General features: G+C 40.5%; 55 protein-coding genes (1 of these 55 cut by a window edge). 39 read left to right on the forward strand and 16 right to left on the reverse strand.

The genetic code is table 11. The annotated features are described in order from the left end of the window. On the reverse strand, window positions 1–521 hold the 5' end (the start) of the coding sequence (gene yejM, locus PSE60_RS04410) for an LPS biosynthesis-modulating metalloenzyme YejM (RefSeq protein ID WP_210840134.1). 1,195 nt of this gene lie to the left of the window's left edge; only the first 521 of its 1,716 coding nucleotides appear in the window; it begins with the start codon at window positions 519–521; its stop codon lies off the left edge, out of view. Window positions 522–542: 21 nt separating this feature from the next. Then, on the reverse strand, window positions 543–770 hold the full coding sequence (locus PSE60_RS04415; RefSeq protein WP_004911940.1) for a YejL family protein: 228 nt from the start codon (window positions 768–770) through the stop codon (window positions 543–545). A 242-nt stretch (window positions 771–1,012) separates the two neighbouring features. Here PSE60_RS04415 and yejK point away from each other — a divergent pair, with 242 nt between their 5' ends. After that, window positions 1,013–2,014, forward strand: a complete 1,002-nt coding sequence (yejK, locus tag PSE60_RS04420; protein ID WP_004911936.1) for a nucleoid-associated protein YejK — start codon at window positions 1,013–1,015, stop codon at window positions 2,012–2,014. A gap of 96 nt (window positions 2,015–2,110) precedes the next feature. Here yejK and rplY read toward each other — a convergent pair whose 3' ends face one another. Beyond that, window positions 2,111–2,392: a 50S ribosomal protein L25 gene (rplY, locus tag PSE60_RS04425; protein ID WP_004260060.1), complete on the reverse strand. Its 282-nt coding sequence runs from the start codon at window positions 2,390–2,392 to the stop codon at window positions 2,111–2,113. 166 nt (window positions 2,393–2,558) lie between these two features. Next, the gene (locus tag PSE60_RS04430; protein ID WP_272664667.1) at window positions 2,559–4,316 is read right to left on the reverse strand and encodes a DEAD/DEAH box helicase; all 1,758 of its coding nucleotides are present in this window, start codon (window positions 4,314–4,316) and stop codon (window positions 2,559–2,561) included. A gap of 223 nt (window positions 4,317–4,539) precedes the next feature. Here PSE60_RS04430 and rsuA point away from each other — a divergent pair, with 223 nt between their 5' ends. The 3 genes from rsuA to PSE60_RS04445 all read left to right on the forward strand — a co-directional run bounded on the left by rsuA (window position 4,540) and on the right by PSE60_RS04445 (window position 7,406). After that, window positions 4,540–5,262: a 16S rRNA pseudouridine(516) synthase RsuA gene (rsuA, locus tag PSE60_RS04435; protein WP_210840136.1), complete on the forward strand. Its 723-nt coding sequence runs from the start codon at window positions 4,540–4,542 to the stop codon at window positions 5,260–5,262. 3 nt (window positions 5,263–5,265) lie between these two features. Then, window positions 5,266–6,450, forward strand: coding sequence for a Bcr/CflA family multidrug efflux MFS transporter (locus PSE60_RS04440; RefSeq protein ID WP_109911581.1), 1,185 nt, complete (start codon window positions 5,266–5,268; stop codon window positions 6,448–6,450). A gap of 614 nt (window positions 6,451–7,064) precedes the next feature. Continuing rightward, window positions 7,065–7,406: a hypothetical protein gene (locus tag PSE60_RS04445; RefSeq protein WP_004260080.1), complete on the forward strand. Its 342-nt coding sequence runs from the start codon at window positions 7,065–7,067 to the stop codon at window positions 7,404–7,406. Window positions 7,407–7,670: 264 nt separating this feature from the next. On the opposite strand, the gene mepS is transcribed toward PSE60_RS04445, so the two are convergent. Both mepS and PSE60_RS04455 read right to left on the reverse strand, forming a co-directional pair. Further along, window positions 7,671–8,255: a bifunctional murein DD-endopeptidase/murein LD-carboxypeptidase gene (gene mepS, locus PSE60_RS04450; RefSeq protein WP_210840432.1), complete on the reverse strand. Its 585-nt coding sequence runs from the start codon at window positions 8,253–8,255 to the stop codon at window positions 7,671–7,673. A gap of 751 nt (window positions 8,256–9,006) precedes the next feature. Further along, the gene (locus tag PSE60_RS04455) at window positions 9,007–9,606 is read right to left on the reverse strand and encodes a YrbL family protein (RefSeq protein ID WP_210840433.1); all 600 of its coding nucleotides are present in this window, start codon (window positions 9,604–9,606) and stop codon (window positions 9,007–9,009) included. 337 nt (window positions 9,607–9,943) lie between these two features. Between PSE60_RS04455 and PSE60_RS04460 the strand changes: the two genes are divergently transcribed. Next, entirely contained in the window at window positions 9,944–10,288 is a 345-nt protein-coding gene (locus tag PSE60_RS04460) for a hypothetical protein (protein ID WP_272664668.1), read from the forward strand. Window positions 10,289–10,425: 137 nt separating this feature from the next. On the opposite strand, the gene yeiP is transcribed toward PSE60_RS04460, so the two are convergent. The 3 genes from yeiP to PSE60_RS04475 form a co-directional block, all read right to left on the reverse strand. Then, window positions 10,426–10,998, reverse strand: a complete 573-nt coding sequence (gene yeiP, locus PSE60_RS04465) for an elongation factor P-like protein YeiP (RefSeq protein ID WP_210836285.1) — start codon at window positions 10,996–10,998, stop codon at window positions 10,426–10,428. A gap of 152 nt (window positions 10,999–11,150) precedes the next feature. Beyond that, entirely contained in the window at window positions 11,151–12,395 is a 1,245-nt protein-coding gene (gene mtr, locus PSE60_RS04470; RefSeq protein ID WP_004911904.1) for a tryptophan permease, read from the reverse strand. A gap of 161 nt (window positions 12,396–12,556) precedes the next feature. Continuing rightward, a complete protein-coding gene (locus PSE60_RS04475) occupies window positions 12,557–12,994 on the reverse strand; it encodes a nucleotide triphosphate diphosphatase NUDT15 (RefSeq protein ID WP_272664669.1) in 438 nt (145 codons plus the stop codon). Between the two features lie 164 nt (window positions 12,995–13,158). Between PSE60_RS04475 and fruK the strand changes: the two genes are divergently transcribed. Continuing rightward, the gene (gene fruK / locus PSE60_RS04480; RefSeq protein ID WP_004253135.1) at window positions 13,159–14,094 is read left to right on the forward strand and encodes a 1-phosphofructokinase; all 936 of its coding nucleotides are present in this window, start codon (window positions 13,159–13,161) and stop codon (window positions 14,092–14,094) included. Window positions 14,095–14,165: 71 nt separating this feature from the next. Here fruK and nfo read toward each other — a convergent pair whose 3' ends face one another. Together nfo and PSE60_RS04490 are read right to left on the reverse strand one after the other, a co-directional pair. Further along, entirely contained in the window at window positions 14,166–15,011 is an 846-nt protein-coding gene (gene nfo / locus PSE60_RS04485) for a deoxyribonuclease IV (RefSeq protein WP_272664670.1), read from the reverse strand. A 100-nt stretch (window positions 15,012–15,111) separates the two neighbouring features. Further along, window positions 15,112–16,191, reverse strand: a complete 1,080-nt coding sequence (locus tag PSE60_RS04490; RefSeq protein ID WP_164528734.1) for a YeiH family protein — start codon at window positions 16,189–16,191, stop codon at window positions 15,112–15,114. 193 nt (window positions 16,192–16,384) lie between these two features. Here PSE60_RS04490 and yieE point away from each other — a divergent pair, with 193 nt between their 5' ends. The 9 genes from yieE (at window position 16,385) to dld (ending at window position 28,559) form a co-directional block, all read left to right on the forward strand. Next, entirely contained in the window at window positions 16,385–17,248 is an 864-nt protein-coding gene (yieE, locus tag PSE60_RS04495; RefSeq protein WP_004911888.1) for a DNA-binding transcriptional regulator YeiE, read from the forward strand. A gap of 291 nt (window positions 17,249–17,539) precedes the next feature. Next, window positions 17,540–19,030 carry an amino acid permease gene (locus PSE60_RS04500; protein ID WP_210836279.1) on the forward strand — a complete coding sequence of 497 codons (1,491 nt, stop codon included), beginning with the start codon at window positions 17,540–17,542 and terminating at the stop codon, window positions 19,028–19,030. 246 nt (window positions 19,031–19,276) lie between these two features. After that, window positions 19,277–20,413 (forward strand): ABC transporter substrate-binding protein, encoded by a 1,137-nt coding sequence (locus tag PSE60_RS04505; RefSeq protein ID WP_272664671.1) that lies wholly within the window; start codon window positions 19,277–19,279, stop codon window positions 20,411–20,413. Between the two features lie 19 nt (window positions 20,414–20,432). Continuing rightward, on the forward strand, window positions 20,433–21,527 hold the full coding sequence (locus PSE60_RS04510; protein ID WP_210836275.1) for a FecCD family ABC transporter permease: 1,095 nt from the start codon (window positions 20,433–20,435) through the stop codon (window positions 21,525–21,527). Next, complete coding sequence (locus PSE60_RS04515; RefSeq protein WP_272664797.1) at window positions 21,521–22,309, forward strand: ABC transporter ATP-binding protein; 789 nt, start codon at window positions 21,521–21,523, stop codon at window positions 22,307–22,309. Before PSE60_RS04510 ends, PSE60_RS04515 begins: the two co-directional genes overlap by 7 nt. A 266-nt stretch (window positions 22,310–22,575) precedes the next feature. Next, complete coding sequence (locus PSE60_RS04520) at window positions 22,576–24,558, forward strand: ligand-gated channel protein (RefSeq protein ID WP_272664672.1); 1,983 nt, start codon at window positions 22,576–22,578, stop codon at window positions 24,556–24,558. Window positions 24,559–24,918: 360 nt separating this feature from the next. Then, on the forward strand, window positions 24,919–25,131 hold the full coding sequence (locus PSE60_RS04525) for a hypothetical protein (protein WP_272664673.1): 213 nt from the start codon (window positions 24,919–24,921) through the stop codon (window positions 25,129–25,131). Further along, window positions 25,121–26,506: an APC family permease gene (locus PSE60_RS04530; RefSeq protein WP_210836272.1), complete on the forward strand. Its 1,386-nt coding sequence runs from the start codon at window positions 25,121–25,123 to the stop codon at window positions 26,504–26,506. The genes PSE60_RS04525 and PSE60_RS04530 overlap by 11 nt, the downstream gene beginning before the upstream one ends. A 313-nt stretch (window positions 26,507–26,819) precedes the next feature. Next, a complete protein-coding gene (dld, locus tag PSE60_RS04535) occupies window positions 26,820–28,559 on the forward strand; it encodes a D-lactate dehydrogenase (protein ID WP_272664674.1) in 1,740 nt (579 codons plus the stop codon). A 72-nt stretch (window positions 28,560–28,631) separates the two neighbouring features. Here dld and sbcB read toward each other — a convergent pair whose 3' ends face one another. After that, window positions 28,632–30,059, reverse strand: coding sequence for an exodeoxyribonuclease I (gene sbcB, locus PSE60_RS04540; RefSeq protein ID WP_109911592.1), 1,428 nt, complete (start codon window positions 30,057–30,059; stop codon window positions 28,632–28,634). Window positions 30,060–30,408: 349 nt separating this feature from the next. On the opposite strand from sbcB, the gene PSE60_RS04545 reads away from it, so the two are divergent. Further along, window positions 30,409–31,692 carry an MFS transporter gene (locus PSE60_RS04545; protein ID WP_272664675.1) on the forward strand — a complete coding sequence of 428 codons (1,284 nt, stop codon included), beginning with the start codon at window positions 30,409–30,411 and terminating at the stop codon, window positions 31,690–31,692. 124 nt (window positions 31,693–31,816) lie between these two features. Further along, complete coding sequence (gene tmaR / locus PSE60_RS04550; protein ID WP_004253179.1) at window positions 31,817–32,149, forward strand: PTS system regulator TmaR; 333 nt, start codon at window positions 31,817–31,819, stop codon at window positions 32,147–32,149. Between the two features lie 79 nt (window positions 32,150–32,228). On the opposite strand, the gene PSE60_RS04555 is transcribed toward tmaR, so the two are convergent. Beyond that, entirely contained in the window at window positions 32,229–32,918 is a 690-nt protein-coding gene (locus PSE60_RS04555) for a helix-turn-helix domain-containing protein (RefSeq protein WP_272664676.1), read from the reverse strand. Between the two features lie 207 nt (window positions 32,919–33,125). Between PSE60_RS04555 and PSE60_RS04560 the strand changes: the two genes are divergently transcribed. The 3 genes from PSE60_RS04560 to PSE60_RS04570 are packed head-to-tail and all read left to right on the forward strand — an operon-like array spanning window position 33,126 to window position 36,825. Next, window positions 33,126–35,456 (forward strand): molybdopterin-containing oxidoreductase family protein, encoded by a 2,331-nt coding sequence (locus PSE60_RS04560; protein ID WP_272664677.1) that lies wholly within the window; start codon window positions 33,126–33,128, stop codon window positions 35,454–35,456. A 2-nt stretch (window positions 35,457–35,458) separates the two neighbouring features. Then, window positions 35,459–36,007, forward strand: a complete 549-nt coding sequence (locus PSE60_RS04565; protein ID WP_272664678.1) for a 4Fe-4S dicluster domain-containing protein — start codon at window positions 35,459–35,461, stop codon at window positions 36,005–36,007. Between the two features lie 2 nt (window positions 36,008–36,009). Next, complete coding sequence (locus tag PSE60_RS04570; RefSeq protein ID WP_272664679.1) at window positions 36,010–36,825, forward strand: dimethyl sulfoxide reductase anchor subunit family protein; 816 nt, start codon at window positions 36,010–36,012, stop codon at window positions 36,823–36,825. A gap of 216 nt (window positions 36,826–37,041) precedes the next feature. Here the strand turns inward: PSE60_RS04570 and PSE60_RS04575 are convergent, their stop codons facing one another. Both PSE60_RS04575 and rne read right to left on the reverse strand, forming a co-directional pair. Then, the gene (locus tag PSE60_RS04575) at window positions 37,042–37,332 is read right to left on the reverse strand and encodes a putative quinol monooxygenase (RefSeq protein ID WP_272664680.1); all 291 of its coding nucleotides are present in this window, start codon (window positions 37,330–37,332) and stop codon (window positions 37,042–37,044) included. A gap of 197 nt (window positions 37,333–37,529) precedes the next feature. After that, the gene (gene rne, locus PSE60_RS04580) at window positions 37,530–40,820 is read right to left on the reverse strand and encodes a ribonuclease E (RefSeq protein ID WP_272664681.1); all 3,291 of its coding nucleotides are present in this window, start codon (window positions 40,818–40,820) and stop codon (window positions 37,530–37,532) included. A gap of 543 nt (window positions 40,821–41,363) precedes the next feature. Here rne and rluC point away from each other — a divergent pair. Beyond that, window positions 41,364–42,323, forward strand: coding sequence for a 23S rRNA pseudouridine(955/2504/2580) synthase RluC (gene rluC / locus PSE60_RS04585; protein WP_272664682.1), 960 nt, complete (start codon window positions 41,364–41,366; stop codon window positions 42,321–42,323). Window positions 42,324–42,366: 43 nt separating this feature from the next. Here the strand turns inward: rluC and PSE60_RS04590 are convergent, their stop codons facing one another. Next, a complete protein-coding gene (locus tag PSE60_RS04590; RefSeq protein WP_210836236.1) occupies window positions 42,367–42,954 on the reverse strand; it encodes a Maf family protein in 588 nt (195 codons plus the stop codon). Window positions 42,955–43,097: 143 nt separating this feature from the next. Between PSE60_RS04590 and yceD the strand changes: the two genes are divergently transcribed. The 18 genes from yceD (at window position 43,098) to nagZ (ending at window position 57,080) form a co-directional block, all read left to right on the forward strand. Continuing rightward, window positions 43,098–43,622, forward strand: coding sequence for a 23S rRNA accumulation protein YceD (yceD, locus tag PSE60_RS04595; protein WP_210836234.1), 525 nt, complete (start codon window positions 43,098–43,100; stop codon window positions 43,620–43,622). 12 nt (window positions 43,623–43,634) lie between these two features. Beyond that, window positions 43,635–43,805 (forward strand): 50S ribosomal protein L32, encoded by a 171-nt coding sequence (gene rpmF, locus PSE60_RS04600; RefSeq protein WP_004253223.1) that lies wholly within the window; start codon window positions 43,635–43,637, stop codon window positions 43,803–43,805. A 12-nt stretch (window positions 43,806–43,817) separates the two neighbouring features. After that, the gene (gene plsX / locus PSE60_RS04605) at window positions 43,818–44,858 is read left to right on the forward strand and encodes a phosphate acyltransferase PlsX (RefSeq protein WP_210836231.1); all 1,041 of its coding nucleotides are present in this window, start codon (window positions 43,818–43,820) and stop codon (window positions 44,856–44,858) included. A gap of 9 nt (window positions 44,859–44,867) precedes the next feature. Next, entirely contained in the window at window positions 44,868–45,818 is a 951-nt protein-coding gene (locus PSE60_RS04610) for a beta-ketoacyl-ACP synthase III (protein WP_210836289.1), read from the forward strand. Between the two features lie 18 nt (window positions 45,819–45,836). Next, entirely contained in the window at window positions 45,837–46,769 is a 933-nt protein-coding gene (gene fabD / locus PSE60_RS04615) for an ACP S-malonyltransferase (RefSeq protein ID WP_210836229.1), read from the forward strand. 7 nt (window positions 46,770–46,776) lie between these two features. After that, a complete protein-coding gene (fabG, locus tag PSE60_RS04620; protein ID WP_004253233.1) occupies window positions 46,777–47,511 on the forward strand; it encodes a 3-oxoacyl-ACP reductase FabG in 735 nt (244 codons plus the stop codon). 155 nt (window positions 47,512–47,666) lie between these two features. Further along, window positions 47,667–47,903 carry an acyl carrier protein gene (gene acpP / locus PSE60_RS04625; protein WP_004253236.1) on the forward strand — a complete coding sequence of 79 codons (237 nt, stop codon included), beginning with the start codon at window positions 47,667–47,669 and terminating at the stop codon, window positions 47,901–47,903. Between the two features lie 78 nt (window positions 47,904–47,981). Further along, window positions 47,982–49,232, forward strand: coding sequence for a beta-ketoacyl-ACP synthase II (fabF, locus tag PSE60_RS04630; protein ID WP_272664683.1), 1,251 nt, complete (start codon window positions 47,982–47,984; stop codon window positions 49,230–49,232). A 150-nt stretch (window positions 49,233–49,382) separates the two neighbouring features. Further along, window positions 49,383–50,213, forward strand: a complete 831-nt coding sequence (pabC, locus tag PSE60_RS04635; RefSeq protein ID WP_272664684.1) for an aminodeoxychorismate lyase — start codon at window positions 49,383–49,385, stop codon at window positions 50,211–50,213. A 52-nt stretch (window positions 50,214–50,265) separates the two neighbouring features. Beyond that, on the forward strand, window positions 50,266–51,288 hold the full coding sequence (mltG, locus tag PSE60_RS04640) for an endolytic transglycosylase MltG (protein ID WP_272664685.1): 1,023 nt from the start codon (window positions 50,266–50,268) through the stop codon (window positions 51,286–51,288). Between the two features lie 5 nt (window positions 51,289–51,293). Next, window positions 51,294–51,923, forward strand: coding sequence for a dTMP kinase (gene tmk, locus PSE60_RS04645; RefSeq protein ID WP_210836222.1), 630 nt, complete (start codon window positions 51,294–51,296; stop codon window positions 51,921–51,923). Between the two features lie 24 nt (window positions 51,924–51,947). Next, window positions 51,948–52,940, forward strand: coding sequence for a DNA polymerase III subunit delta' (gene holB / locus PSE60_RS04650; RefSeq protein WP_272664686.1), 993 nt, complete (start codon window positions 51,948–51,950; stop codon window positions 52,938–52,940). A gap of 12 nt (window positions 52,941–52,952) precedes the next feature. After that, the gene (locus PSE60_RS04655) at window positions 52,953–53,744 is read left to right on the forward strand and encodes a metal-dependent hydrolase (RefSeq protein ID WP_210836220.1); all 792 of its coding nucleotides are present in this window, start codon (window positions 52,953–52,955) and stop codon (window positions 53,742–53,744) included. A 40-nt stretch (window positions 53,745–53,784) separates the two neighbouring features. Beyond that, window positions 53,785–54,135: a purine nucleoside phosphoramidase gene (gene hinT / locus PSE60_RS04660; protein WP_036957623.1), complete on the forward strand. Its 351-nt coding sequence runs from the start codon at window positions 53,785–53,787 to the stop codon at window positions 54,133–54,135. 19 nt (window positions 54,136–54,154) lie between these two features. Further along, complete coding sequence (locus tag PSE60_RS04665) at window positions 54,155–54,547, forward strand: YcfL family protein (RefSeq protein WP_210836217.1); 393 nt, start codon at window positions 54,155–54,157, stop codon at window positions 54,545–54,547. A gap of 2 nt (window positions 54,548–54,549) precedes the next feature. Then, window positions 54,550–55,128 carry a penicillin-binding protein activator LpoB gene (lpoB, locus tag PSE60_RS04670; RefSeq protein ID WP_272664687.1) on the forward strand — a complete coding sequence of 193 codons (579 nt, stop codon included), beginning with the start codon at window positions 54,550–54,552 and terminating at the stop codon, window positions 55,126–55,128. Beyond that, complete coding sequence (locus tag PSE60_RS04675; protein ID WP_272664688.1) at window positions 55,091–55,993, forward strand: phosphotransferase; 903 nt, start codon at window positions 55,091–55,093, stop codon at window positions 55,991–55,993. Before lpoB ends, PSE60_RS04675 begins: the two co-directional genes overlap by 38 nt. Before the next feature lie 64 nt (window positions 55,994–56,057). After that, complete coding sequence (gene nagZ / locus PSE60_RS04680; RefSeq protein ID WP_272664689.1) at window positions 56,058–57,080, forward strand: beta-N-acetylhexosaminidase; 1,023 nt, start codon at window positions 56,058–56,060, stop codon at window positions 57,078–57,080. Window positions 57,081–57,671 lie beyond the last annotated feature (591 nt).

A 57,671-nucleotide genomic window follows, 5' to 3' on the forward strand; every position in this document is an offset into this window, starting at 1 on the left:
ATACCCGCAAGCGGTTTTCCAAATGTTTGGCGGTTTAAACTACGTAGTTTTTGCCAACTCCAAGTCGCAAATAACATTTCAACAAGAAAGATAATCGGAATGCTGATAAACATCAGTTGCCATTCACGAGCCATCTCGCCCTTAGTTGGGTTGATGACCAAGTCCCAAACTTGCGGTGTTAAATGCAAACCAAATTGGCTAAAAACACGGATATCAAAAATTAATAGCGTTGTACCAGCCGTTGCGAGGGCAACACAAAGTACCCTTAGAAGCCGCTGAGACATAACAATAAAGGTCAGTGGAAAAACAATTAGTAAGTAAGTAGCAAAAACCACAAAACTAAAGTGACCAATCCAACTGACGAAAGCATAAATTCGGCCAGTTAGGGTATCTGGCCAATCAAAAATAAACAGATAGCTACTACTTAACACGAGGCTAAGCAGTATATTGAATAGTGCAAACCAGTGCCCCCAACCAATCATGTTAGAGACTTTGTCACGGTAGCGCAGGTGGGTGACCATACTGTTTATTTCATTAATCAATTAGTGTGATTGATCTTCTTTAACAGAAGAAAGTAATGCATTTGCGAATGATTCTGCAATCATTTTACGTTGCGCAGGCGCAACCGACGTGTTCAGCAGATTCGTTACCATATTACCTAACACCATGAGGGAAAGGTCAACAGGGGTGTGGTTTTTTTCTAACACGCTCACGAGGTCAGAAAGTAAACCTTCAACTTTTTCATCACTATAGCGAGATGATTGTGGCATAAATTGAGACATCCTAAATTAATGAAAGCTACATATCATAGCGTATCACAGCTGGTTTTTCTTCTTTCTTCGCAACAAATTTTTGTTTAAGTGATAATAATGCTAATTCAGATTCGTAAAGTGCGTATTAGTTCAGCGTAATTAGGCTGAAAATAGAACAAATGATGGTTTCTGTTGCAGAGGAATAATATCAATGTTTGAATACGCGCAACATTATTTTCGCTATAACGAAGGAGCCAACAATGAGTCTGGAAATTAACCAGATAGCTTTACACCAGTTAATTAAAAGAGATGAGCAAACGCTAGAGGTGATGTTGCGGGATTCTTTATTGACAGCAGATGGTGTCGTACAAGACATGATGGCCGAATTACATCGCGTCTATAGTGCAAAAAGTAAAGCTTTTGGTGAATTTAACGAAGAAAGTGAACTTGCTGACGCGTTAAAGTTATTGCGTAAAGGCGAGGAGGAGTTTTTAGGGTTCAGCCGTGCGATGACCGTTCGCTTGAAAGATGAATTAGCCAAATATCCTTTTGCTGAAGGGGGCGTGGTTCTTTTTTGTCAATACCGTTACCTCGCGGTCGAATATTTATTAATTGCGGTGCTCAATAGTTGTGACAGCATGTTTGTCACGGAATCATTGGATTTAGGCACCACACATTATTTAGACATCCCTCATGCAGATATTGTTGCTCGTATTGATTTAACCGAATGGGAGACCAATCCGGAATCAAAACGCTATTTAACTTTCTTAAAAGGCAGAGTAGGCCGAAAAGTGTCTGATTTCTTTATGGACTTTTTGGCTGCATCAGAGGGATTAAACGCAAAAGTTCAGAATAAAGGCTTGGTACAGGCACTCGACGATTTTTGTGATAATGCACAAATGGACAAAAATACGCGTCAAGCTTATCGCCAGCAGGTGCATAGTTATTGTACAGAACAATTACAATCTGGAGAGGAAATTGAGCTACAGGCGCTGGCAAAAGAGTTGCCAATGGTTGAAGAACAAAGCTTTGACGATTTCGCTCGCCAAAATGATTATCAACTTGAAGAAAGTTTCCCAGCCGATAGAGGAACGTTGAAGCAATTAACGAAGTTCTCTGGAAGTGGCGGAGGGATCACGATTAGCTTTGATGCGATGCTTATGGGAGAGCGTATCTTTTGGGACCCTGTAACTGATACGTTGACCATTCGCGGTACACCACCTAATTTGCGTGACCAATTACAACGCCGGGGTGCTAAATAGGCCGTGATGTTGAATAGATAGAAATAAATAACGCCGCAATTGCGGCGTTATTTACTCGGCGTCCCGAAAATTCTAAAGCTCGGCTGTGGGCTTTAATTAAGCGCGCAGGAAGTCAATGTGCGTCACTTTTGGCTTAAATGGGTGACGTTGAACAGCCTGAACTTTTACTTTTGTTTCTTTACCATCGATAACCAGATTCAGAACTTCGTAAAATTCTGCTTTGCTTTCTTGGTTGATGATTTCATCGTGGTTAAGAGTTACAGAGATAGCTTCTTGGTTGCCACCGTAAACGATAGCTGGAAGCTGGTTATCTCTGCGCAGGCGGCGGCTCGCACCCTTACCCTGCTCTTTACGTTCAATTGCATTGATAGTTAACATTACTATTTCTCTATAAAAAGAAAATATAAATTCCTGCTACAGGCGACCCAGCAGCAGGTTCGAGATTTGGCCAATGGATACTTCATTCAGTGAATAAGATATCGGAAGGCGGGCGGCATTTTAACGAAAAATCCGTCATCCGGCAATCATTATGATCGTTTTCACTTTATGATAGGGAATCTGCAACGCGAAAACGCCCTTGATAATCGAAGATTTTCTCTCTAATTTCCCAAAAACGCTCTTTTTTGCGTGCAACTATAAATTGGGGATAACGTAATAATGATTGCTGCAATAATATATCATTTGCATTATTCCATTTAAATGGAACACCAGGAGCACGCTGATGCTCTCGTAAAAAACGATATTCGAATACGCGTTTTTGTGCGGGCGTTGCTAGGCGAAAACGTTCTGCAACGCGAGTTCCGTCTTCATCAAAATAATTTATTTTAATCCATTCACCTTTGGTATCACTCCCAGTAATGAATTGCATGCCACCGCAACGAATGATTAATGCATCTTTAAGTTTTAATGCGGCTTTTAGCATATCGTCAGGGTCAGTAAGCACCTCTAGGCATTTTTGGCAGCGACGAGCAGCAATATCATTTTCTGCACCACAATGTGGACATTGCTTGAAGCGAAAACGAAATTCACATTGTTTTTTCTGCTTATTTTCATCTTCTTCCCAGCCTTGGCAGCGCCGGCCGTAATGTTCAATAATTTGCCCATCAGAGGTACATTTGCCCCAAAAAATATTCGCAAATTGGCACAATGGACAGAAAACTTGCACGGGAACACTGGTTGAATTGGGTCTACTAGAACCCACTTCAGGCCGAAACAAATCGTGTGGGTTTCCTGCATAATCTAAGATTAAGCAGCGGGTTTTTCCTTCAGAGAGGCGTAATCCTCTGCCAACAATTTGTTGGTATAAGCTCACTGACTCTGTTGGTCGTAAAATTGCAATCACATCAACATGAGGTGCATCAAACCCAGTTGTTAATACTGAAACGTTAACTAGATAATGTAATTCTTTGTTTTTAAATTGTTTAATTATTGCTTGCCTATCAGCAGCAGGGGTTTCAGCTGTCACTAGTGCCGCACTGTTTTGGGGTAAATAGCCCAAAATTTCTTTTGCATGCTCGACCGTTGCCGCAAAAATCATACAGCCTTGTAATGGTGCTGCATATTCAATAACTTGCTCAATAATTTTAGGTGTAATGCGTTGTTGCTTTTTTAATGACAAATTAAGTTCTTGTTCATTAAAAATACCTGATGATGTCAGTGAAACTTGGCTAAAATCATATTGAAGGACAGGCATGTCTAAGCGTTCAGGTGGTACTAAGAATTTATTTTTAATCATATAGTGTAGAGGTAGTTCATAAATACACTCATGGAAAAAACAGTTTTCATCGCCACGTACCATACCATGGTAATGGTATTGGTAAATCCAACCACTGTTGAGACGGTAGGGCGTGGCGGTTAACCCTAAAATACGTAATGAAGGGTTATTGGCCTGTAAAGCTTGGATGATTTGTTGATATTGGCTTTTATCATTCAGGCTTATGCGATGGCACTCATCAATAATTACTAGCGAAAAATGTGCGTCAAACTCCTTAAGATTACGAGCAACAGATTGCACACTGCCGAAAACGACTTTGCTTTGAGATTCTTTGCGATTTAGGCCTGCGGCAAATATATCGGCTTGTAGGCCATATGCGAGGTACTTAGCATGATTCTGCTCAACTAATTCTTTTACATGCGCTAATACCAGAACTCGCCCACGAGCAAGCCATGCCAATTCAGCGATCACTAAGCTTTTTCCTGCGCCAGTTGGTAGGACAATTACGGCAGGGTGAGTCTGCTTACGGAAATAATCGACCGTCGCATCGACAGCTTCTTGTTGGTATGGGCGTAAAACAAAAGGCATATTATTCAGCATTATGTAATTAAATCAGGTGAATGACGTTAAATTTAATTTAAAACGATGACTCTGTCTAAAGATGTGAGTTGTTTCGGTGAAACTATCACTTCACAGGGGTTATTGTTATAATGAATTATGTGATAGCAATCACAACAACCTTTCACTCTATATTCTGACAGCTGAGCGTTATTGTACGCTTCACTGGCATTCCATCAAGTTAAGAGAATCTATGCGACTGGATAAATTTTTGTCCCAGCAATTAGGGATAAGCCGAAGTTTGGTAGCGCGAGAACTGCGCGCAGGGCTTGTAACGGTTGATGAGGAAATCGTTAAATCAGGGGCTTTTCAAGTTACGATTGACCATGAAGTCGCTTATGATGGCAATGTCCTCGTGCAAGTTACTGGGCCACGTTATTTTATGTTACATAAACCACAAGGTTATATTTGCTCAACAGATGACCCAACACATCCAACAATTCTTTTTTTTATTGATGAGCCTCTTGCACAAAAACTGCATTCAGCAGGGCGTTTAGATATCGATACAACCGGCCTTGTATTATTGACGGACGATGGTCAATGGTCACATCGCATTACTTCACCCAAGCATCATTGTGAAAAAACGTACCGAGTTCAATTGAGTGATGATATTGCTCAAGATGTTGCTGAGCAGTTTGCTCAGGGCGTTATGCTCAATGGGGAAAAACATCCAACTAAACCAGCGAAACTGGAAATTATTAGCCCTAGAGATGTCAGGCTGACGATTAGCGAAGGGCGTTATCATCAAGTAAAACGTATGTTTGCAGCGGTAGGAAACCACGTTTGTGGGTTACACCGTGAACGTGTTGGGGAAATTTGGCTCGATGATGCTCTTGAGCCAGGAGAGTACCGCCCACTGACGGAAGAAGAGATCAACAGCATTAATGTACCACGTAAAAAAACAGCAGGAGTTTAAAGAGTGCAACAGCAGCGTTCATCCTATTTGGGGCTGATATTAATTCTAGGTTTATTATCGATGCTAATGCCATTGGCTATCGACATGTACCTACCAAGCTTTCCGACGATGATGCATTATTTTAATGTAGATGAAGGGCGCATTCAAATGACGCTCAATAGCTACATTTTTGGTTTTGCTATAGGACAATTATTTTATGGCCCGATGGCAGATAGCATTGGGCGTAAACCTGTTATTTTGGGTGGGGTTGTCGTTTTTGCCATCGCTTCAGCGGCTTGTGCCATCACTGAATCGATTGATTCATTGATTTGGTTACGTTTTTTACATGGTTTTGCCGCCGCAGCTGCAAGTGTTGTGATTAACGCACTTATGCGAGATATGTTTACTCGTGATGAATTCTCAAGAAGTATGTCTTTTGTTGTATTAGTGATGACGGTGGCACCGTTATTAGCCCCTATTTTAGGGGGAGAGCTAATGCGTTGGTTTTCATGGCATGCCATTTTCTGGAGTATCGCCATTGCAGCGGTTGTTGCCGTTATTTTAGTGAGCTGTTTTGTGCGGGAAACATTGCCCGTTGCTAAAAGGCAAAAGTTTCATATTGGTACAACATTAAGGCAATTTGCGACTTTATTTAGAGCAAGACAGGTTCTGTTCTACATATTAGCGAGTTCATTCTCTTTTGCAGGGATGTTTTCGTTCTTAAATGCAGGCGCTTTTGTCTATATCGATTTAAACGGGGTGTCTCCACAGAATTTTGGCTACTATTTTGGTATCAACATTATCTTCCTGTTTATTATGACAACAATAAATAGCCGCTATGTAAGGCATTTTGGCGCAGAAAAAATGCTTTACTTTGGCATCATTATCCAATTTGTGATGGGCGTGTGGTTGCTTGTTACAACGGCATTTGCATTAGATTTTTGGACATTGGTTATCGGTGTTGCAATCTATGTTAGTGGCATAGCGATGATTACTTCTAATGCAATGGCAGTGATCTTGGATAATTATCCACATATTGCAGGAACCGTCTCTTCATTGGCAGGAACAATAAGGTTTTCAATTGGCGCACTCGTTGGGACTTTATTATCACTCATACCCGCTCAGAGCGCATGGCCAATGGTCGGTTCTATGGTTGCTTGTGTAGCATTATCAATGTTATTTGTTTTATTAGCGAAAAAAGCAAAGTAAGCCATATGTTTTCATGTTTCATGGATGAAACTGAGAACACACAATTCTCCTTTCTTTAAATAGAATTTTTTCTAGTTACTTCTCCATATCATTCATTTTATCTATTAGAGATAAAGGAATATTGCTCGATAAAAGCGAGTAGTAATGCAGGGGTATTAAAATTTTTAATGAAAAATGATCTAAATCAATTATCATTCGAGCTAAATTTGTTAAATTTATGTTTTATGAATTAATGCTTATTGCAACATTATTCATTAATAAAAATTTGGTTTAACTTCAAAAATAAACTATTTTTTACTATTTTCATTTCATAAATGTAAAAAAAAGTTAAGTATTTTTAGCTAAATGTTGATCTTAAAGATCAAAATTAGTTTAATTTTTAATATATTTGCTATTAAAATGATTGTGCAATGATTTGTGTCACAAAAATTTAACGACATTTTGTTTTTTTAATGTTATATTTAAAGTTCGATATTTAACATTAATGTTACTTTTGGGATAACTAAAAGTTCGGTTTGAACGATGAATGATTAGCTTAAGCCCGTGTTAGGTTGAGTAAGAATGCAAGTATTAATACTTGGCAAAACACTAAAATGTTTCAATAGGATATCTTTGTGGAAAAATTAGGTCTTTCGGTGGTGCACAGGCTACCGCAAAGCTACCGCTGGTTATCAGGCAAAATAGGTACGGATGTTGAAGTCGTGCCTATGAATGATGCCGATAGCGATAAGCTTGTGGGGCTGAAGCTACTTAGCCATGACTGTGCAACAGATTGTATTGCAATGCAGCAATTGTCCGAATCATTGTCAGACATGCAGATCGCTAACGCAATCTTAGAGTGGCAAAAAGAAATTTGCCTATTCATTCATGCTAATGATGAGTTAGCTGCTATGTGTCGTTTAAAAGCCTCTGGCGTCGCGATTGCAGAACTGTCTTCTGGTTTTTATAGTGCTTAGTTTTGAGTATATTTGTTTAGCTACATTGGCTTGATGATTCATTATTATTTTAGTTGCAAGTTTAGTTACAGGTTTAGTTCAGCTATGTATTTATAACTTGTTTTTGGATGAGCGTTATCGTGAGGTGGGTTTGGTATTTAAGCTATTTTTATCAAAAAGAATCAAATAGCTATACTAAATTTAGTTAATAAAAATTCCCAATAAAAAAGCTTCCATTGTATGGAAGCTTTTTTATTGGGAGGGGATATAGAATGTTAAAAAAACTTATGAGCCATTAATAATACGTCTACCGGCATAATATCTTTTGCTCCAGTACGAGTTAGTCATTTCAGAAACGATAACACCACTACTGGTTGATGCATGAACAAATTTTTGGTCGCCAATATAGATACCAACATGCTTCATAGTTCGGCCAGTTTTAAATAAAACAATATCACCGACTTTTAGGTTATTACGTTTTACGCTTTTGCCTGAGGATTCTTGTTCAGAAGTGGTGCGGGGGAGTTCAACACCAAATTGTTCAAAGAATGTGCGTTGTACGAAGCTTGAACAATCAACACCTTTCTTTGTTGTACCGCCAAGACGATAAGCCACGCCTTTCCAGCTTGCGTATTGATCCATTATTTTAGATTTAGTATCAACACTTTGTACTAATTCTTCGAATTCATCTTGAGATGCCATCGTCAAGGAGTCGCCAGCAGAACCATTTAGCATACGTGCATCTGATTTGGCAGTATATTGCGTATTTTTAGCTGACTTTGGGTTGGTACATGCTGTGAGCGTTACGGCGATTGCAATTGCCGGAACAATGCGCCAAGCATAGCGCTTAAGTTTTTCAGAAGTTAGCATTCTTATATATATCCCTTACCATTTTTCTAGTACTTTATTGTGTAAAAAGACACAAAAAAACTAAACTTATCCCTGTGAAAAACGCATTATAGATGCCAAAACTGTGTTTTTCGCAGAAAGTGTTTATCGCAGCACGACTAAAGTTCGAATGTGCTAGTCATATTTAATGACTTATTGAGTATAGGATATATATCAATATTTACTAAATTTACTAAAACATTCTTTACATTTTTTAGTTAGAAGATTTGGTATCGCAATAGTCCCAAATCAAACCTTTAAGAGCATACATAAACAAAAGCAAAATGGCGAGTTAATAGAGGTGAAATTTACAAAACATTAGATAAAAGTGCCTATTTGCCATTGGTTTATGTGATAGTTGCCTAATATGAAGGATATTTACTTATAACACAGGTAATTACAGTCAATGAAATATGATCTAAGTCACATTTTATTGGTTATTATTTTAGTGTAATTACATAAATATGTGCTTTTTAAGTTTGAAATGTAAAGAAGTTTAAATTTATATTTAATGACGGTTTATTTGTGAGCAAAACGAATAGTTTAATAGACTTTAAAAAAGATGAGTAGAGTAAAAAACACACAGAGAATAATGAAGAAAGTAAATTCACTGTATGTTTATCAGGGTATTTTGTTGTTCGGGTTTTCTACATGAAATAGATACTGGCGAGTGTGTGGTAATTTATGTTGATCACCAAACGGTAATAATGCAAATGAACCACGAGTGTAAGTGCTATATCTTGATATTGTAGTCACGATAAAGCCGTTGCTCGAAATCGCTAAACCGGCGATTGAGGGTGGCACGAGCGATTCTAGCTGAAAAATAATCCATGGGAATGAAATTAGATGACCCAAGGTTATCAATAATCAGAAATTGGCCGTGAGGTTTATAACCTAATTGGTAAACAATGTTGTAAGTCTTAAGTGCCATCGTGGAGATAGCCTCTTTATAAATATTCTTTTTAAATTGCTCATAGGCAATTTTCATATTTTTTTTATGTTTTAAAAAAAATTGTTTGTTTTTTAGGTAATAATCTAAAGTATGTGAAACATTTCCAGTTTTATCTTTAATTAACTGGAACACATATCCTAATCCGCGATCAGTTTGCTGGAAACCATAGTAATGAGATATGGTTTTTGTGGTGAAATTTTTTTTGTATAAGCGCTTGTAATAACGAACCTCCCTTAATGTTTCTTTATCATCTCTTCCACTTAAATGAACTTTTACACATAGGTCATCATATTCAGGGTGCTGATAACAAGCACGCTGTCGGCCTGATGCGATCAAATTGGTAGAAGGTAATGAGATTTTTTTATTTAAATTCTTATGCATGATGATTAACACTATCTTTAACGATTTTAAAGTTTTTGATGTATAGGTGAGCTTTAAGTAGCATTGCGACGATTTTCATAAATTATAGGGCTAATGCTAATAGATATTATTTATAAAGTGTTGCATTTTGTGTGGTTAATTAAGTGTGATGTAAGTCCTTTATTTTGTTTTGATAAAAAATTAAATAAAAAATAAAAAACTACGACCATAAATGAAATTATTAATATCCCTTTGGAATTAGTATGTCGTTCTCAGGCAATTCAGCCAAATTAAATACTTTAACTGTAAATAAATTACAGAAAGTGACGATAACATAATTTTAAAAGGGGATTTCATTATGAATAGCTCAGTAAAAAAAATGGTAATGGCTTTTCTGGTAGTAACATCATTAAGCACAAGTTTTTCAATCGTTGCGTCAGAAAATAGTGAGACGAAACGCAGTAGTACAGGCGTTATCCGATTTACAGGTGCCATCGTTGCATCACCTTGTGTTGTCGAAGCGAATGCTAATAAAGTTGAAACTAAATGCTGGAATGATAATGGTAAATTAGAAACGGCATCTGCAGATATTCGTAAATTAAAAAATAAAGAAATGTTGCTTCCGAATCAAAAAGGTACTCAACAATTTAATTGGATTAATAAAGATAAAACCTTAGGTATTTATACAATAAAATACGATTAATCTTGAGTTGAATAAGAATTGAATGTAGCAAACTAATATGAGAAGGGTATGCAATGTTTAATTTCAATGACATATGCCTATGAAGTTATTGTTCATAGGCATATAAGAAATTGTTTCTATCAAATTAAAAACAAAAATTAGTCACAACGGCCCATATAACGACGCTCAGCGATATGAATACGAATTTTCTCTCCGCTGGTTAAATATTCAGGGACTTGGACTGTTAGCCCTGTAGCCATAGTTGCGGGTTTAGTCCGTGCGCTAGCTGATGCCCCTTTAATTGCAGGTGTTGTTTCAACAATCACCATATCAACCGTTTGTGGTAGCTCTAATGCAAGAACTTGCCCATCCATTGTTAATACTTGCATTCCTGGTAACCCTTCTTCAGGGATAAAAAGTAATTCTTCTTCAATATCTGCTTTTTTGAAAAGATAGGGTGTGTAATCTTCATTGTCCATGAAAACGTACTCATCACCATCAATATAAGAAAAACTCACTCCGCGACGTGTTAGCGAAATGGTTTCTAAAATATCATCGCCTTTGAAACGCTCTTCAACTTTCTGGCCAGTTTTGATATCAGTAAAGCGCATTTTATATAGCGTACTCGCACCACGAGCACTAGGTGCTTGAATATCAATGTCTTTTACAAGTAATAGTTTGCCATTGTAGTTAATTGCTAAACCACGTTTAATTTCGTTGGCCTTGGCCATAAATAACCTTCTTTGGGGTTGTCAAAAAGAGTGCGACAAAATTACTCGCAGATAAGGAATTAGGCAAGATGCTGAAGTCAATTTTCAGTGAAAAATTTTTAGATAAATATCAGTGTGAATATAACTCGTAGGCTATATTCACACTCGAATGGTTAATAGATAGGAAGTAAACCAGATAGTGATAATAAATGAGCAACCGCATTAATTAACCCAAAGAGGATCACGAAGCCAATGATAAAGGTCCCTCCTGGTGCTTTATAACTGTTGTTAGGGTAGCGTTTACGACTTGCTTTCGCCATCAGGGCAGGGACAATAACAGCCCAAATAGTCGCTGCTAACCCTGCAAAACCAATCGCATAAATAAACCCATTAGGAAAAATTAAAGCGAGTATTGTTGGTGGTAAAAAGGTGACTAATATGGATTTAAGGCGGCCAAATTTGTTATCTTCAAATTTGAAAAAATCAGCGATAAAATCAAATAGCCCTAAAGACACACCTAAGAAAGAACTCGCTAAAGCCATATAGGAGAACAGGTTTAAAAACTGAGAAATAAAACTGCTTTGAGTAGAAATATTCATTTGGGTCAGTAATGCATCAATATTATTGCCATTTTCTCTGATCTCAATAAATGACGTTCTTGGAATATTTCCTTGAATCGCATACTGCCACAAAATATAGATAACCACGGTAATGGTTGCGCCATAGACGAGGCTCTTAACAACACTGCGGCTATCTTTATTATAATATTTTACTAATCCCGGCACATTGCCGTGATAACCAAATGAAGTTAATAAATAAGGTAATGCGGCTAAGGCATATGGAAGATATTGGCTTTCACCTTGCTCAGTTTGGTTAAATAAGATAGCTGGAGATGCAGTTGAAACCATTCCACCAATTGACATAATAAAGGTGATTACCATCCCACCAATTAAAATGGTACTTAACCTATCGACAGCACGCGTAGAAAGCCACACAAAAAAAGCCACTATGAAGGCAAAAATAAAGCCAGCACCTGCTTGTGGTATCTGTATTTTTTCTGACAAATTCGCTGCGATGATAGAGCTACCTGCAGAAATATAGGCATAAGTTAGTATGTAAAGCACAAAGGTGACGGATAAACTATTAATTGAATTCCATGTCGAACCCAATAAATCTTTAACCATCGTATGGAAACTGGCGCCTGCTGGGTAATTCATATTTGCTTCTAAAATCATTAACCCAGAAAGTAACATGCAAATAAAGGTATATATTAACAGTATGACGGAGCCTGTGAACCATACGCCAGAAGTCACCATAGGAATAGAAAACATACCAGCACCCACTGCGGTACCGGCAATGATCATAGCACCCCCTAATATAGAAGGATTTTTTTGTTGTGTTGTTCCATCAATAGCCATGGTGGCTCCTAAATATGTTGTTTCACTGTACTAGCTAAATGATACGGTAAGCATGAAGTATTGTAAATATAGTAAATAGAATAAAATAGGGAAAAATGAGTAATTAGAAGGAGATGAGTAATAAACGTACAACGCGAGGATGTTTGTACGCTTACGATTAATTAGGTGTTTTGGCGATAGAAGCGTTGTGTTAGCCAGAGGTCAACCGCGTTGCGACTAGCTTCAAAATGAGGTTCTGGAAGTTTGTCTGGTGAAACCCACATTAAGCTTTCACATTTATCTGCTTCCATAATTTGAGGTTCCACAACACCGTCATATTCAACATGCATGCAAACAGAAACGGTATGTTTACCTTCTTGTTGGTGAGTTTGTAAATTATTGCTGATACCAAACACTATGGGGGCTTGGATATCAATACCTATCTCTTCTTTTATTTCGCGAATTGCACAGGTTTCAAAAGATTCACCAGGGTCGACATGTCCGCCGAAAATGGACCAATAGGGCGCATGTTTACTGCTGCGTTTACCGACCAAAATTTGCCCATGCTTGTTAGTGATTAGCACACCGACACCAACGACGACGTAAGCAGGCTCAGACATATATTCTCCTTATTATTTTATATTTTAGCGTGCTGATCCTGACATGATCTTATAGAAAAACAAGCAGGAAAAAGTACAAATATCACTGAAAACAATATGCTTTAATGTTATAACTATACTTAAATTTAAAGACACGATAATCATGATAAGGGAGATTAGTGGTTATGACTCGCCGGGTTGCTACAATTACATTAAATCCTGCTTACGACCTTGTGGGCTTATGCTCTACAATCGAAGTTGGTGAAGTCAATTTAGTCAAAACCGCTAGCCTCAATGCGGGTGGTAAAGGGGTCAATGTCGCAAAAGTACTCCGTGACTTAGGTATTGATATCACTGTTAGTGGTTTTATGGGAAAGGATAACCAAGAAGAATTCCAACATTTTTTCAGTGAAAATGGCATGGCTAACCGCTTCAGTATGGTGCCAGGACGAACACGAATTAACGTAAAACTTACTGAAAACAATGGGGAATCGACGGATTTCAACTTTTCAGGTTTTGAGGTCAGCAAAGAAGATTGGAACCGTTTCTCGACTGAATCACTCAATTGGCTAGGCCATTTCGATATGGTTGTGGTCAGCGGAAGTTTGCCAAGTGGTATTGATCCAGAAGAATTTACTCGTTGGATGACTCGCCTTCGTCAATTATGCCCATGTATTATTTTTGATAGCAGCCGAGAAGCCTTAAAGGCAGGTTTAAAAGCCTCACCATGGCTAGTAAAACCTAATCGTCATGAGCTAGAAAGTTGGGTTGGTCGAAAACTGCCAGACTTACAAGATGTTGTAGCTGCTGCCCATGAATTAAGAGATAAAGGCATTTCCCATGTTGTTATATCGTTAGGGGAAGAAGGGGCGCTGTGGGTTAATGCGTCAGGTTCTTGGCTAGCTAAACCACCACATTGTGAAGTGATAAGCACGGTTGGAGCTGGTGACTCGATGGTTGCAGGGCTAGCTTATGGGTTACTCAATGGTGAGTCTAGTGAGCATACCTTACGTATGGCGACCGCAATTTCTGCACTCTCAGTTTCCCAGCCAGATGTTGGCTTAAAAAATAGAAATAAATTAGCGGATATGATGGCAAAAATTGAAATGAAATCGTTATAGTTCATTCAGTTCAAATAAAACCCTCACATGATAAATGTGGGGGTTTTATTATTAGAAAATAGTCTAAATCGCTAATTATTTTGCTGTGCTTTTAACCACGCAATTTCTTGTGGCCAAATATCAGGGTTTACGGTTTCTAAAATCAAAGGGATACCATCGAAGCGGCTATCTTGCATAATGTAAGTAAATGGTACAAAACCAATATTCCCTTCACCTAAACTATGGTGGCGGTCGACACGGCTGGCAAATTCACTTTTCGCATCATTAAGGTGCATTCCTTTTAGAAATTCAAACCCGACAATCTCTGCAAATTGGCCAAATGTTTTGTCACAATCTTCGGCAGTGCGTAGGTCATAACCTGCGGCAAAAGCATGACAAGTATCGATACACACACCTACACGGTTTTTATCTTTCACCCCATCAATAATTTTTGCGAGATGTGTAAAGTCAAAACCTAAGTTAGTACCTTGCCCAGCCGTATTTTCAATGACAGCAGTCACCCCCTCGGTTTCAGCAAGCGCGATATTAATAGATTCAGCAATCCGCGCTAAACAGTCGTCAATTTCAATTTTGTTTAAATGACTGCCCGGGTGGAAGTTAAGTAAATCAATACCTAATTGTTCACAGCGTTGCATTTCATCGATAAAAGCGACCCGAGATTTTTCTAGAGCTTCAAATTCAGGATGACCTAAATTGATCAAATAGCTGTCATGGGGCAGGATCTGGTGCTTACCGTATCCATATTTTTTGCAGTTATCTTTAAATTTTTTAATCACTTCTTCGCTCAGTGGTGCGGCTTTCCACTGGCGCTGATTTTTGGTGAACAATGAAAAAGCGGTTGCGTTGATTTCATGTGCGCGAATAACGGCTTGGTCAACGCCACCAGAGGCGCTGACATGTGCTCCAATATATTTCATTTTTGACTCCTTTTTATTGGAGTATGCCATTAATAAGCGAATAAATGAAATCAACAAAAAAGCCACCGGTTAAGGTGGCTAAAAACGAGGAGAATGTAGATTAAAAAATGTTTTGAATCAGTAAGTTAATTAATAGTCCGCCAACTATCAACCAAACAAACAGTATCAACGCCATTAGTAATGGTTTAATCCCCGCTTGGCGAATAGCGCTAACATGGGTAGTCAACCCTAAAGCAACCATTGCCATAGCAAGTAAAATGGTATCCAAAGCAATAACTTGCTGTACTAATGCCTGAGGCAGTAAATTGAGTGAGTTAAAACCTGCGACCACAATAAAAAATACAGCAAACCAAGGAATAGTAATTTTACTTTTTTGGGTCTTTGTTGTTTGGTTAGCGGCCGTTTTACGGCTTAAAAACGCAGATAAAATAATTAAAAATGGCGCAAGCATCATGACACGGATCATTTTGGCAATGACAGAGGCATTTTCTGCGTCTGTACCAATCGTATGGCCTGCTGCAACAACCTGCGCAACTTCATGTACCGTTGAACCAATGTAAATCCCAAAGGTTTCTTCTGTTGCTGGAAACCAACCAAAGTGCGCGTTTAATTGGTAAATCCAAGGGTAAACAAAAATACAAATCGTACCAAAAATAACAACGGTTGAAACGGCAACAGCGACTTTACTCGCAGAAGCTTTAACGACAGGCTCAGTTGCCATGACCGCGGCTGCACCACAGATACTACTACCTGCGCCAATTAATAATGTTGTTTCTTCATCAAGACCGAACACTTTTTTACCTAGCCAATACGCTAATAAAAATGTCGATGTTAATGTTAAAGCATCAATAATTACACCAGTAGCGCCTACGTCAGTGATTTGTTGGAAAGTAAGGCGAAAGCCATACAAGATAATTCCAGCGCGTAAGAAATAGTGTTTGGCAAATTTAATGCCAGCATCACAAGATTGACTGGCTACGGGGTAAAAAGTATTCCCGACAATAATTCCTAACAATATTGCGAGGGTTAATGCACCTAAACCGATCTCCATAAACCAGGGTTGGTCACCGAGGTAAATTGCAATAGCAGTTAGAATACCCGCTAGAATAATACCTGGTATGAGTTTAAATATAGGGTTTAGGCTATTCTGCTCAAGGGTGTTGGTGTCACTTTTATTCATGATAATACTCTTTATTACCGCTTATAAGATTTAGTAATAAGGATATAACAAAAGTAATAATAATTTAAATTGATTATCTTTATATAATCTACCACCAAAATAGATTATAAGTTTCTTCTGGAATATTGCGAATAAATCGTTAATATTAACATTATTATTACAAATACTAAAAATCACGTTGGGGCTTACCTTTATGCGAATTACACTTAGGCAACTTGAGGTTTTTACGGAAGTATTAAAAAGTGGCTCCACGACGCAGGCATCTCAGTTATTAGCGCTTTCACAATCGGCTGTCAGCGCGTCGCTAACGGATTTAGAAGGTCAATTAGGCGTTCAATTATTTGACCGTGTGGGTAAACGACTTGTTACGAATGAGCACGGAAGGCTGCTATATCCCAAAGCTTTAGCTTTATTGGAGCAAGGGTTAGAAGTCGAGCAACTATTTAAAAAAGAGATGGGCGCCGTACGTCTTGCAGCAAGTACAACGATTGGTAATTATATTTTACCAGAAGTCTTAGCGGGTTACCGTCATGACCACCCGGATATTCCTTTAGAGCTTTTTATCAGTAACACAGAAGAAATTATTAAAGCAGTCATGGAGTTTAGAGCTGATGTTGGGTTAATCGAAGGCGTTTGTCATAGCCCTGAATTAATTTCTAAAGCATGGTTAAAAGATGAACTCGTTATTTTTGTTTCACCCCAAAATCCATTGGCGAATAAAAAAGTTTCTTTAAAAGATTTACGTGATGCACCTTGGATTTTGCGTGAAAGAGGTTCAGGTACGCGGGATGTGCTCGACCAATTATTATTTGCACATCTTCCTGGCTTTCATATTTTAATGGAGCTAGGAAATTCAGAAGCGATCAAACATGCAGTTCGTTATGGAATAGGCATAAGTTGTTTATCTCGTCGAGTGATCGAAGAACAATTAGAAAATGGCTCTCTAGTTGAACTAAAAATAGATGAACTTCATTTAGAAAGAACGCTATATTTGATTTATCACCGCCAAAAGCATCTTTCGAATGCGATTACTAACCTACTGTCATATTGTAACTAAAAACTCTCATTATCTTTTCGCCCGTCGCGTTGTTGGCTGCATTCGATTACACAAGTCACATATTAATCATTTGATGCCTCGCGACGGACTAAGTCTTCAGAGGGATAAATACGCCAAGTTTTCCTTAGATGTTAAAGAAACAATATTCAACTTTTGGCAATAACGCATTTTACTTATAATTTTGTGTGAATTATGAAGGTATCTTATAACAGTGAAGAGTTGCTTAGTTCTCACAGTCTATTTTGCTAGAATCCCTGCGATATTAGCTGAATAATAAAATGCAGGGAACAAATGTCAGAACAACATACCAATACTATCTCGCAGGGCGGCCCACAAAGACTACGCCGTGAGTTAAAGGCACGCCATCTTGCGATGATTGCTATCGGTGGGTCCATCGGTACAGGTTTATTTGTTGCCTCTGGGGCAACGGTTGCACAAGCAGGCCCCGGTGGAGCACTCCTTTCTTATGCTATCATTGGTTTAATGGTCTATTTTTTGATGACCAGTTTAGGTGAGTTAGCCGCTTATATGCCTGTTTCAGGCTCATTTGCAACCTATGGTGCAAAATATGTCGATGAAGGCTTTGGCTTTGCACTTGGGTGGAACTATTGGTACAACTGGGCTGTGACTATTGCTGTTGACTTAGTTGCCGCTCAATTAGTGATGACTTACTGGTTCCCAGATACCCCGGGTTGGATTTGGAGCGCCATTTTCCTTGCCATTATTTTCTTACTGAATTTCATTTCGGTTAAAGGGTTTGGTGAAGCTGAATACTGGTTCTCATTAATAAAAGTCACTACAGTCGTCATTTTTATTGTTGTCGGCGTATTAATGATTTTTGGCATCATGAGCGGTGCGGAAAATGCCGGGTGGCATAATTGGGAAATTGGTGATGCGCCTTTTGCTGGTGGTTTTTCAGCCATGATTGGTGTAGCAATGATTGTTGGGTTCTCATTCCAAGGAACTGAATTAATCGGTATTGCTGCGGGTGAATCGAAAGACCCCGCTAAAAATATTCCAAAAGCAGTGCGCAAAGTATTTTGGCGTATCTTGTTATTCTATATCTTTGCAATCTTAATTATTAGTTTGATCATCCCTTATACTGATCCAAGCTTACTGCGTAATGATGTCAAAGATATTAGTGTAAGCCCATTCACTTTAGTATTTGAAAATGCAGGCTTATTATCTGCGGCTGCGGTAATGAATGCGGTTATTTTGACGGCGGTATTATCGGCAGGTAACTCCGGTATGTACGCATCAACCCGTATGTTGTATACCTTAGCCCGAGAAGGTAAGGCCCCGCGTATTTTCGCCCGTTTATCTAAAGGTGGCGTACCTCGTTATGCGCTGTTAGCAACGACGGTTGTTGCAGGGCTATGTTTCTTAAGTTCCATGTTTGGCAACCAAACGGTGTACTTGTGGTTATTAAATACATCGGGGATGACAGGGTTTATTGCTTGGTTAGGTATTGCTATTAGCCATTATCGTTTCCGTAGGGGCTATATTGCTCAAGGGAGAGATCTTAATGACTTACCTTATCGTTCAGGCTTTTTCCCAATCGGCCCTATTTTTGCCTTTATTTTGTGCTTAACAATCACGTTAGGCCAAAACTACCAAGCTTTTTTAGAAGATAAAATTGATTGGGTAGGGGTTACCGCAACTTATATTGGAATTCCGTTATTTTTAGCAATTTGGTTTGGTTATAAGATAGCGAAGAAAACGACGTTTATCCGTTATAAAGACATGAGCTTTCCAAGTTACCGCGAAAATTTAGATAAATAGTTTTTTAAAATATCTATCATCAATAACAGCACCCTTATTAGGGTGCTGTTTTTTTATATATAGCGCAATAAACCTGCATTTAGGCGGTAAAATAGGCTAAATGTTTGGGTTTACGATGATGGTCACAGAATTCCATTGATGAAAGCCATGATTAAACTAATAATCGTATTGATAAGTATTCTTATTTGCTTTATTGTTACCGCATAAAAAAGTAAGTCAATGAGGTTAAGAGTGGAGCTCAATACTATGTCGTCGGTAGCCAAGAAGTCTGTAGCTAGGTCGGTAGTAAAAGGAATAAGTTTAGCGTTATTAGCAAGTGCCAGTATGAGCGCTTGGGCCGCAACGGTGACTGATATTGCAGGTCGTACTGTTGAGGTTCCTGATAATGTTAATCGCATTTTATTAGGCGAAGGGCGCCTATTTAGTGCAATAGCTCTGCTAGAAGGCGATAAACCCATTGAGCGTATTGTAGGGTGGCAAGGTGACCTTCGAAAACTAGACCCGCAAACCTATGCTGTTTATAAAGCTAAATTTCCTGAAATTGATAACATTCCATTAATTGGTAATACCAGTGCAGATAGTGTCAGTTCAGAAAAAGTATTAACCTTAAACCCAGATATTGCAATTTTTGGTTTGTCAGGCCATGGGCCGGGTAAAAATAGTGAACTAGTCAACCAGCTCGAAAAAGCTGGTGTACCTGTCGTATTTGTGGATTTCCGTGATAAACCACTGGAAAACACATTACCAAGTATGCGTTTACTTGGTAAAGCGTTGAACCGCGAACAGGCAGCAAATAAGTATGTCGATTTTTATGAAAGAAACCAAAAATTAGTCACTGATATTACCTCGAAAATACCAGAAGATAAAAAACCAAGTGTTTTTATTGAATTACGCGCTGGTGCTTTTGAAGATTGCTGTGGTACCGCTGGTGATGGAAATATGGGGAACTTTATTGATTTAGCTGGTGGTAAAAATATCGCTAAAGACGTTTTGCCGGGCGCGCTTGGTACGATGAACTTAGAGAAAATCATTGCTGCAGACCCAAATATTTACATTGCATCTGGTGCAAAAGCGCCAGGTAGTAAAGATGCAGGCGTTCAATTAGGCGCACAAAGCACATTAGCTGATGCACAAGAAAGCCTGAAAAAAATTACTGAACGTAAAGGGATTAGCTCGTTATCAGCCATAAAAGATAAACAAGATTATGCTATTTGGCACAATTACTATAACTCTCCATACAATGTGATTGCGACGCAAGTTTTCGCCAAATGGTTCTATCCAGAACAATTTGCCGATCTAGAACCGCAAAAAACACTAGAAGAATTACATAGAGAGTTTCTCGCCATTGAACCAATCGGTGTATATTGGGTCAGCGAAAAGTAATGAAAACGGGTAAGAATTGATGAGTATTACGAGCGAGCCAATGGTTACGGCTGAAAAATCTGCAATTCAGGCTGACGATAATGTAAAACAACATTATCAAAATATGTTACGCCGTCGATTGACATGGATAGCTGTTATCATCGCGGCAATTTTATTATCACTGGTTATAGATTTTACCTTGGGGCCATCAGGGTTATCTCTCGAGCGTTTATGGCAAACGTTGATGACTCCAGAGGCGGTTGATGCAGGAACACGTGTCATTGTTTGGGATATTCGTTTGCCTTACGCATTGATGGCAGTCGTGATTGGCATGTCATTAGGGCTTGCTGGCGCTGAAATGCAAACAATCCTCAATAACCCATTAGCGAGCCCATTTACGTTAGGGGTATCTAATGCCGCGGCATTCGGTGCCGCATTAGCGATTGTTTCTGGCATTGCAATTCCAGGCGTACCTGACCAATGGGTGATATCAGCCAATGCCTTTATTTTTGCCCTGTTAGCCGCGCTGATGTTAGATGCAGTAACTCGTTGGACGCGCGTAGCAACTTCAGGTGTCGTACTGTTTGGTATTGCGCTTGTGTTCACCTTTAATGCATTGGTTTCCATGATGCAATTCATCGCAACAGAAGATACCTTGCAAGGTTTAGTCTTTTGGACAATGGGCAGTTTATCAAAAGCGACTTGGGTGAAACTTGGGGTGATGGCATTAGTTTTCGCACTTATTTTCCCAATTGCCATGATGAGTTCATGGAAGCTAACGGCTTTAAGATTGGGTGAGGATAGGGCGATCAGTTTCGGTATTGATGTGCGACGTTTAAGGTTAACAACATTATTACGCATCAGTATTTTATCGGCGCTAGCAGTGGCATTTGTCGGCCCTATTGCCTTTATTGGTTTAGTTGCGCCACATATTGCAAGGTTGATTTTTGGTGAAGATCACCGTTTTTATCTGCCTGCAAGTGCATTAATTGGGGCGTTAATTTTATCCATGGCCTCAATAGCGTCGAAGAATATTATTCCGGGTGTGATTATCCCTGTTGGGATCGTAACCTCGTTGGTTGGTGTACCGTTCTTCCTAAGTATTATTTTACGTCATAGAGGGAACGTATCATGAGTGGCCTGATTATTAACCAATTTAATGCAGGTTACCCTAAACGCCTCGTAATTGAGAACCTATCGACGGATATCTTGCCTCGCGGCAAGATCACGGTATTACTTGGGCCAAATGGTAGTGGCAAATCCACATTGTTGCGTTCGTTGGCGGGGTTAAATAAGGCAACAGGGCAGTTGTTACTGGATGGTCAGGACTTAACCCAACAGAGTTTTGCCCAGCGAGCACAAAATGTGGTGTATTTACCGCAAACGTTACCTGCTGGTGTGCACCTGTATGTTTTAGAGTCAGTGATTGTTGCTCAACGTGCTTCAGGCGGTTTGAGCAATGAGAATAGTAAAGACGAAGTGATGGGGTTATTACGTCAATTGGGGATTGAGCATTTGGCGTTAAGTTATTTAGACCAACTTTCAGGTGGTCAAAAACAATTAGTGGGTTTGGCACAATCTTTAATTCGTCAACCCAACTTATTGTTATTAGATGAACCATTAAGTGCGTTGGATTTAAATTACCAATATCATGTGATGGATTTAGTTGCGAAAGAGACGAAACGTCGAAATATAATCACGGTTGTGGTGGTTCATGATATTAATATTGCGCTCAAACATGCGGAGCATGTATTAATGTTGAAGCAAGGCAATTTAATTGCTCAAGGCGAGCCCGCTGAGGTTATTACCCCTGAAAGTCTTGCTGAGGTTTATGGCGTGCGCGGTCGTATCGAACGTTGTTCGCAAGGTGTTCCGCAAGTTCTAATAGATGGGCTGGTTGATAAATTAGCAAGTTAATATCGTAATAGAATAGTGTGCTTGCTGTACTTGGCAAGCACATTAAATAAAATAATAGGAAGCAATGTTCAAAAATAAACAAATAAAATATTAATTAATAGTAATTACCCACAGGAAATTTAATTGAATTATAAAATGGTTTTTTACCATGAATTTCCTATGGGTATTTAAATGCCTCAATAATAAAAAATATTTTTTGATTCAATGAAATCAATGTGAGCAAATCAATTCATATATAAAACAAAATATCTCTTGGAGAGTTGGGAATGGTTGTTTTTAATAAAAGAAAAGTGGCAATTAGCATTATTGCGGCTATTGCTGCGGCGCCTGCATTTGCTGATGACAGTAAAGATAAAATCTATGTAACAACGGCATCAGGTTACCAACAGAAAATAGAAGATGCACCTGCGTCTATTTCTGTTGTGACGCGCGAACAACTCGAAACTAAAGCTTATCGTGATGTGACTGACGCATTAAAAGATGTACCAGGTGTTTTAGTGACCGGCGGCGGCAGTAGCTCTGACATTAGTATTCGGGGTATGGATGCTAAATACACCATGATTTTAATCGATGGTAAACGTGTTGATACACGTACAACTCGCCCAAATAGTGATGGCTCTGGTATTGAACAAGGTTGGTTACCACCATTACCGGCTATTGAACGTATTGAAGTGGTACGTGGCCCAATGTCATCGCTGTACGGTTCAGATGCGATGGGAGGGGTAATTAATATTATCACTCGTCGCGTACAACAAGAGTGGACGACCAGTTTACGTGCAGACACTACACTCACTGAACGTAAAAATTCAGGGAATACAGGGCAAGGCAGCTTTTACACCTCAGGCCCATTAATTGATGGGTTATTAGGTGTAAAACTGCAAGGCCAATATTCACATCGTGGTGAAGATAAAATCATTAATGGTTTTAACCGCCAAATCATGGCGAGTGGTGGAGCAACGGTATCGTTGACCCCAGATGACAAAAATACCTTCGACGCAGAATTTAAACGTGATAACCAACACCGTGATGACCGTGAGGGATATACCAGCAAAAGAGGCGACGGTAGCGGTTTTAGCAAATATGAGTTGACTCATATGGCATTAACCCATACGGGTATTTATGATATTGCATCAACAGATACCTATGTTCAATACGATGAGACAAAAAACCCAGGCCGTAAAATGACTGCAGAAGACCTTGTTTTCCGTAATCAAAGTGTCTTTTTACTGGGAGATCATAGTTTAAGTATTGGTGGTCAATATCGTAAAGAGAAATTGAAAGACGAAGGTAATAAATTTAAACAGTATAATCAGCTTGAACGATATAGCTGGGCGTTATTCGCAGAAGATGAATGGTTAATGACCAATGACTTTGCATTAACGGGTGGTATTCGTATGGATAAAGACGAAAACTACGGTTCACACTGGACTCCACGTCTGTATGGTGTATGGCATGCTGATGAACAATGGACAATTAAAGGTGGGGTAACTACAGGTTACAAAGCACCAAGCTTGCGTGAATCGTCTGCAAACTGGGGACAAGCAACAGGTGGTAGTGCAGGTAATGCCGTTATTTATGGTAATCCTGACTTAAAACCAGAGAAAAGTGTGACCGAAGAAATTGGTGTTATCTGGAACAATCAAGATAATATTACTGCGGGGATAACTATCTATAACACTGACTTTAAAGATAAAATTACTGAAGTTAGGCGTTGTGAAGAAAATAGTAGCACAGTAAGAGCATGTACAGTTGCTCAAGATGGTGAAGGTGACAAACCTAACCAACCGTATCGTTTCATTAGCGATAAAGCGAACGTTGATAAAGCAAGAATGCGCGGTGTTGAACTAACTTTCAACTGGCGTATTGTGGATGACTTAAGTTTTGCAGCTAACTACACCTATACTGATACTGAACAAAAAAGTGGTGTAAATAAAGGTAAGCCATTAAATAAGCAGCCTAAACATATGGCTAACTCCACACTGACATGGCAAACAACTGAAGATTTAGAAACATGGACACGTATGAATTTCCGTGGAAAAACCTCTGAATACCAAGGTCGTGGACAAAAAATGTCAAGTGGTACAGCATCTTATGCTTTGTTTGATTTAGGTGCAAGTTATCAGCTTAACAAGAATGCGAACATTGTTGGTGGCGTATATAACGTCTTAGATCGCCGAATCGATAATGCGACTTATGGTGCTGAATTAGAAGGCCGTCGCTACAATATCGGTATCAACTACAACTTCTAATCGAAAAAATAATTTCGATTAATCCAAACCCTTTGGCTTCTACCAAAGGGTTTTTTGTTGATTAAAACCTGATAAAAATCATAAGAAAAAGAGGTTATAAGCAGATATGGCAAAAAGTCAGAAATAATCAAAATTTCTCATGGAAAATAGGGTGATTTGTTAACAATTTAACTTGCTATTTCGATTTATGGCGTGCAAAATGCGCGAACTAAAAAATAACTGATGCTTAATTAAATGAAGCATCGGTTTTTTTGTTTTTAGGAACGTTCATTCTAGCGGGGCCGGACATAGAGCCGGAGAGATAATTTTAATATTTACGTGTAGCAAACATTTTTCGCTACCGATTTGAGGAATGCTTTTATGGCTTACTTTTTCGCATTCGCAGCAGGGCCAGGCACTGGCGGCTGCCGTATCGATGACTATGGGGCTCTCGGTGGCTTCGCTCACACGCCTTTCTCCCTCTCTTCGTTTTTCTCTGCCTATAGGCAGATGCAAAGTCTTCCCAGTAACTGTCGATTAAGCCGAAGTAGTATGCAATCGAAAGTTATGGGAGGGCTTAGACGTGCAAAATAATACTCCAATTCCATTAGACATCGGTCACAATCAAACGGGTGCGAATAACCGCGTACAACTTGCAAAAACCTTAACATTGGTGCAAGTAGTGATGATCGGTATTGCGTATATCCAGCCAATGACGATATTTGATACCTTCGGAATGGTGTCAGATAAAACCGGTGGACATGTTCCAACTTCATACATTATTGCACTTGCTGCGATACTGTTTACTGCTCTGAGCTACGGTAAATTGGTGAAACGTTTCCCATCAGCCGGTTCAGCGTACACTTACGCCCAAAAATCAATGAGCCCTCATATTGGCTTCTTGGTGGGTTGGACATCCTTGCTGTCCTATATTTTTATGCCAATGATCAACATCTTATTGGCTAAAATTTATTTACAAGATATTTTCCCTAATGTTGAACCAGCGATTTTTGTTGTGGGTCTAGTCATATTGATGACGGCAGCAAACTTACGCGGTATCAACGTGATAGCGAACTTAAGTACCGTGATTGCGATTATCCAAGTTGGTGTCATGGCGGTCTTTACGGGCTTAGTTATTCACGGTGTTTCGAATGGTGAAGGTTCAGGTGAGATTTGGACATTTAACCCATTTGCGAATGAAAAAACCGAAGTGATCCCGCTGATAGCTGGGGCAACAATTCTTTGTTTCTCATTCTTAGGTTTCGACGGATTAAGCTCATTGTCAGAAGAAACGCCAAATGCGGGTAAAGTCATCCCGCGGGCTATTTTCTTAACTGCGTTAATTGGTGGTGTTATCTTTATTACCGTTTCTTTCTTCTTACAGCAATACTTCCCTGATGTATCACGCTTTAAGAATATTAACGAGACACAGCCAGATATTATGCGTTTTGTTGCTGGAGCATTCTTCCAGTCAATCATTCTGGTGTTCTCATGTGTTACGGTATTAGCGTCAGGTATGGCGGCTCATGCGGGTAGTGCGCGCTTAATGTATGTCATGGGGCGTGATGGGGTATTCCCAGAAAAAGTATTTGGTTATGTTAGCCCAACGTGGCGCACTCCAGCATATAACGTATTAATGGTTGGTTTCTTAGCACTAGGCGCTATCTGGTTTGAAATGGATTTTGCAACCGCGTTAATTAACTTTGGGGCTCTAATCGCGTTTACCTTCGTGAATATTTCGGTTATCAGCCAATTCTTTATTCGTGAACGCCGTATGACTGGGGCTAAAAATATCATTAACTATTTGATTTTACCTGTCATCGGGACATTAACAGTCTGTGTGTTATGGCTAAATATTGAAGAAGATTCAATGGTATATGGCCTAGTCTGGACTGCGGTTGGTTTAGTGTATATGGCTGTTTTAACGCGTATGTTTAAGCGGCCTATGCCGCAAATGAGTGACGTGTAACTATATTCTTCATATTTCGTGCTGTAGCTGCGTTGCGTTCTCAAAACGACATGGGTCACATACTTATGTATGCTCCCCATGATCGTTTTGCTCGGCGCCTTGCTACAACGCGAACTATTTTGAATATAACCGAAATTAGAACTGAAATCAGAATTGATAAAATAGCGCCCTTGAGGCGCTATTTTTTTACCCGTTAAGAATTATTTAAGATAAAGCGTGTAGCCTATTAACATCATAATATTATGTGATATTGTTGTTACAACACATAATGTATAACTATGATAATTACGAATTCGATGAATAAGGCACACAAATGAATGATGCAAAGAAACCTGAGAATCAACGATTATTACTGACGCTTAGGAATATTGTTGGCAAAAAAAATATTTTAACAGAGCCGCATAAAACAGAGCGTTATCGCAAAGGCTTTCGCTCTGGTATGGGGGATGCAATCGCGGTTGTATTTCCAACAACATTGCTCGAACAATGGTATGTTTTCAAAGCGTGTGTTGAAGCGGACAAAATTGTCCTAATGCAAGCGGCGAATACCGGGTTAACCGAAGGGTCAACACCGAGCGGTTATGACTATGACCGCGATATTGTCATCATTAGTACGTTGAAATTAAACCAAATTCAAGTTTTACCGGAATTTAACCAAGTGGTTGCGATGCCGGGAAGCACTTTGTACGATCTGGAAAAAATCTTAAAACCATTAGGGCGCGAACCACACTCTTTGATTGGGTCTTCGTGTATTGGTGCCTCTGTCGTTGGGGGGATTTGTAACAGTTCTGGAGGGTCGCTAGTACGCCGAGGTCCTGCTTATACTGAGCTGGCTCTCTATGGCCGAGTCAGTGATGATGGCAAAGTAGAATTGGTAAATCATCTTGGTATCGATTTAGGGAACACTCCAGAAGAAATTCTGACAAACCTGCAAAATCGCGGTTATAGCAGTGAAGACGTGCAAGTTAGCGATAAATTAGCGTCTGATCACGAATATGCAGAACGCGTTCGTGATGTCGATGCAGATACGCCATCACGCTTTAACGCAGATGAGCGTCGTCTATTTGAAGCATCAGGGTGCGCAGGAAAATTAGCCGTATTTGCTGTTCGTTTAGATACCTTCCCAGCAGATAAAAAAACACAGGTATTTTATATCGGTTCTAATAATCCAGATGTTTTGGAAGATATACGTCGTTATATTTTGAGTGAATTTAAAAACCTGCCAGTAGCGGGGGAATATATGCACCGTGGTTGCTTCGATATTGCAGAAGTTTATGGCAAAGATACCTTTTTAATGATTGATAAATTCGGCACTGACAAAATGCCAATGTTTTTCACCATTAAAGGGAGAATTGATGCGGTATTAAATAAAGTTCCATTCCTGCCATCAAATCTGATTGACCGTACTATGCAAGTTCTCAGTAAATTATGGCCCTCCCATTTACCACCTCGTATGAAAGAATTCCGTGATCGTTACGAACACCATTTAATGTTGAAAATGGCCGGAGATGGCATTGAGGAAGCTAAAGTTTGGCTAAAATCTTATTTTTCAAGCGCAGATGGCGGCTATTTTGAATGTACCCCCGAGGAGGGAGCAAAAGCGTTTTTACATCGTTTTGCAGCTGCGGGTTCTGCGGTTCGTTATCATGCTGTTCATAACAAAGATGTGGAAGATGTTTTACCTCTTGATATCGCATTACGCCGTAATGATAGAAATTGGTTTGAAACGTTACCACCAGAAATTGAAAAGTTATTGGTGCATAAATTATATTGTGGCCACTTTATGTGCCATGTTATGCATCAGGATTATGTATTGAAAAAAGGCGTAGACCCGAAAGAGCTAAAAGAAAAAATGTTAGCTTTGTTAGATGAGCGAGGCGCTCAATATCCTGCAGAGCATAACGTAGGACATTTGTATAAAGCTCCTGAACAATTGAAATCATTCTACAAGCAATCTGACCCAACAAACACAATGAACCCTGGTTTAGGTAAAACAACTAAACGTAAAAATTGGGAAGGGGATTGTGGTTGCGGTCATTCTCATGACCATTAAGGCACATGTCATATAAATGAAAAAAGGCAGGTATTGGTAAACATTTCAATATCTGCCTTTTTTATTGCTAAATTAACTGGCGAGATCTCTCGCATAATTAATCAATGCTTTTAATTGCTGACAACGCTTTTCATCATGTTGATGCTCTACAAGTAATAGTTGTATTTGTTGCATGTATTCTGTTAAACGCTCTTCATTAAAGTAGTCTCTACGGTGCTGTAACCAGCGCTGCTGTTCATCATAAGATAAGGTTGCAGGGTAATTACGTGCTTTGTAGCGAAAGAAAAGTTCTTTCATGCGCTTATCTTCAAAACTTAATTCCAATGCAGGTAAGTTCTGTGGGGAAGTTTCACGAATAATATCCATAGTTGAGCGGTCAGAAGGACTGAAAAAACCATTATAAATTTGTGTATCGACATCGTCTGACTCGGCAAATATTTGAGGCTCGCTAAATAACTCAATTAATTTATTACGAATTTCAGGGTGCTTGCGTAAGGTTTCCAGATTACGCATACACAAGTCACGGTCAACACCTGTTCGCTGTGCATCTTCTGGCCGCAGTGTTTTTTCTGGCGCTAGAATTGGGCATTTATTAATATGAACTAATTTTACAGGAACGGGAGAAGCGCCCGCCAATTCAGCTTTAGGCGTATATAATCGGGTACGTAATTGTTGAACATCTAACTCAATTAATGGTGAGATATCGGCAGATAAATCGCACATAATGACGGCATTTTTGTTATCAGGATGCCAAGCAAGCGGAGCGACTAAACTGACATAAGAACGCAATGCGCCAAACATACCAGACACATGAACTAATGGTGTTATTTCTACAATATCAATAAGTTGGCTTATTTTGTTTTTGTTTCTTAGCTGATAAAAGTAATCGAACATTCGCGGTTGAGCGGCTTTCAATAGTTTTGCCATATTAATAGTGGCTAAAACGTCAGACATTGCATCGTGCGCATTTTCATGAGCAACCCCATTTGCTTTGGTCAAATGTTCTAAACGCATACTCGGTAAGCCATCTTCATTTTCTGGCCATTGAATACCTTCAGGGCGAAGCGCAAAACAGGCACGCAAAGTGTCGAGTAAATCCCAACGCGAATTTCCTTGTTGCCAACTATAAGCATATGGGTCGTAAAAATTTCGGTAAAAAATATTACGCGTAACTTCATCATCGAAACGAATATTGTTGTAGCCCATAATACAGGTATTAGGGACACTAAAAGCCGCATGAATTCGTTTAGCAAACTCGGCTTCATTAATGCCTTGAGATAATGCTACCTGCGGGGTAATCCCAGTGATCATGACGGCTTCAGGTTGCGGTAAATAGTCATCAGCCGGAGCACAATAAAAAACTTCGGGTTCTTCAATGATATTAAAATCAAGGTCAGTACGGACCCCTGCAAATTGCGCAGGTCTATCGAGAGCAGGGCGCTTACCAAAGGTTTCATAGTCATGAATAAAAAAAGTCGGTTGTTTTTTATTATCTTGCAACGTTTTCACCATTTTGATGGTTATATAGTAGATTGATAGTGGTCAATTTATTGCTATTCACTATACCTTGTTGATTAATGATACCTTATCTACCGTAAAAGCTAAACCAAGGCTATCTGATATTGAGCGGGTGAGATTGAGAGCCCGTAACTTGGATGATTTGATGAAATATTTTACCCAGCAGACATTCGTCATCAATTAGTGAGAGTATATCGTGATTGATATCACATATATTGACTGTTAACGTTAACATCGGTGATTAACATCACAATTAACAGGCTATTTTGTGGTTTGAAATCAATGTTAACCTTAACATTTCATCAGGATAATTTTTGATAGGTGATGAAATATGAATCGTGGTTCAAGAAAGTACTATGCCTCTTTGAGTGCATTATTGTTTTTTTTCTTTTTCACGTGGTCATCAACGTTTTCTGTCATTGCAATCTGGCTGCGTAAATATGTTGGCTTGGATGGTGCGGATACAGGATTTATTTTCTCTTGTATTTCGATTGTGGCACTTTGCGCACAGCCACTCTATGGGTTTATGCAAGATAAATTAGGATTACGAAAAAATTTACTGTTATTTATTGCAGTACTACTGATTTCATCTGGCCCATTTTTTATGGTTTTCGGTACGCTGCTAAGATGGAATGTATTTTTAGGCAGTGTTATTGGTGGCTTGTTTATTGGCATGACTTTTCATGCGGGCATTGGTGTTCTTGAATCTTATACAGAGCGAGTCAGCCGATTACGTAATTTTGAATATGGAAAAGCGAGGATGTGGGGCTCATTGGGGTGGGCAAGCGCAACGTTTTTTGCTGGGCGTAATATTAACCTGAACCCTGATTACAATTTTATCATGGCAACCGTTTCAGGCTTATTATTTTTAGTTATTTTATTGAATTTAAAAACGGCAAACGCAGATGCGTATAATAGCCTTGAACATGGTAAACCTTCAGCCATCACGGTGAAAGATGCTTTGCAATTGTTTGTACAACCCCATTTTTGGGCTTTGATATTGTTTGTATTAGGAACCTGTATATACAGTGTGTATGACCAGCAATTTATGGTGTATTTTGCCCATCAGTTTCAAAGTGAGCAATTAGGTAATGAGATGTACGGTTATCTAAATTCATTGCAGGTTTTCTTGGAGGCAGGAGGCATGTTTTTAGCGCCATTTGTCGTCAACCGAATTGGTGCTAAAAATGGATTGTTGTTTGCGAGTTCTGTAATGGCACTACGCATTATTGGTTCAGGGTTAGTTGATGGCGCGATTATGATATCGATAATGAAATTACTGCATGCCGTTGAGCTCCCGATTCTGTTAGTCGCGATTTTTAAATATAACAGTCTTCATTTCGATAAACGTTTGTCATCGACACTTTATTTGGTTGGCTTTAGTTGCATGAGCTCTGTCGTTGCAAGTATTTTATCGCCATTAGCGGGTTGGGGGTATGATAAAATTGGTTTTGCTGATACCTATCTGGTCATGGGGATATTTGTTATTATTACGACGATATTATCTGCATTTTGTCTCAGAGGTGATGGGGCAGGCAATCAAGAAATCAGAGAAAAAGATCAAACAAATAAATGTAATGAAGATCACTCCGAAAATTTGGTCGTTAAAGTATAAAGTGAAATCAATTTTCAGCGGAATAATTTGATAAATATGCGAAACGGGCTTGTAACTCAATAGGATTAGATTGTATTGTGTTAATAGATAATGCGTTTTGAATATTGACTAGAGGGTTTTAAACATGGACAACGCTAACAAGCCGTCTTTCCAAAATGTTCTGGAATTTGTGCGTATGTTTCGTCGCAAAAATAAAATTCGTCGTGAAATCACCGACAATGAGAAAAAAATTCGTGATAACCAGAAGCGTGTTTTGCTGCTGGATAACTTGAGTGAATATATAAAACCAGGTATGTCGATTGAAGATATTCAGGCAATTATTGCGAATATGCGTAGTGATTATGATGATCGTGTTGATGATTATATTATCAAGAACGCTGAACTCTCCAAAGAACGTCGTGAAATATCGAAAAAGCTCAAAGAGATGGGTGAATTACCGCGTATTGATGTGAAATAATTACCGTGTAAAGCCGAGGTCATCTCGGCTTTACTGTTTTTGGCTTGAGTCGATAGATAACATTGACCACGCGTAGTTATTATAAATTTAACCGATTAACTTGTTTGATTAATGCGGTTGCTAACCTTTCCATTTCATTTTCTGCAATAAATCCCATCGTCACTGCTGCTGCGACAAGCTGGCCTTCACCATTAAATACAGGGCACGCAATAGATTGCGCTCCGGGAATACCTTCAGTTGGTTGGTAACGGATGGCATAACCTTGTTGGATAACTTTATTAATTTCGTCTTGCGAATAGGAATTCGAGCCAAATTGGTTATCAAATGCGGAATAAACCAACCCAGCTGCACTTTTTACGACAGGTAATGGCGTATTAGGTAAAAAGTCAATTTCAATATTTTTGAAGCTACGATTATATTTCACTAAAGAAAGAGCCTTCCCTAGACGCGTGGCTATACCTGTTGAGACGTTCTGTTCATCACGAAATTGAATCAAACTATTGTTAATGGTTTCGATGTAAGAGTCTTCAGGTTTAACAAAATTAGCTAAGAAGGTTAAATTGCGGCCTAAACCATAACGGCTAGTTTGAGAATCTTGGTACAGCATTTGTGTACGGCACAGTGAAACCAGATATTTATGTAGACGGCTTTTTGATATCTCACAACCTTTTGAAATATCCGCTGCGCGAGCAATGCCCCCATTTTGAGCAATATAATTTAAAATGCTTACGGCTATATCAACAGAATTAACACCTTGCAGAGTAGACATACATAAACCTCAGTTTAACAAGTCCTGAAATTTTACCATGAGTTGCCTTGTGCTGCTAACGACCCGACAAAGCAAAAAAGTAACCCGAAAGCAGTAGTACGTTATTACCTATAAATAGATAGAATTATTGATGCCACTCAAGTTCATCTTTGGTGAATGGAGTATATATATAGTGTACTTATAAAGGCAATGTCGAGGTTTACTATAATGAAAACGATAAATTCACTACGTTTAAAACGCCGAACTCTACTCAAAGGGCTTGGCGTTGTGGGGTTGGCGAGTATCGCACCCTGTTCTTATGCACAAGGAAACAGCAATCAACCCTTACCTAAAGTGCGACTCAAACTGTCGGACTACAAAACATTTCGGTCAACCTGTGCAATGGAGTGTTTGCATTGCAACCTAACCGCATATACCTACCAAGGTAAGCTGATGAAAATTCAGGCGACGGAAGGGTTTAATGTCAAATGTTGCTTGCGAGGAATCAGCCGAACTAAATGGGTCTATCATGATCAACGCATCAAAACACCATTACTACGAGTAGGCGAAAAAGGTAAAGCTGAATTCAAACCGATAAGTTGGGATGAGGCGCTGGATCTTATTGAAAAAAATATCAGAGAGACCATTGATAAATATGGCAATGAAGGGTTGTTTATTTCCACTCATGCTGGAAATATGGACTCAATTAAAAATGATATGGGGAAGGCCTTCTTTGATTATTTAGGCGGGTCAACGAAACAAGCGGGTTCACTTTGTTGCTCTGCTGTAACAGCTGCGATGATCCCGATGCTCGGGCTGAGGTATGCAGATACCCGCGATACGATAGCGGATAGCCGTTATATCCTGTGTTGGGGCAATAACCCAGCTGTTACGATGCAAGCCTATTTTAAAAATTATAACCAAGCGAGAAAAAATGGCGCTCGATTAGTGGTTATCGACCCGCGCTTTAGTGAAACTGCGGCAAAAGCAGACGAATGGATACCGATTATTCCAGGGACAGATACCGCGCTTGCTTTAGGGATGATTAAAATCATTATTGAAGAAAACCGGATAGATGAAAATTTCTTGAGGGCTCATACTGGCGCGGTTTATTTGGTTGATGCGGACCAAAAACAAGTTAGGCAAAACAAAGATGATAAGGACAGCTATTTAGTTTTCGACACATTAAGCAGACAATTAGTTCGTCATGATTCATCGGGCATTAAACCGGCACTTTTTCAACATGAACTTCCAGAGGATTTGAATTACACCACTGTTTTTGAACAAATTTACCAGCAAGCAAAAGGTTGGGATATTGCCCGGGTCAGTGAAGAAACGGATGTTCCAACGGAAACTATTGTACGTCTTGCTCGGGATTACTCATCAATAACTCCTTCAATGATTGTGCAAAACATGTCAGGAGCACAACGAACCGAACATGGCACTTATGTCGCAGGAAGCCAGTTCTATCTCGCCTTATTGACTGGAAATATAGGTAAACGAGGGGCGGGTGTTTGTGATGCTGGCGGAGCTCGGCAAATGGCTAATTTTAGCCCAATAGTGCCACCAGCGCCGAATGTGAAAAACATTCCTCCCATTCCTGTAGCGAAAGTTGGCGATTTTATCGTCAATGAAAAGCCACATCCCATTAATTTCTGGTGGATTATGACGATGGGGGTTATGACCCAATTGCCGAATACCAACAAGGTTCGCGAAGCACTAAAAAAAGTTCCATTTGTTGTGGTAGCAGATAATCTCATGAGCTCAACCGCCTTATATGCTGATTTAGTTTTACCTGTGACCACTATTTTTGAAGATACCAGCTTGATGGCGGGCGTTCGTAGCCAATATGTCCAATTAATGGAAAAGGCGGTTGAGCCAGCAGGTGAAGCAAAACCAGACTATTGGATTTTTGCTCGATTAGCAGAACGTTTCGGCTTTGGCGACGTATTTAATAAGCCAATAGAGCACTATATTGATGCTTGTTTAGTCGGCTCTGGTATTACTCGCCAAATGTTGGAAAAAGGCCCCGTACGGCCGGTAGAAGGGGATTGGATACCATTCAAAGACGGTATTTTTAGGACATCAACCAAAAAAGCACACTTGTTTGTTGAAGATTGGCAAAAGAAAAATTTCTCACCTGTCGTCGCATACTACCAAGTGACCGAGTCTGTTAAAGGTTCACCTGAATTAGCCAAAAAGTATCCTTTGATGGCAGTTCAGCGCAAGTTAGCGCGTAGTGTGCACTCAAGTCATGGAATGAATGAATGGATCCTCGAAGTACAACGAAACCAGCCGAATGTCTTGATTCACCCAGAAGATGCCAAATCTAGAGGTATTAAGAATGGGGAATGGGCAGTCACCTTTAATGACCGAGGAGAACACCGAGCCATTGCTGTTGTGACAACGCATATTAAAAAAGGCGTAATTTCACTGGATAACGGCTGGTGGGAACAACAAGGGGGAAGTAGCAGTCATGTCACGAATGACCAAGTTGAACATTTGGGAACGGGGCACTGCTGTAATAGTACGTTAGTTGATGTAAGAAGGGAGGCTTAATCATGGTCAAGCAATATGGTTTCTTAATAAATACAAAAGATTGCTATGGTTGCCGCACTTGTTCAATGGCTTGTAAATCTGAGAATGTGACCCCGCCGGGTGTCTTGTGGCGTCGAGTTCGCGAATTCAACGATGATTCACCGAATACTCAAGCATTTATTACGATGTCTTGTAACCATTGTGATGACCCACAATGTTTAAAAGTTTGCCCAGCAGACACCTATACTAAACGGGCGGACGGTATTGTCGTTCAAGATCATGAGAAATGTATTGGTTGCCAGATGTGTATTATGGCCTGCCCATATCATGCCCCTGTGTTTGACCCCGCAGAAGGGAAAACCAGCAAGTGTAATATGTGTGCGGAGCGGTTAGATGAAGGCCTACAGCCAAGGTGTGTGGAGTCTTGCCCTACGGGTGCCATTGAGTTTGGCGACATTACCGAATTGCGTAAGAAGCACACGACAAACTGGGCGGTACTGGAACAGCGTTATAATATGCCAGACCACACGATCAGCAATCCAAACATTGTGATTATTGGGATGGAGGACTAATCATGGATATTAAACATATGGAACTCCCTCTGGTATTTTTTACAGTGATGAGCCAGTGGGGGATTGGTGCTGTTCTCGCATTAACCATTTACCAAATGAAAGCTAGTCAGGAATCCCTATTATCAGGCGCTGTATTACGTCGTGCAGTGCTATTGATATGGCTGATTGAAGTTATTGGTTCTTCGATGTCAATGGGGCATTTAGGTGTGCCTCTTGAAGCATACCGTTCCGTTCTGGGGTTAAGTCATTCATGGCTAAGTCGCGAAGCAGTGACATTTGTATTATTAAATGGTGTTATCACTTTGTGGGCTCTATCTTGCTGGCTGCAACCTACAGTAAACACACGCAACACGATATTAGGCTGGATCAGTGGGATTGGTGGATTAGCCGCTATACTTGTCACGGCACAAGTCTATTATCAAATGGTTGCTCACCCATTATGGCATACACCAGCAACACAAATTGCGTTTATAGGTAGTGCAATTGTCCTTGGTTTTAGTCTAGTGGCCTTATTTGTTATTGGGCAAGGCAAGTTATTACCCTCGACAATTAAAGTCGGCGTGCTGATAGGTGTTGCATTGGTATTAATTGCACAGATTATTCGCTTACAATTACCTGCAAGCCAAGGCGGGAGCTACTTGCTGTGGTGGCAAGTAGTGATGAGTATGATATTGCCTTGCATTATGGTGATAAAAGCATACAAGGAGCGACCATCCGCAGTCTTACTTGTATTGATAATGTTGGCGATGTTTAGCGGAGAGTTAGCTGGCAGAGCCTTGTTTTATGGTTCGGTGATGACCCAAGCTCCTTGGTTCTAAAAATCCTCGTCATATTTCGGCCTGTCGCGTTGTTGGCGTCGCACACTCGCCCTAGTCACATACTTGTGTATGCTCCTAGGGTCTTGTTTAGCTCGCCGCCTAGCGACAGGTCGAACTATTTAGAGGATTATGTAGGTTTGTCGATATCAGAGTTCGGCCTGTAGTGTTGTGCACGGGTTCTAGTTATATGATTGGGGGCATGTTTAGCTAATGTGCTTATTCAAAAGCACCATTCATCAGTTTGATAATAGGGTCAGAACGCTTATAACTGTTGATTAGGGGGACGAGGCGTTTGAAGTGTTCGCTGGCACAGTGAATATCGAGTGCTTCTTGATTTGGCCACTCCTCGATAAAAATAAAGTGCCCAGGATCTTTTTGGTCAACGTAAAGGTCATAACTGATACACAATGGTTCTAGTTTAGTCGCAGCGACCAATTCACGATATAACGGCATAACAATCTCAATCGCTTCACTTTGAATGAAATCTTCCGCAATGACTTTTAACATATATTTCCCTTTTCTTTATAATATGGCTGTATAAAAACACAGTAATATAAGCATAAATTCATTGAGAGCTCAATGTAAAAAACTGGCGAGATGATGAATTTTTTTAATTAAAAAATTTATTATTCATGAATTGTATTGTAATAAAAAAGCCTTGATAGTTTCCTATCAAGGCTTTTATGTATACAGCTAGCGAGTTGCTAGAAATCAGCAGGTTTTGCCATTTCAGAGGTTGCGACGTTTGAAGCTACGTGGCCACCTGCGCCACCTTTACCTTCAAAGGTAGAGGCTTCACGCTGAAATTCTGTTATTTCAAATGGCGCAGCAGTAACTGCAGGGGCTGGTGCTTTTGTCATTGGAGAATAAGCATGACGTTTATGCAGGCTGACCGCTGGGCTGCTTGCTACCGTCGCGCGTTCAGCTACAGCAACAGGCTCGATAACTTCTTCGACACTGACTGCCTCGGTTGAAGCTGTGACAGTAACTTGAGGAAGTTGCGTTTCTTCAACGACGTCATTAACCACGTCATTGGCAATAACAGGTGCAGTTTGTTCGTCTACGATAGTAACGCTTTCAACCGTTTCTGTTTGAGCTATTTCAACTTGTGGCTCAATAACCTCAGCCACTATTTCTACAGTCTCTTTTGCTACTTCGACGGTTTCAACTTCCTGCGTAACGTTAGCTTCATCAGCGACAATCGGTGTTGATTCAATAATGTGTTCGGCAGCGGTTGCTTCGTTAACTAAAGACGTTGCTTCAGCATTAACGGTTTCCACAGGAGTGTCATGCGACTCTTGTTTAACTTCCTCAGCCACGACAGGAGTGACTATCACGCTACTTTGTGACGGGGTAACATTTGTCGCTTCTGCTACAGGAGCATCATTAATACTTTGTTGTTCAAGCATTTCTTCATTAGTGATGATTGCCATGCTTTCTTGTTGAGGCTGGGCAATTGGGTAATGAATAAATACTTTGCCAGACGCCAGCTCAGGTGAGGCAACGGCAGCGATTAATGGCATTGGTGATTTAGTTAAATGGCGCTCATCACGATAACGACGACGACGTTGCCCACTGACACGTAAGTGACGTGGTGAACGACGTGAGCGTCGTGGAATGATGGTGTCTTGCTTTTCTTCGCCATCAACTTGAGCTACTGATTCTTGGCGCTCTTCAGTTTGTACTTCACCTTCAATTGGGCTCATAGGTGCAGCTGGTGCAGGTAATGCAGCCACTGGCTCAGAGGTCATTTCAGGTACTGTTTCAACAGGTGTAACAACCTGCTCGTTATCAGTAACTCGGATTTTTTGTGCTAATTGACGACGCTGACGACGTGGAGCAACCGGACGTTGTTCTTCTTCCTTTTCCACCGCATCTTCGACATGACTTTGCTGAGTATCTTGCTGAGTTTTAACCGCTTGCTGTTGACGTTTTTCATCTTGGCGACGGCGGCGTTCAGCGCGTTGTTCGCGACGTTGTTGCTGATTATCACGATTCGCATTGTCAGTTGTTTGCTCGTCTTGCGTGTTCGCATTCTTATTGTTGCGACCTTTATTGCGAGTGTTCGTATCATCCGATGGCGCATTACGGTTATTGCGATTGTCGCGATTATCGCGGTTATCGCGTGTTTCATTCTCATCGCGATCACGACGATTATTATTACGGCGATTATTATTGCGACGGTCATTATTCCGGCGGCGATCATTATTATTACGATTTTTTGGTGCAGGTTTCTCAACCACTTTTTCTTCTTCACCGAATAGGTTCTTGAAGAAAGCTGCAATTTTGCTGAACAAGCCCGGTGTTGCCGGTTCTGCGGTTGTTGGTTTAACAGGCGCTTTAGTTGATGTTTCTTTCGGTTTAACGGCCGTAGACACATCTACAGGCTCTTGCAACGCAAAAGCTGAAATTGCAGGTTGCTCAGGGACTTTACGCTCAGCGGTAGTTTCATCACTTTGCGTTAAAGTTTCTGTTTCGTGATATTGCGCTAAGTTATAACTTAACGTATTGACTTCTTCACCTTTACGAATGCGGATCACATGGAAGTGAGGCGTTTGCATTTGGTCATTAGGAACAACAACAACACGGACATGGCTTTGGCGTTGTTCGATATCACTGACCGCTTTGCGTTTTTCGTTCAGCAGGTAAGAGGCAATTTGTACGGGGACAATGGCATGCACTTCATGAGTATTTTCTTTCAGTGCTTCTTCTTCAATAAGACGAAGAACAGACAGAGAAAGTGATTCGTTGTCACGAATAGTTCCCGTTCCTGTACAGCGAGGGCACACATGGTGGCTTGACTCACCTAAAGAAGGGCTCAAACGTTGACGTGACATCTCCAATAACCCAAAGCGCGAGATGCGTGCAATTTGAATGCGTGCGCGGTCTTGACGTACTGCTTCACGTAGGCGGTTTTCAACTTCACGTTGGTGCCTAACGGGTGTCATGTCGATAAAATCGATAACAATCAAACCACCCAAGTCGCGTAGACGTAATTGACGTGCAATTTCATCAGCCGCTTCTAAGTTAGTGTTGAATGCAGTTTCTTCGATATCGCCACCACGTGTTGAACGTGAAGAGTTGATATCGATAGCGGTCAATGCTTCAGTAGTATCAATAACTAATGCGCCGCCTGATGGCAAGCGAACTTCACGTTGGAACGCAGATTCGATTTGTGATTCAATTTGGTAGTGGCTAAACAGAGGAACATCACCACTGTAGTGTTTGATTTTGCTTGCAAAATCACCACGGCCGATAGCTTCGATATGGTTGCGTGCCATTTCGACAACTTTTGGGTTGTCGATCAGAATTTCGCCGATATCTGGGCGCAGATAATCACGGAATGCACGGACAATAACGTTACTTTCTTGGTGAATCAAGAAAGGTGCAGGGCGATTTTCAGCGGCTTTTTGGATAGCTTCCCAGTGACGTAAACGGTAGAGTAAATCTTGTTGCAGCGATTCTGCAGATTTACCCACACCTGCGGTACGAACGATTAAGCCCATGCCGTCAGGAATTTGTAAAGAAGACAGCGCTTCTTTTAGTTCAGTTCGATCTTCCCCTTCGATGCGACGTGAAATACCCCCCGCACGTGGGTTATTTGGCATTAAAACGAGGTAACTTCCAGCCAAGCTAATGAAGGTAGTTAGTGCCGCACCTTTATTGCCACGCTCTTCTTTATCCACTTGAACGATAACTTCTTGGCCTTCTTTTAACACATCTTTGATGTTAGGACGACCTTGAGAGTGATAGTTGCTTGGGAAGTATTCACGAGCGATTTCTTTGATAGGAAGGAAACCGTGTCTTTCAGCGCCGTAGTCTACAAAAGCGGCTTCAAGACTAGGTTCGATACGAGTGATTTTACCTTTGTAGATATTGGCCTTTTTTTGCTCATGACCGGGACTTTCAATATCCAAATCATAGAGACGTTGCCCGTCAACAAGGGCAACACGCAACTCTTCCTGTTGAGTTGCGTTTATTAGCATTCTTTTCATGTTATTACTTACTCATTATTTTCTTTTAAATAAAGAGCAGCGAAAGAAAGAGCTACTGTAAACCGATGGCCTCGTGATTTTTACAAAACCGTCTGCCTCGCGGCAGTCGTTCGTATAGAGACGCGCAGTATTCGGTGAACCTGATTTTTAGATTAAAAATTCAGCGTTCTTAATCAGGATGCCGTAAGTTATTAAAGAAAACGGAAGTTCCTAACCCAATAAGCCAAAATTCGTTGCTCGCTAATTTATTTGATGTTGCTAAATGTCTTACGCCATTGCTGCATTGTTACGCCATCAAATAAGAAATCCTATAAAACGTTAACTTTCGTTTTTTAAACATCTCAGCAACTTCATATTATTCCATTGCCATAGCCATTATAGCAAGTCGATACGGAAGTTATATGGAAATTTTATTTAGAAATAGGATAAATCATGCAGAAAATAACCAAATTAAAAAAAAACATAAAAAATTTTGTGGAGTCGGTATGATAGGGAAAGCAAATAAGCGCATATTTTAATCAATTAGAGTTAACGCATTCTCGAATGAATACACAAAATCAAGTTCAATTTATTGACATCAGCGATGACGAAGCTGGGCAACGTATCGATAACTTTTTGCTCACTAAACTTAAAGGTGTGCCGAAAAGTATGATTTATCGCATTATCCGCAAAGGGGAAGTGCGTGTTAACAAGGGGCGGATAAAGCCTGAATATAAATTGGTCGAAGGGGACCAAGTACGCGTTCCTCCCGTTAGGGTTGCTGAGCGTGAAACCGCACCGGTTTCGGCCAAACTGGATAAAGTCGCTGCATTAGCGAATTGCATTTTATTTGAAGATGACGTTCTCTTAGTGCTGAATAAACCATCGGGTACTGCTGTTCATGGTGGAAGTGGTTTAAGTTTTGGTGTTATCGAAGGTTTAAGAGCCTTACGACCAGAAGCGCGTTTCCTTGAATTGGTTCATCGTCTTGACAGAGACACATCAGGTATTTTATTGGTGGCGAAAAAACGCTCAGCACTTCGAGCGTTACATGAACAATTGCGTTTGAAACAAATGCAAAAGGATTATTTAGCTCTCGTAAGAGGCAACTGGCAGTCGCACATGAAAGTTGTTCAAGCCCCTTTACTTAAAAACATTCTACAAAGTGGCGAGCGAGTCGTTAAAGTGAGCAGTGAAGGAAAACCGTCAGAGACGCGTTTTAAAGTGGAAGAACGGTTTGATAATGCAACCTTGGTAAAAGCGAGCCCTGTCACGGGGCGGACACATCAAATACGTGTTCATACACTTTATGCAGGGCATCCTATTGCATTTGATGACAGGTACGGTGACAAGCAATTTGATAGCCAACTGGTAGGGACAGGTTTAAACCGCTTATTTTTGCATGCGAGTGCATTGAAATTTACGCACCCTAAAACGGGTGAAGAGATGCGTTTGCAAGCTCCATTAGATAACCAATTAAATCACTGCCTAAAAATATTACGTAGTCGTAAAGCAGAAAAGTAAGCCATTTGATTAACTGGCAGGTTTTCCCTGCCAGTATGAAGGATTAATTATCAAATAATGGGCTAACTTGATGTGGACGTAACATCTCGAGTAATAAAATAAGTGGAAGCCCAACTAACGTATTGGGGTCACGCCCTTCTAATCGCTCAAATAAACTAATTCCTAGTCCTTCTGATTTAAAGCTCCCAGCGCATTGATAAGGTTCATCTTTCAATAGGTAATTCGTTATTTCCGCATCAGATAGTAGTCTGAAATGCACATGAAATAATTCACATTGCACATCAAATTTACCCGTTTCGGTATCCAGCAAGCACAATCCAGTATAAAAAGTAACCTTATTGCCTGACGCAGATTTTAATTGTTGAAAAGCATTATCAAAATTATGCGGTTTTCCGACAATCTTATTGTTGATAACACAAACTTGGTCAGAACCGATGACCAGATGTTGCTGGTATTGAGCGGCGAGTGCTTGTGCTTTCGCATGAGATAAACGCATGACTAAAGCTTGGGCAGATTCATTCAATACAGGCGACTCATCAATATTTGGGGCAGCAGCTAAAAAAGGTAAGCCTAATTTTTTTAGTAGGGCATGTCGGTACTCAGAAGTTGACGCCAAAATAATCGATTTCATGATTTTTCTCGAAACTCGTAGCCAAAAGGGTTAACTCATTTTAAACTATAAAACGCAAAACCTGCGATTTTTTGGTGAAAAGGCGAGTTTACCCCGCCTTTTTCTTTGACTATAGCTCATTACAAAGTTAATATGCGCGCCTTATGCAAAAGGTAAAATTACCCCTGACTATCGATGCGCAGCGTGCAGCTCAGAAAAACCTCGACTATGTCGGGAGTTATACACCTGAGCAAGTTGCACGTCTTGCAGAATCAGTAGTCAGTGTAGACAGTGATGTAGAAACCGAATTATCATTTAATATTGATAAACAACGTCTCACGGTTATCGAAGGGAAATCCGATGTGGATCTCACCCTCCAATGCCAACGTTGCGGAAAAAATTTCAAGCATCATGCCTACGTATCGTATTGTTTTAGTCCTGTCGTCAATGACGAAAAGGCCGAAGCATTACCGGAGCTCTACGAACCGATTCAAATTGATGAATTTGGTGAAATAGATTTGCTGGGAATGATAGAAGATGAAATAATTCTATCCTTACCAGTTGTTCCGGTTCATGATTCTGAACACTGTGAAGTGTCCGTAGCGGACATGGTGTTTGGTGAACTGCCTCCCGAGGCAGAAAAACCAAACCCATTTGCCGTATTAGCCAGTTTAAAGAAAAGTACTTAAGGAGTAAGGTCAATGGCCGTACAACAGAATAAACCAACTCGTTCAAAACGCGGTATGCGTCGTTCACATGATGCACTGACTGCTACCCTAGTTTCTGTAGATAAAACTTCCGGTGAAACTCACCTGCGTCACCATGTGACAGCAGATGGTTACTACCGTGGCCGTAAGGTTATCAACAAGTAATTTGTTGTTACCTTGGCTAATCTAACCATTGCGTTAGATGCTATGGGCGGGGATGTTGGTCCCCGCGTCACGGTGCCTGCTGCATTGCAGGCACTGGCATCTAATCCAGCACTCAAATTACTGCTTGTCGGTCAACCCGAAGCCATTCAACCTTTGCTTGCACATCAAAGTGCTGAGCAAATTTCGCGTGTCGAAATTATTCCTGCGGACGGCGTTATCGCAAACGATGCAAAACCATCAAATGCGATAAGACAAAGCAAAGGAACCTCGATGCGAGTGGCCTTAGAGTTAGTGAAGACAGGGCAGGCACAAGCGTGCGTGAGTGCAGGGAATACGGGTGCGCTGATGGGACTAGCAAAATTAATGCTAAAATCTATAGAGGGGATTGAGCGCCCAGCGCTAATGACCATCTTACCTAATCAGCAAAAAAGCCAAACAGTTGTGCTAGATTTAGGCGCTAATGTTAACTGTAGTAGTGATATGCTAGTCCAATTTGCAGTAATGGGTTCCGTGATGGCCGAAGAAGTGGTTAACATTTCTAAACCGAGAGTCGCGTTACTGAATATTGGCGAAGAAGAGAGTAAAGGTCTGGATAATATCCGCGAAGCCGCCTCAGTATTAAAAGAAACGTCATCAATTAATTACATTGGTTATGTAGAAGGTAACGAATTACTGACAGGTAAAACCGATGTGTTAGTGTGTGACGGCTTCGCAGGTAATGTCTCATTGAAGACGATGGAAGGCGTAATACGCGTCATCCTTTCATTGATAAAATCGACCGGTGATCAACATAAAAAAAGCAGTTGGTTTATGCAACTGGCGAAAAAATGGTTAAAAAAACGTTTAATGAAACGTTTTGGGGACATGAACCCCGACCAGTATAACGGTGCGACTCTGTTAGGATTAAAAGGTATTGTCATCAAGAGTCATGGTGCAGCGAATGAAGGCGCTTTCAAAGCGGCTATTGACCGCGCAGTACAAGCTGTTGAAAAACAAGTCCCAGAAAGAATAACAGCGCGACTAAATATTGTTTTACCCAGGAGTGATCAATAACCTATGGCTATGTACAGTAAAATCTTAGGAACAGGCAGCTACTTACCAGCACAAGTACGTACCAATGCTGATCTGGAAAAAATGGTTGATACTTCTGATGAGTGGATTGTGACACGCACTGGCATACATGAAAGAAGAATTGCTAACGAAGATGAAAGTGTCTCAGTGATGGGTTTTCATGCTGCCAAAAATGCGTTAGACATGGCGCAAGTCGATGCAACTGACATTGGTTTGATTATCGTTGCAACCACATCAGCAACTCACGCTTTTCCTAGCGCGGCTTGCCAAATTCAACAGATGCTTGGTATTCAAGATTGCGCGGCATTTGATGTCGCAGCCGCATGTGCAGGTTTTACCTATGCGATTAGTATTGCTGATCAATTCGTCAAAACGGGTATGACCAAAAAAGCATTAATTATTGGTGCTGATGCTTTGTCTAAAACATTAGACCCAGCAGACCGTGGCACGATTATTTTATTTGGTGATGCAGCAGGGGCTGTTGTTATAGGCGAATCTGAAGAGCCGGGTATTATTTCGACGCATTTACATGCTGATGGCCGTTATGGGGATTTACTCACATTACCTAATCGTAGCCGTTGTTCTGAAGACCCTGCATATTTAACGATGACAGGTAACGAAGTATTTAAAGTTGCAGTGCGCGAATTAGCACATATTGTTGATGAGACACTGGCACAAAGCGGTATTGCCAAAGAAGAACTTGATTGGTTGGTTCCACATCAGGCAAATTTAAGAATTATCTCTGCGACGGCGAAAAAATTAGATATGACAATGGATAAAGTCGTTGTCACATTAGACCGTCACGGTAATACTTCAGCAGCATCAGTTCCTACAGCGTTGGATGAAGCGGTGCGCGATGGTCGTATTCAGCGTGGTCAACTTGTGCTGTTAGAAGCCTTCGGTGGCGGTTTCACTTGGGGCTCTGCATTGGTTCGTTTTTAATTAACTGAGAAAATAGACATGACACAATTTGCTATGGTATTTCCCGGACAGGGTTCTCAGTCTTTAGGGATGTTAGCGGCATTAGCTGAAGAAAATCAGCTGGTTGAGCAAACATTCGCTGAAGCATCGGAAGCATTGGGTTACGATCTCTGGGCGTTAGTACAAAATGGGCCAGAAGAAGAATTAAACAAAACATGGCAAACGCAGCCTGCTTTATTGGCAGCTTCTGTGGCTATTTTCCGTGTTTGGAAAGACCAAAATGGCGCGATGCCGACGATTATGGCAGGTCACAGCCTTGGTGAATATTCTGCTTTAGTCTGTGCGGGTGTTATCGACTTTAAACAAGCGATTAAACTGGTTGAATTGCGTGGAAAACTCATGCAAGAAGCTGTTCCTGAAGGCACTGGTGCGATGTATGCCATTATTGGTTTAGATAACGAATCAATTGAAAAAGCCTGCCAAGAAGCTTCTCAAGGCCAAGTTGTTTCACCCGTTAATTTTAACTCACCGGGTCAAGTTGTGATTGCGGGTGAAAAAGCAGCAGTCGAACGTGCGGGTATCGCATGTAAAGAAGCGGGTGCTAAACGCGCGTTGCCATTATCCGTTAGCGTCCCGTCTCATTGTGCATTAATGAAGCCTGCTGCTGATAAATTAGCCGAAGCGTTAGAAAAAATTGATTTTTGTGAGCCAGGCTATCCAGTTATTAACAATGTTGATGTTAAAATTGAGAAGTCGGCACAAAATATTCGTGATGCTTTAGTCCGTCAACTGTATAATCCAGTACGCTGGACGGAAACAGTAGAATTAATGGCAGATCAAGGTGTTGAACATCTTATTGAAGTAGGTCCAGGAAAAGTATTGACTGGTCTTACCAAGCGAATTGTCTCTAATTTAACTGCCGTCGCAGTCAATGATCCTGTATCATTAAGCACTGCTTTAGAAAATAGCTGAGGACGACATGAGCTTTGAAGGAAAAATTGCACTGGTAACAGGCGCGAGTCGTGGAATTGGTAAAGCTATTGCTTTAACATTAATCGCTCGTGGTGCTACCGTTATCGGAACAGCAACCAGCGAAAAAGGCGCAGAAGCCATTACCGCTTATCTTGATGGTAAAGGTAAAGGTTTAGCGTTAAACGTGACTGATGCAGCATCAATCGAAGAAACTTTGACCAAGATTCGCGAAGAATTTGGTGAAATTGATATTTTGATTAATAATGCAGGTATCACTCGTGATAACCTATTGATGCGTATGAAAGAAGATGAATGGCAAGATATTATTGACACCAATCTTTCATCCGTTTACCGTTTGTCTAAATCCGTTTTGCGTGCCATGATGAAAAAACGTTGTGGACGTATTATTTCAATTGCATCCGTTGTTGGTGTGATGGGAAATGCGGGGCAAACTAACTATGCAGCAGCGAAAGCAGGGTTAATTGGTTTTAGTAAATCATTGGCTCGTGAAGTCGCTTCTCGTGGTATCACTGTCAACGTCGTTGCACCTGGTTTTATCGAAACTGATATGACTAAAGCATTGACAGATGAACAGCGTGCAGGCATTTTATCTCAGGTTCCTGCGGATAGACTGGGTGATGCACAAGAAATTGCCAGTGCTGTAGCGTTTTTAGCTTCTGATGAAGCTGCTTACATCACAGGTGAAACATTGCATGTCAATGGTGGCATGTACATGATCTAAAGAAATGATGGAACTATTTGCATTATTAGTGTTATCTAACGCTAAATAATGCAAAATAATAGTTCCAACAGCCGGGATTGGGTTGTATCTTTTCCTGTATTTCATAAACTACGAAAACCATCGCGAAAGCGAGTTTTGATAGGAATTTTAATAGTATGAGCACTATCGAAGAACGCGTTAAGAAAATCATCGTTGAACAACTGGGTGTTAAAGAGGAAGAAGTTGTAAATACAGCTTCATTTGTTGATGACTTGGGCGCTGATTCTCTTGACACAGTTGAGCTGGTTATGGCTCTGGAAGAAGAGTTCGATTGCGAAATCCCTGACGAAGAAGCTGAAAAGATCACAACAGTACAGGCTGCGATTGACTACGTCGAGAACGCATCTAAATAATTGTACGAAAAACTTATCTAGGCGATCACTCGATCGCCTATGTTCCTTTTGTAACTTTTCCCTCCTTGGAGGAAATACGTGTCTAAGCGTCGTGTAGTCGTAACCGGACTGGGCATGTTATCTCCTGTCGGCAACACAGTTGAGTCATCATGGAAAGCTGTTTGTGACGGACAGAGTGGTATCAGCCTAATCGATCATTTTGATACTACTAACCACGCAACTAAATTTGCTGGCTTAGTAAAAGATTTCAATTACGAAGAATTTGGCATCTCCCGTAAAGATGCTAAGAAAATGGACCCATTTATCCAATATGGTATCGCCGCTGGCTTTCAAGCCTTTAAAGATGCTGGATTGGAAGTAACAGAAGCCAATGCTACTCGAATTGGTGCAGCGATTGGTTCTGGTATTGGTGGGTTAGGCTTAATTCAGGACAACTGTGAGTCATTACTGCACGGTGGACCTCGCAAGGTAAGCCCATTCTTCGTACCATCGACCATCATTAATATGGTGGCTGGTCATTTAAGCATTATGTACGGTTTTCGTGGCCCAAGTATTTCAATTGCAACAGCCTGTACATCAGGTGTGCATAATATTGGCCATGCAGCACGTATGATTGCTTACGGTGACGCCGATGTAATGGTTGCAGGCGGTGCTGAAAAAGCGACAACACCACTCGGTGTGGCCGGTTTTGGTGCAGCGCGTGCATTATCGACTCGCAACGATGACCCGCATGCGGCAAGTCGCCCATGGGATAAAGACCGTGATGGTTTTGTTCTGGGAGATGGCGCAGGTATTATTATTCTTGAAGAATATGAACATGCGAAAGCGCGCGGTGCAAAAATTTATGCTGAAATTGCAGGGTTTGGGATGAGCAGTGATGCTTATCATATGACATCACCACCTGAAAATGGTGCGGGTGCTGCACTTGCGATGGAAAATGCACTGAAAGATGCAGGCATTAAAGCCAGTGACGTGGGGTATATCAATGCTCACGGTACTTCAACTCCTGCCGGTGATTTGGCAGAAGCACAAGCGGTTGTTAATGTATTTGGTGAAGGCACAGATGTATTAGTCAGCTCAACCAAATCAATGACAGGCCACTTACTTGGTGCTGCGGGTGCTATTGAGTCAATTTTTACCATTTTGTCATTGTGCGATCAGATTGTTCCGCCAACCATTAATCTGGATAACCCAGATGAAGCGTGCAAACTGGACTTTGTCCCAGGTGAAGCACGTAAAGTTGAGAATATGGAATTCGCTCTGTGTAACTCATTTGGTTTCGGTGGCACCAACGGTTCATTAATTTTCCGTCGTTATCGCGGCGAATAATTAATCTATTACCGTTATTAATTAGCCCTAGTCACGTAATGTGGCTGGGGCTTTATTTTGTCCAGTTCTTTGCACAGTTCTTCGCTTTAGTTTATGATAATCCCACTTGATTAATGTCTGATTTATCAGCTTTTATTATAAGTATTATCAATGTCATATTGGGTTAATGGGCAACTTTGCCAGCAAATAAGTGTTACCGATCGCGCAGTCTCTTTTGGGGACGGCTGCTTTACGACCATACATGGCGTTAATCAGCAAGCTAAAATGTTAAATGAGCACATTGCCCGGTTACAGCATGATAGCCAAAGATTAAAAATTGCACAGCCAGATTGGGAAAGCTTGACAGAGCATCTAAAGCAGATTTGTGCAGAACAAACTCAAGATGAGTTCGTGATTAAAGTGATCCTGAGTCGTGGTGTAGGCGGTAGGGGATATAGCGCTAAAGGTTTTACTTCGCCGACGGTGATAGTCAGCGTTTCTCCTTTTCCGAATAATTATGTTCAACTGCAGTGTAAAGGGGCACGCCTCGTTCTTAGTCAAATTCCGTTAGCTCGCAACTCATTGCTAGCAGGAATGAAACACCTCAACCGTCTAGAACAAGTCCTTATTAAGCAAGAGGTTGATGAACTTGATGCAGATGAAGCGATTGTGCTAGATACCGACGGTATTATTGTTGAATGCTGTAGTGCAAATGTTTTTTGGCGAGTTGGGCAAACAGTATACACCCCAGTTTTATCTCATAGTGGGGTAAATGGATTAATGAGACAAAAGATAATATCACTACTAGAGGATAGCCAGTACCATCTTCAACAGGTCGAACGCTTTGCTAACGTGTTAACTCATTGTGATGAAGTGATTATTTGTAATGCGTTGATGCCAGTTTTACCGGTACAAAGTATTCAAATGAGTCAACAGTGTCCACCATTGCAATTTGCGTCCCGTGAGTTGTTTGAGTATTTATTTTTGCGTTGCAAAATTTAGTTTTTATAAATGAATTAATTATTACCAACACACGCATTGAAATGGTCAATAAATGAAATTAGCCAAAAAAATCATTCTTATCGCCGTGACCTTGGCTGCTATTGTTGCAGTCGCGGTCTATTGGCAATACCGTCAAGTATTGAACTATGCCAAAACGCCTATCAGCATCACACAAGAAAAAATCTTCACAGTGCCTGCAGGAACGGGGCGTGTTGCATTTGAAGGGTTACTTATTGAAGATAAAATTCTTGAAAAAGGGAATGAATTCCAATGGTTGCTCAAACTACGTCCTGAACTGGCTCAGCTAAAAGCGGGAACTTACCGCCTGCAGCCGGGGATGAATGTTGAACAGCTCCTACAATTAATTGTGAGTGGTAAAGAAGCTCAGTTTTCAATCCGTTTTATTGAAGGTAATCGTTTGAATGATTGGGGTATTATTTTACGAGATGCGCCTTATTTAGAGCATAAAACCACCAACTTAACCCCGACAGAACTGCATGCGCTTATTGGGTTTAACGGGGAAGGCACTTTAGAAGGGTGGTTGTATCCTGATACCTATTTATACACGGCGGGAACAACAGACGCTGAAATCCTGAAACGTGCTTATAAACGTATGCAAAACAGCCTTGATGAAGAGTGGAAAGGGCGAGATAGGGATTTACCCTATAAAAATGCCTATGAAATGCTTATTATGGCTTCGATTATTGAAAAAGAAACCGGTGTTGATAGTGAAAGGGCCCAAGTTGCTTCCGTGTTTGTTAACCGACTAAAGAAAAATATGCGCTTGCAAACCGACCCAACCGTCATCTATGGGTTAGGCGACAAGTATCGCGGTAAAATTTATCGTAGTGATTTAGATAATTATACTCCGTACAATACTTATAAGATTGATGGCTTGCCACCAACACCGATTGCAATGCCAAGCCTTGCATCGTTAAAGGCAGCAGCACATCCAGCTAAAACCGATTACATATTCTTTGTCGCAGATGGTAAAGGTGGGCATACTTTTAGTCGTAATTTAAACGACCACAATCGTGCCGTTAAAGTTTACCGCCAATTTGAACAGCAAAACTGATAAAAATGAAAAACCAATTTATTGTTATTGAAGGTCTTGAAGGCGCTGGTAAAACGACAGCAATCAACACGGTTGTAGAAACGTTGAACCAAGCTGGGATCACGGATATTGTTTTCACTCGTGAGCCTGGGGGCACCCCACTGGCAGAAAAATTACGCGAGCTCGTAAAGCAAGGTATTGCGGGTGATAAAGTCACTGATAAGGCTGAATTGCTCATGCTTTATGCTGCCCGTGTACAACTAGTTGAAACAGTGATTCGACCTGCATTAGCGGCGGGCAAATGGGTGGTCGGTGACCGTCATGATTTATCTTCCCAAGCTTATCAAGGCGGCGGACGTGAAATTGACCGTCATTTGATGCAATCATTACGTGACTTAGTGTTGGGCGATTTCAAGCCTTCATTAACGTTATACCTTGATTTACCACCTGAATTAGGTTTACAGCGAGCAAGATCTCGAGGTGAATTAGATAGAATTGAAAAAGAGTCGTTAGCATTTTTCGAAAGAACACGCCGCCGTTATCTTGAGTTGGCCGCGGGTGATGAAACGATACTCACGATTGATGCAAGCCAAAACATTGAGCAAGTACAGCATGATATTCGCCAAACGCTGACCGGATGGCTAGCGTGTGCTTGATAAACCACATAAGGTATTAATCCCATGAATTGGTATCCTTGGTTAAATGAACCTTACCGACAAATCATTACTGCGTACCAAAGCGGTCGAGGCCACCACGCGTTACTGCTTCATTCAATGCCGGGAAATGGTGCGCAAGCGCTATGCTATGGAATTAGTCGTTGGCTTATTTGCCAAGAAAGAGACGGGCTAAAAAGCTGTGGACAATGCCACAGTTGTCGTTTGATGCTTGCAGGCAATCATCCTGATTATCATATTCTTGAGGTAGAAAAAGGAAAGTCTACTGTTAGTGTCGATGCGGTTAGGAAATTAATTGAAACCTTGAGTCGCCATGCCCAACAAAGTGGTAATAAAGTGGTGTATATTCCACAAGTTGAGGCATTGACAGATGCGGCAGCTAATGCGTTATTGAAAACATTGGAAGAGCCAGCAAAAGACACTTACTTTTTATTAGGAAGTGAGAAACAAGAGGATTTGCTTGCAACCATTCGTAGCCGTTGTCTAAGTCATTTCTTACCCGCACCCGATCTACAAATAGCACTCTATTGGCTGCAAAAGCAAAAACCAGGTATTGCTACTGAAAATGCGATAACGGCATTAAAAATATGCCAAGGCGCCCCGGTTTCTGCGTTAGCTTTATTGGACGAACAACGTTGGCAAAAACGTAATGCACTATGCCATAGTTTAAGCCATGCATTGCAAACGGGTGATATGTTGAGTTTGCTGCCTAGTTTGAATATCGATGAGGTGCCGGATGCCTTAAATTGGTTACTCAGCTTATTTGCGGATGCCATTAAAATTCAACAAGGTGCTGGGGCTTTTTGCATCAACCAAGATCAGCAGTCTCAAGTCCTACAATTAGCCGGCGCTATGAATCGTACTCAGTTAATAAATATGTATGATAAATGGTTATATTGCCGTCATCAATTACTGACAGTTCCTGCATTGAATCAGGAACTGATTCTGACAAATCAATTATTACAATGGGAAGCTTCATTGGCTGTCCCTACATTTTAAAAAGAGTTAAATATGTTTGTTGTTGATTCACACTGTCATCTCGACTGTTTAGATTATGAAAAGTTACACACGAATGTCGATGATGTCATCGCAAAGGCCTCGGCTCGTGATGTTCGCTACATGTTAGCAGTTGCAACGACGTTGCACGGTTTTGAAAGCATGAAGAAATTGATTGGCCTGCGTGACAATATCGCTTTTTCATGTGGTATTCATCCTCTCAATTTAGATGAGGGATATGATTTTGCACGACTAGCACAATTAGCGGCAGGAAACGAAGTCGTTGCGCTAGGAGAAACCGGGCTGGATTATTATTACCAGCAAGAAAACGCGGCACTACAACAAGAGTCTTTTCGTCAGCACATTCGTATCGGTCGTGAAGTGAACAAACCGGTTATTGTGCATACTCGTGCGGCACGAGAAGATACGTTATCTATTTTACGTGAAGAAAACGTGATGGATTGTGGCGGGGTATTACACTGCTTTACTGAAGATAAAGATACGGCTGTGGAACTGCTCGATTTGGGTATGTATATCTCTTTTTCAGGGATCGTCACATTTCGCAATGCGGAACAAATTAGAGAAGCCGCCCGAGTTGTTCCTTTAGATCGCATTTTAGTTGAAACCGACTCGCCATACTTGGCTCCTGTTCCTCATCGTGGTAGGGAAAACCAACCCGCGTACGTTCGGGATGTTATTGAATACATGGCCGTGCTGAAGGGCGTTAGTGTTGAGCAGCTCGCTGAAATTACGACGCAAAACTTCAATCGTTTGTTTCATTTAAATGTTGGTACAAATAACGTATAAATTAGTTCACAAGAACGATTAAATGACTAAGGAAATTGAAATGGCAGAAGAAACGATTTTCAGTAAAATTATCCGTCGCGAGATCCCGGCAGACGTAGTTTACCAAGATGAACTTGTCACGGCATTTCGTGACATTTCACCACAAGCACCATCACACATTCTTATCATTCCAAATAAATTAATTCCGACTGTTAATGATGTTACTGTGGATGATGAACTTGCGTTAGGCCGTTTGTTTACTGTAGCGGCTAAAATTGCTAAAGAAGAAGGTATTGCAGAGAATGGTTACCGTTTAATCATGAACTGTAATGAACATTCAGGTCAAGAAGTGTTTCATATCCACATGCATCTAGTGGGTGGTCGCCCATTAGGCCCCCTATTGGCGAAATAATAAGGTATAGGGGTCGACAATGAACCGTATTGCATTACTTGCTTTAGTAACCGTGTTGCTAAGTGGTTGCGTATTTAAAAAGACACAAGGACTGGCTTTTAATGAGCAACAGCGCATCATTATGGAGCCTGCAGTACTTGCACAAGGAGTCATTGTCGAAAACCCAGTGATAGGTAATGAAAATCACCAAACTATCGCCACGATCAATATGAGTAATTCACAATCTGAAGTGGTGAACATTGCTTATCGTTTATATTGGTATGATCAGCAAGGGTTAAAAGTAGACACTTCAAATATTATGCATCAGCAAATTGCAGCGAATTCTGTTGTGAAAGTTCGTGCCGTGACTTCCTCTCCACGTGCAACAAATGTACGTGTTCATGTATTTTTATCGCCAAAGGCCGGAGAATAATAATGAAACGCATCTTAATGGTTGCTGCCGCGACATTAATTTTGGCTGGGTGCCCTTCATATCCACCTCAACAACCAGGTACACAACCCCCGATAGTGCCCGTAGAGCCTGAAAAACAACCGGAAGTGACTCCACCACCCGTTGATGTTGTGCCAACTCCACCAAAACAACAAACAATAGATTGGTCAGCTTCCATTACGCCTTTAGTTAATCAAATGGTGAGTGCGGATGGGGTAGAAAGTGGCAAAGTATTGTTAGTTGACTCAGTGAAAAATAATACGAACGGCTCACTACCTGTACAGGCTGTGACATCAATCATGACAACCGCGGTTGAAAATACGAATCGCTTTAACGTTGTTCCTGCCAGTGTGGTAAGTTCTGCACGTAAAACACTCGGTTTATCACAAGAAGATAGCTTAGTAACCCGCAGCAAAGCGATAGGGTTAGGGCGTTATGTTCAAGCAGAGTATGTGATCTACAGCGTGATGTCAGGTTCCAACAAAGAAAGAAGCCTTGAAATGCAATTGATGGAAGTGCAAACAGGTGAAATTATTTGGACGGGAAAGCACAATATTGAGTAACCCGCAGTCGCTTTTTCGGCTGTTAGCGTTGTGTTTTCCGACAATCCCTGTACATGATTGGAAAATATCTTCGCTAACCGGGCTATCAGGTGGAAGCTTTTTGCTGCAATGTCCCTTATCTGGTAGTGAAATAAAGCTTATCGCGCGCGCTGATGGAAATGCACAAACTGCTTTGTACGTTGACCGAAAGAAAGAAGCGCGGGTATTACAGCAATTACGTGCTTATTCATTTACTCCTAAAGTGATTGGTCGAAATGCGCAATGGTTATTATTAGGGTGGTGTGAAGGGCAACACCCTGATAATAATAATTTTCTGTTACCGAGTTTTCAGTGCGAGCTTGCAAATATAGTCACACAATTACATCGTACTCCACTGCTGGGGTATCATTTACAGCTACGCGATGAAATATCACATTATGGCTATTTGATTGATAAAAAAAGGTTTTCGCCTCGCTGGAAAAAATTACATCGTCATTTTACCTCTGATGCTTTTCCCAAAACGTTGAAACTGGCACCTGCCCATATGGATATTCATGCAAAAAATATTGTTCACACAGCAACAGGGCAGTTAATGCTATTGGATTGGGAATATGCAGCCAATACAGATATCGCTTTTTCTTTAGAAACCTATTTTCAATTTAATGGTCTGACTGACATTCAGAGAGATTTTTTCTTGACGCAATATTGTGATATTCACGGTGCTTATCGTGACAAACAGCAATTGGCGAAAAGCTGTCAATCATGGGCACCTTGGGTAAAATATATGACATTAATGTGGTATGAAGTGCAGTGGAATGAAAGCCAGTCATCTGACTTTTTGTTACACTCACAGTCATTACGACAATATTTTGGTTTATTAGGTTGATGGCTGAAAGCTATCAGAAAACAGTATCGAATTGAGATAATTAGTTGAATAAGTGAGGCATGTTATGGGCCCTATAATGCTAGATGTTCAGGGTTATGAATTGGACAACGAAGAGCGCGAAATATTAGCTCACCCATCCGTGGGCGGATTAATATTATTTACCCGTAACTTTCATGATGCAGCGCAATTACGAGAGCTTGTTCGCCAAATTCGTGATGCATCAAGACATCGGTTGCTGATAGCCGTTGACCAAGAAGGTGGTCGAGTACAACGTTTCCGTGATGGTTTTACGGCATTGCCTTCAGCTCAGGCATTTGCCGCGCTTAATAGTGAAATGGATGGTGCCAAGCTTGCTGAAGAAGCGGGCTGGTTAATGGCATCAGAGATGATAGCCATGGATATTGATATCAGTTTCGCACCTGTTCTGGATCTTGGCCATCAAAGTATTGCGATAGGCGAACGCTCATTCCACGAAGACCCTGAAATTGCGATGGTTATGGCGGAGCGTTTTATTAAAGGCATGCGCAGTGCAGGAATGAAAACAACAGGAAAACACTTTCCTGGTCATGGCGCCGTGAAAGCTGACTCACACAAAGAAACACCACGCGATGACCGCGCTTTAGAGAAGATCCGTGGTAAAGACATGTTGATATTTAAAGATTTTATTCAACGAGAGCTACTCGATGCGGTTATGCCTGCCCATGTTATTTATACTCAAGCTGATGATCGTCCGGCGAGTGGCTCGCCATTTTGGTTAAAATCAGTATTGAGAGAGCAACTTGGGTTTCAGGGGGTTATTTTCTCTGATGATTTATCGATGGAAGGTGCGGCTATTATGGGAAGTTATCCCGAGAGAGCACAGGCTTCATTGAATGCTGGGTGTGACATGATTTTAGTCTGTAATAACCGTGAAGGTGCAGTCAGTGTTTTAGATAATTTACCAAAACAACATGATAGCCAAGCTTCTAAGCTATATCATAGTGGTCGACAATATAGCTTAACAGAATTACAAGCAGTTGGGCGTTGGAAAGAAAGTCATCGTCAACTGGTTGACTTGCACTCACGTTGGCAAGAATATCGCGAATAATTTCAATGATATCTAAAAGGCCAGTATTTTATTTACTGGCCTTTCTTTTTTGTATCAATGCATATCACAAAGCTCATGATTATGCATAATAGAATAATAAAAGTATTCCTCGTAGTAAAAGTTACCCGTAACTTTATTAATATTTGCACAGTTAATCTCAATGTTATTTTAAATTACTTTAGATAAAGTGAATCAATACTTATTTTACTATTAAAAATAACTAGAGAATCTTTTATTTCAATAGTCATTTTGAAAATTATTTTTTGAAATAAAAAAATGAAAATATTGATGATTATATTTGTTATGAATTGAATTTTTAGTTTATTTAAAATAAATGACTATAAATTTGAATTATGGTCTGCTTTTTTATTTGGTTGGGGTTGTTAAATATGATTATGATACTTTTAATCATGAAATCGATTACCGTCAAAAGTTAAGATAAATTTAAATAAATGAAACATAAGATGAGTTAAAGGCATTTAATCACTAAATCATGCTTATCATTTAGTCAAATGTTACTTAATTGAAATTGAATGGTGGGGAATAATGTTTTCGTCTATGAGGAATTAAATAAAACATTCATGGATTGGT

The sequence above is a fragment of the Providencia sp. PROV174 genome (assembly GCF_028480685.1).
In the GTDB taxonomy this organism is placed as follows: Bacteria; Pseudomonadota; Gammaproteobacteria; order Enterobacterales; family Enterobacteriaceae; genus Providencia; species Providencia rettgeri.

Bases quoted from the DNA above. Each gene is read 5' to 3' on its own strand.
- rplY (WP_004260060.1), bottom strand. From the start codon at position 2,392: ATGTTAACTATCAATGCAATTGAACGTAAAGAGCAGGGTAAGGGTGCG.
- mepS (WP_210840432.1), bottom strand. From the start codon at position 8,255: ATGCTAACTTCTGAAAAACTTAAGCGCTATGCTTGGCGCATTGTTCCG.
- PSE60_RS04555 (WP_272664676.1), bottom strand. From the start codon at position 32,918: ATGTCTACTCTGCAAGGTGTTAATTCTGTTGATATAGCCGTAAGCATT.
- fabG (WP_004253233.1), top strand. From the start codon at position 46,777: ATGAGCTTTGAAGGAAAAATTGCACTGGTAACAGGCGCGAGTCGTGGA.
- PSE60_RS04430 (WP_272664667.1), bottom strand. From the start codon at position 4,316: ATGCCTTTTGTTTTACGCCCATACCAACAAGAAGCTGTCGATGCGACG.
- rluC (WP_272664682.1), top strand. From the start codon at position 41,364: ATGAATACACAAAATCAAGTTCAATTTATTGACATCAGCGATGACGAA.
- hinT (WP_036957623.1), top strand. From the start codon at position 53,785: ATGGCAGAAGAAACGATTTTCAGTAAAATTATCCGTCGCGAGATCCCG.
- PSE60_RS04610 (WP_210836289.1), top strand. From the start codon at position 44,868: ATGTACAGTAAAATCTTAGGAACAGGCAGCTACTTACCAGCACAAGTA.
- fruK (WP_004253135.1), top strand. From the start codon at position 13,159: ATGACTCGCCGGGTTGCTACAATTACATTAAATCCTGCTTACGACCTT.
- holB (WP_272664686.1), top strand. From the start codon at position 51,948: ATGAATTGGTATCCTTGGTTAAATGAACCTTACCGACAAATCATTACT.
- PSE60_RS04525 (WP_272664673.1), top strand. From the start codon at position 24,919: ATGGCTTACTTTTTCGCATTCGCAGCAGGGCCAGGCACTGGCGGCTGC.
- PSE60_RS04510 (WP_210836275.1), top strand. From the start codon at position 20,433: ATGAGTATTACGAGCGAGCCAATGGTTACGGCTGAAAAATCTGCAATT.
- PSE60_RS04545 (WP_272664675.1), top strand. From the start codon at position 30,409: ATGAATCGTGGTTCAAGAAAGTACTATGCCTCTTTGAGTGCATTATTG.
- yieE (WP_004911888.1), top strand. From the start codon at position 16,385: ATGCGAATTACACTTAGGCAACTTGAGGTTTTTACGGAAGTATTAAAA.
- mltG (WP_272664685.1), top strand. From the start codon at position 50,266: ATGAAATTAGCCAAAAAAATCATTCTTATCGCCGTGACCTTGGCTGCT.
- PSE60_RS04475 (WP_272664669.1), bottom strand. From the start codon at position 12,994: ATGTCTGAGCCTGCTTACGTCGTCGTTGGTGTCGGTGTGCTAATCACT.
- PSE60_RS04490 (WP_164528734.1), bottom strand. From the start codon at position 16,191: ATGAATAAAAGTGACACCAACACCCTTGAGCAGAATAGCCTAAACCCT.
- PSE60_RS04565 (WP_272664678.1), top strand. From the start codon at position 35,459: ATGGTCAAGCAATATGGTTTCTTAATAAATACAAAAGATTGCTATGGT.
- acpP (WP_004253236.1), top strand. From the start codon at position 47,667: ATGAGCACTATCGAAGAACGCGTTAAGAAAATCATCGTTGAACAACTG.
- rne (WP_272664681.1), bottom strand. From the start codon at position 40,820: ATGAAAAGAATGCTAATAAACGCAACTCAACAGGAAGAGTTGCGTGTT.
- yeiP (WP_210836285.1), bottom strand. From the start codon at position 10,998: ATGGCCAAGGCCAACGAAATTAAACGTGGTTTAGCAATTAACTACAAT.
- rsuA (WP_210840136.1), top strand. From the start codon at position 4,540: ATGCGACTGGATAAATTTTTGTCCCAGCAATTAGGGATAAGCCGAAGT.
- PSE60_RS04590 (WP_210836236.1), bottom strand. From the start codon at position 42,954: ATGAAATCGATTATTTTGGCGTCAACTTCTGAGTACCGACATGCCCTA.
- tmk (WP_210836222.1), top strand. From the start codon at position 51,294: ATGAAAAACCAATTTATTGTTATTGAAGGTCTTGAAGGCGCTGGTAAA.
- PSE60_RS04570 (WP_272664679.1), top strand. From the start codon at position 36,010: ATGGATATTAAACATATGGAACTCCCTCTGGTATTTTTTACAGTGATG.
- PSE60_RS04455 (WP_210840433.1), bottom strand. From the start codon at position 9,606: ATGCATAAGAATTTAAATAAAAAAATCTCATTACCTTCTACCAATTTG.
- PSE60_RS04500 (WP_210836279.1), top strand. From the start codon at position 17,540: ATGTCAGAACAACATACCAATACTATCTCGCAGGGCGGCCCACAAAGA.
- pabC (WP_272664684.1), top strand. From the start codon at position 49,383: ATGTCATATTGGGTTAATGGGCAACTTTGCCAGCAAATAAGTGTTACC.
- fabD (WP_210836229.1), top strand. From the start codon at position 45,837: ATGACACAATTTGCTATGGTATTTCCCGGACAGGGTTCTCAGTCTTTA.
- yejK (WP_004911936.1), top strand. From the start codon at position 1,013: ATGAGTCTGGAAATTAACCAGATAGCTTTACACCAGTTAATTAAAAGA.
- yceD (WP_210836234.1), top strand. From the start codon at position 43,098: ATGCAAAAGGTAAAATTACCCCTGACTATCGATGCGCAGCGTGCAGCT.
- PSE60_RS04520 (WP_272664672.1), top strand. From the start codon at position 22,576: ATGGTTGTTTTTAATAAAAGAAAAGTGGCAATTAGCATTATTGCGGCT.
- PSE60_RS04505 (WP_272664671.1), top strand. From the start codon at position 19,277: ATGTCGTCGGTAGCCAAGAAGTCTGTAGCTAGGTCGGTAGTAAAAGGA.
- PSE60_RS04415 (WP_004911940.1), bottom strand. From the start codon at position 770: ATGCCACAATCATCTCGCTATAGTGATGAAAAAGTTGAAGGTTTACTT.
- tmaR (WP_004253179.1), top strand. From the start codon at position 31,817: ATGGACAACGCTAACAAGCCGTCTTTCCAAAATGTTCTGGAATTTGTG.
- nfo (WP_272664670.1), bottom strand. From the start codon at position 15,011: ATGAAATATATTGGAGCACATGTCAGCGCCTCTGGTGGCGTTGACCAA.
- nagZ (WP_272664689.1), top strand. From the start codon at position 56,058: ATGGGCCCTATAATGCTAGATGTTCAGGGTTATGAATTGGACAACGAA.
- rpmF (WP_004253223.1), top strand. From the start codon at position 43,635: ATGGCCGTACAACAGAATAAACCAACTCGTTCAAAACGCGGTATGCGT.
- mtr (WP_004911904.1), bottom strand. From the start codon at position 12,395: ATGGCTATTGATGGAACAACACAACAAAAAAATCCTTCTATATTAGGG.
- PSE60_RS04665 (WP_210836217.1), top strand. From the start codon at position 54,155: ATGAACCGTATTGCATTACTTGCTTTAGTAACCGTGTTGCTAAGTGGT.
- dld (WP_272664674.1), top strand. From the start codon at position 26,820: ATGAATGATGCAAAGAAACCTGAGAATCAACGATTATTACTGACGCTT.
- lpoB (WP_272664687.1), top strand. From the start codon at position 54,550: ATGAAACGCATCTTAATGGTTGCTGCCGCGACATTAATTTTGGCTGGG.
- PSE60_RS04560 (WP_272664677.1), top strand. From the start codon at position 33,126: ATGAAAACGATAAATTCACTACGTTTAAAACGCCGAACTCTACTCAAA.
- PSE60_RS04655 (WP_210836220.1), top strand. From the start codon at position 52,953: ATGTTTGTTGTTGATTCACACTGTCATCTCGACTGTTTAGATTATGAA.
- PSE60_RS04575 (WP_272664680.1), bottom strand. From the start codon at position 37,332: ATGTTAAAAGTCATTGCGGAAGATTTCATTCAAAGTGAAGCGATTGAG.
- PSE60_RS04460 (WP_272664668.1), top strand. From the start codon at position 9,944: ATGAATAGCTCAGTAAAAAAAATGGTAATGGCTTTTCTGGTAGTAACA.